Origin of the sequence: Micromonospora sp. NPDC049662, assembly GCF_040675055.1 — a bacterium.
Taxonomy (GTDB): Bacteria; Actinomycetota; Actinomycetes; order Mycobacteriales; family Micromonosporaceae; genus Micromonospora.
On sequence record NZ_JBFAOC010000002.1, the window covers coordinates 1 to 56486 of the forward strand.

Annotated in this window: 55 protein-coding genes; 33 read left to right on the plus strand and 22 right to left on the minus strand. The window is 72.4% G+C overall.

Features of this window, described 5'->3' with window-relative positions; translation table 11 throughout:
• Window positions 1-131 precede the first annotated feature (131 nt).
• A complete protein-coding gene (locus tag AB0J36_RS01835) occupies window positions 132-500 on the minus strand; it encodes a DUF4267 domain-containing protein (protein WP_357123868.1) in 369 nt (122 codons plus the stop codon).
• Between the two features lie 88 nt (window positions 501-588).
• On the opposite strand from AB0J36_RS01835, the gene AB0J36_RS01840 reads away from it, so the two are divergent.
• Window positions 589-1161, plus strand: coding sequence for a TetR/AcrR family transcriptional regulator (locus tag AB0J36_RS01840; RefSeq protein WP_357123871.1), 573 nt, complete (start codon window positions 589-591; stop codon window positions 1159-1161).
• 98 nt (window positions 1162-1259) lie between these two features.
• Here the strand turns inward: AB0J36_RS01840 and AB0J36_RS01845 are convergent, their stop codons facing one another.
• On the minus strand, window positions 1260-2939 hold the full coding sequence (locus AB0J36_RS01845) for a DNA repair helicase XPB (RefSeq protein WP_357123874.1): 1680 nt from the start codon (window positions 2937-2939) through the stop codon (window positions 1260-1262).
• Window positions 2940-3112: 173 nt separating this feature from the next.
• On the opposite strand from AB0J36_RS01845, the gene AB0J36_RS01850 reads away from it, so the two are divergent.
• Both AB0J36_RS01850 and AB0J36_RS01855 read left to right on the plus strand, forming a co-directional pair.
• Window positions 3113-3985, plus strand: coding sequence for a L,D-transpeptidase family protein (locus tag AB0J36_RS01850; RefSeq protein ID WP_357123877.1), 873 nt, complete (start codon window positions 3113-3115; stop codon window positions 3983-3985).
• A 97-nt stretch (window positions 3986-4082) separates the two neighbouring features.
• The gene (locus tag AB0J36_RS01855) at window positions 4083-4319 is read left to right on the plus strand and encodes a hypothetical protein (RefSeq protein WP_357123881.1); all 237 of its coding nucleotides are present in this window, start codon (window positions 4083-4085) and stop codon (window positions 4317-4319) included.
• A 24-nt stretch (window positions 4320-4343) separates the two neighbouring features.
• On the opposite strand, the gene AB0J36_RS01860 is transcribed toward AB0J36_RS01855, so the two are convergent.
• Window positions 4344-6827 (minus strand): helicase-associated domain-containing protein, encoded by a 2484-nt coding sequence (locus tag AB0J36_RS01860; protein WP_357123885.1) that lies wholly within the window; start codon window positions 6825-6827, stop codon window positions 4344-4346.
• An 84-nt stretch (window positions 6828-6911) separates the two neighbouring features.
• Between AB0J36_RS01860 and AB0J36_RS01865 the strand changes: the two genes are divergently transcribed.
• Together AB0J36_RS01865 and AB0J36_RS01870 are read left to right on the plus strand one after the other, a co-directional pair.
• The gene (locus tag AB0J36_RS01865) at window positions 6912-7535 is read left to right on the plus strand and encodes an HAD family hydrolase (RefSeq protein WP_357123888.1); all 624 of its coding nucleotides are present in this window, start codon (window positions 6912-6914) and stop codon (window positions 7533-7535) included.
• 27 nt (window positions 7536-7562) lie between these two features.
• Window positions 7563-7949 (plus strand): cold shock domain-containing protein, encoded by a 387-nt coding sequence (locus AB0J36_RS01870; protein ID WP_088986676.1) that lies wholly within the window; start codon window positions 7563-7565, stop codon window positions 7947-7949.
• Here the strand turns inward: AB0J36_RS01870 and AB0J36_RS01875 are convergent.
• Complete coding sequence (locus tag AB0J36_RS01875; protein ID WP_355049197.1) at window positions 7910-8740, minus strand: 1,4-dihydroxy-6-naphthoate synthase; 831 nt, start codon at window positions 8738-8740, stop codon at window positions 7910-7912. The two genes, AB0J36_RS01870 and AB0J36_RS01875, sit on opposite strands and share 40 nt — an antisense overlap.
• Before the next feature lie 672 nt (window positions 8741-9412).
• On the opposite strand from AB0J36_RS01875, the gene AB0J36_RS01880 reads away from it, so the two are divergent.
• Window positions 9413-10303 (plus strand): GNAT family N-acetyltransferase, encoded by an 891-nt coding sequence (locus AB0J36_RS01880; RefSeq protein ID WP_363660030.1) that lies wholly within the window; start codon window positions 9413-9415, stop codon window positions 10301-10303.
• On the opposite strand, the gene AB0J36_RS01885 is transcribed toward AB0J36_RS01880, so the two are convergent.
• Window positions 10266-10916, minus strand: a complete 651-nt coding sequence (locus tag AB0J36_RS01885; protein ID WP_357123895.1) for a futalosine hydrolase — start codon at window positions 10914-10916, stop codon at window positions 10266-10268. The genes AB0J36_RS01880 and AB0J36_RS01885 overlap by 38 nt on opposite strands.
• Complete coding sequence (locus AB0J36_RS01890) at window positions 10913-12529, minus strand: MFS transporter (protein ID WP_357123898.1); 1617 nt, start codon at window positions 12527-12529, stop codon at window positions 10913-10915. Before AB0J36_RS01890 ends, AB0J36_RS01885 begins: the two co-directional genes overlap by 4 nt.
• Before the next feature lie 89 nt (window positions 12530-12618).
• Between AB0J36_RS01890 and AB0J36_RS01895 the strand changes: the two genes are divergently transcribed.
• Window positions 12619-13458: a DUF3027 domain-containing protein gene (locus AB0J36_RS01895; RefSeq protein WP_357123901.1), complete on the plus strand. Its 840-nt coding sequence runs from the start codon at window positions 12619-12621 to the stop codon at window positions 13456-13458.
• A 27-nt stretch (window positions 13459-13485) separates the two neighbouring features.
• On the opposite strand, the gene AB0J36_RS01900 is transcribed toward AB0J36_RS01895, so the two are convergent.
• Window positions 13486-13731 carry a DUF2530 domain-containing protein gene (locus AB0J36_RS01900; protein ID WP_357123904.1) on the minus strand — a complete coding sequence of 82 codons (246 nt, stop codon included), beginning with the start codon at window positions 13729-13731 and terminating at the stop codon, window positions 13486-13488.
• A gap of 88 nt (window positions 13732-13819) precedes the next feature.
• Between AB0J36_RS01900 and AB0J36_RS01905 the strand changes: the two genes are divergently transcribed.
• The 5 genes from AB0J36_RS01905 (at window position 13820) to thpR (ending at window position 18448) form a co-directional block, all read left to right on the plus strand.
• Complete coding sequence (locus AB0J36_RS01905; protein ID WP_357123907.1) at window positions 13820-15298, plus strand: NCS2 family permease; 1479 nt, start codon at window positions 13820-13822, stop codon at window positions 15296-15298.
• 118 nt (window positions 15299-15416) lie between these two features.
• Complete coding sequence (locus tag AB0J36_RS01910; protein WP_355049191.1) at window positions 15417-15866, plus strand: MarR family transcriptional regulator; 450 nt, start codon at window positions 15417-15419, stop codon at window positions 15864-15866.
• Window positions 15867-15939: 73 nt separating this feature from the next.
• A complete protein-coding gene (locus tag AB0J36_RS01915) occupies window positions 15940-17223 on the plus strand; it encodes an MFS transporter (RefSeq protein WP_357123912.1) in 1284 nt (427 codons plus the stop codon).
• A 122-nt stretch (window positions 17224-17345) separates the two neighbouring features.
• A complete protein-coding gene (locus AB0J36_RS01920; RefSeq protein WP_357171977.1) occupies window positions 17346-17855 on the plus strand; it encodes a hypothetical protein in 510 nt (169 codons plus the stop codon).
• 11 nt (window positions 17856-17866) lie between these two features.
• Window positions 17867-18448, plus strand: coding sequence for an RNA 2',3'-cyclic phosphodiesterase (thpR, locus tag AB0J36_RS01925; protein ID WP_363660031.1), 582 nt, complete (start codon window positions 17867-17869; stop codon window positions 18446-18448).
• Window positions 18449-18561: 113 nt separating this feature from the next.
• Here the strand turns inward: thpR and sepH are convergent, their stop codons facing one another.
• The 3 genes from sepH to AB0J36_RS01940 form a co-directional block, all read right to left on the minus strand.
• A complete protein-coding gene (gene sepH, locus AB0J36_RS01930; RefSeq protein ID WP_357123921.1) occupies window positions 18562-19647 on the minus strand; it encodes a septation protein SepH in 1086 nt (361 codons plus the stop codon).
• Window positions 19648-19831: 184 nt separating this feature from the next.
• Entirely contained in the window at window positions 19832-20959 is a 1128-nt protein-coding gene (gene serC, locus AB0J36_RS01935; protein WP_357123924.1) for a phosphoserine transaminase, read from the minus strand.
• Between the two features lie 192 nt (window positions 20960-21151).
• On the minus strand, window positions 21152-22258 hold the full coding sequence (locus AB0J36_RS01940) for a citrate synthase 2 (RefSeq protein WP_357123927.1): 1107 nt from the start codon (window positions 22256-22258) through the stop codon (window positions 21152-21154).
• 280 nt (window positions 22259-22538) lie between these two features.
• Here AB0J36_RS01940 and pdxH point away from each other — a divergent pair, with 280 nt between their 5' ends.
• The 7 genes from pdxH (at window position 22539) to AB0J36_RS01975 (ending at window position 28581) form a co-directional block, all read left to right on the plus strand.
• The gene (gene pdxH / locus AB0J36_RS01945; RefSeq protein WP_357172036.1) at window positions 22539-23168 is read left to right on the plus strand and encodes a pyridoxamine 5'-phosphate oxidase; all 630 of its coding nucleotides are present in this window, start codon (window positions 22539-22541) and stop codon (window positions 23166-23168) included.
• Window positions 23165-24463 (plus strand): MFS transporter, encoded by a 1299-nt coding sequence (locus tag AB0J36_RS01950; RefSeq protein WP_357171975.1) that lies wholly within the window; start codon window positions 23165-23167, stop codon window positions 24461-24463. Before pdxH ends, AB0J36_RS01950 begins: the two co-directional genes overlap by 4 nt.
• 18 nt (window positions 24464-24481) lie before the next feature.
• Window positions 24482-25411, plus strand: a complete 930-nt coding sequence (locus AB0J36_RS01955; protein ID WP_357123933.1) for an aldose 1-epimerase family protein — start codon at window positions 24482-24484, stop codon at window positions 25409-25411.
• A complete protein-coding gene (locus AB0J36_RS01960) occupies window positions 25411-26013 on the plus strand; it encodes a nitroreductase family protein (protein WP_357123936.1) in 603 nt (200 codons plus the stop codon). The genes AB0J36_RS01955 and AB0J36_RS01960 overlap by 1 nt, the downstream gene beginning before the upstream one ends.
• 187 nt (window positions 26014-26200) lie before the next feature.
• Window positions 26201-26512 carry a type II toxin-antitoxin system VapB family antitoxin gene (locus tag AB0J36_RS01965; protein ID WP_357123939.1) on the plus strand — a complete coding sequence of 104 codons (312 nt, stop codon included), beginning with the start codon at window positions 26201-26203 and terminating at the stop codon, window positions 26510-26512.
• 20 nt (window positions 26513-26532) lie between these two features.
• On the plus strand, window positions 26533-27693 hold the full coding sequence (locus AB0J36_RS01970) for an acyl-CoA dehydrogenase family protein (protein ID WP_357123942.1): 1161 nt from the start codon (window positions 26533-26535) through the stop codon (window positions 27691-27693).
• Window positions 27694-27792: 99 nt separating this feature from the next.
• Window positions 27793-28581, plus strand: a complete 789-nt coding sequence (locus AB0J36_RS01975; RefSeq protein WP_357123945.1) for a DUF4230 domain-containing protein — start codon at window positions 27793-27795, stop codon at window positions 28579-28581.
• 389 nt (window positions 28582-28970) lie between these two features.
• On the opposite strand, the gene AB0J36_RS01980 is transcribed toward AB0J36_RS01975, so the two are convergent.
• Window positions 28971-29180, minus strand: coding sequence for a PspC domain-containing protein (locus AB0J36_RS01980; protein ID WP_234589045.1), 210 nt, complete (start codon window positions 29178-29180; stop codon window positions 28971-28973).
• 371 nt (window positions 29181-29551) lie between these two features.
• Between AB0J36_RS01980 and AB0J36_RS01985 the strand changes: the two genes are divergently transcribed.
• The 10 genes from AB0J36_RS01985 to AB0J36_RS02030 all read left to right on the plus strand — a co-directional run bounded on the left by AB0J36_RS01985 (window position 29552) and on the right by AB0J36_RS02030 (window position 43138).
• Entirely contained in the window at window positions 29552-30922 is a 1371-nt protein-coding gene (locus AB0J36_RS01985) for an L-serine ammonia-lyase (protein ID WP_357123949.1), read from the plus strand.
• Window positions 30923-30994: 72 nt separating this feature from the next.
• Complete coding sequence (locus tag AB0J36_RS01990) at window positions 30995-31822, plus strand: ABC transporter permease (RefSeq protein WP_357123952.1); 828 nt, start codon at window positions 30995-30997, stop codon at window positions 31820-31822.
• A gap of 1 nt (window position 31823) precedes the next feature.
• Window positions 31824-32570: an ABC transporter ATP-binding protein gene (locus AB0J36_RS01995; RefSeq protein ID WP_355235253.1), complete on the plus strand. Its 747-nt coding sequence runs from the start codon at window positions 31824-31826 to the stop codon at window positions 32568-32570.
• An 11-nt stretch (window positions 32571-32581) separates the two neighbouring features.
• A complete protein-coding gene (locus tag AB0J36_RS02000) occupies window positions 32582-34609 on the plus strand; it encodes a DUF5941 domain-containing protein (RefSeq protein ID WP_363660072.1) in 2028 nt (675 codons plus the stop codon).
• 16 nt (window positions 34610-34625) lie between these two features.
• Window positions 34626-36836: a bifunctional glycosyltransferase family 2 protein/CDP-glycerol:glycerophosphate glycerophosphotransferase gene (locus AB0J36_RS02005; protein WP_363660033.1), complete on the plus strand. Its 2211-nt coding sequence runs from the start codon at window positions 34626-34628 to the stop codon at window positions 36834-36836.
• A 132-nt stretch (window positions 36837-36968) separates the two neighbouring features.
• Entirely contained in the window at window positions 36969-38270 is a 1302-nt protein-coding gene (locus tag AB0J36_RS02010; RefSeq protein ID WP_357123960.1) for an ABC transporter ATP-binding protein, read from the plus strand.
• A 93-nt stretch (window positions 38271-38363) separates the two neighbouring features.
• A complete protein-coding gene (locus AB0J36_RS02015; protein WP_363660034.1) occupies window positions 38364-39386 on the plus strand; it encodes a hypothetical protein in 1023 nt (340 codons plus the stop codon).
• A gap of 63 nt (window positions 39387-39449) precedes the next feature.
• Window positions 39450-39914 (plus strand): DUF4442 domain-containing protein, encoded by a 465-nt coding sequence (locus tag AB0J36_RS02020; protein WP_357123965.1) that lies wholly within the window; start codon window positions 39450-39452, stop codon window positions 39912-39914.
• Between the two features lie 60 nt (window positions 39915-39974).
• Window positions 39975-40766, plus strand: a complete 792-nt coding sequence (locus tag AB0J36_RS02025) for a beta-phosphoglucomutase family hydrolase (RefSeq protein ID WP_363660035.1) — start codon at window positions 39975-39977, stop codon at window positions 40764-40766.
• Window positions 40763-43138, plus strand: a complete 2376-nt coding sequence (locus tag AB0J36_RS02030) for a glycoside hydrolase family 65 protein (RefSeq protein ID WP_357123971.1) — start codon at window positions 40763-40765, stop codon at window positions 43136-43138. Before AB0J36_RS02025 ends, AB0J36_RS02030 begins: the two co-directional genes overlap by 4 nt.
• Before the next feature lie 45 nt (window positions 43139-43183).
• On the opposite strand, the gene AB0J36_RS02035 is transcribed toward AB0J36_RS02030, so the two are convergent.
• A complete protein-coding gene (locus AB0J36_RS02035) occupies window positions 43184-43378 on the minus strand; it encodes a hypothetical protein (protein WP_357123974.1) in 195 nt (64 codons plus the stop codon).
• Window positions 43379-43585: 207 nt separating this feature from the next.
• Between AB0J36_RS02035 and AB0J36_RS02040 the strand changes: the two genes are divergently transcribed.
• Window positions 43586-44263 carry an alpha/beta fold hydrolase gene (locus AB0J36_RS02040; protein ID WP_363660036.1) on the plus strand — a complete coding sequence of 226 codons (678 nt, stop codon included), beginning with the start codon at window positions 43586-43588 and terminating at the stop codon, window positions 44261-44263.
• 22 nt (window positions 44264-44285) lie between these two features.
• Here AB0J36_RS02040 and AB0J36_RS02045 read toward each other — a convergent pair whose 3' ends face one another.
• Complete coding sequence (locus tag AB0J36_RS02045; RefSeq protein ID WP_357123980.1) at window positions 44286-45458, minus strand: AI-2E family transporter; 1173 nt, start codon at window positions 45456-45458, stop codon at window positions 44286-44288.
• Window positions 45459-45647: 189 nt separating this feature from the next.
• Between AB0J36_RS02045 and AB0J36_RS02050 the strand changes: the two genes are divergently transcribed.
• A complete protein-coding gene (locus tag AB0J36_RS02050; RefSeq protein ID WP_357123983.1) occupies window positions 45648-45830 on the plus strand; it encodes an antitoxin in 183 nt (60 codons plus the stop codon).
• 70 nt (window positions 45831-45900) lie between these two features.
• On the opposite strand, the gene AB0J36_RS02055 is transcribed toward AB0J36_RS02050, so the two are convergent.
• Entirely contained in the window at window positions 45901-46506 is a 606-nt protein-coding gene (locus AB0J36_RS02055; RefSeq protein WP_357123986.1) for a hemerythrin domain-containing protein, read from the minus strand.
• Between the two features lie 180 nt (window positions 46507-46686).
• Between AB0J36_RS02055 and AB0J36_RS02060 the strand changes: the two genes are divergently transcribed.
• On the plus strand, window positions 46687-48009 hold the full coding sequence (locus AB0J36_RS02060) for an FUSC family protein (RefSeq protein ID WP_363660037.1): 1323 nt from the start codon (window positions 46687-46689) through the stop codon (window positions 48007-48009).
• A gap of 8 nt (window positions 48010-48017) precedes the next feature.
• Here the strand turns inward: AB0J36_RS02060 and AB0J36_RS02065 are convergent, their stop codons facing one another.
• The 8 genes from AB0J36_RS02065 to eccB all read right to left on the minus strand — a co-directional run bounded on the left by AB0J36_RS02065 (window position 48018) and on the right by eccB (window position 54571).
• Complete coding sequence (locus AB0J36_RS02065) at window positions 48018-48662, minus strand: C39 family peptidase (protein WP_357123992.1); 645 nt, start codon at window positions 48660-48662, stop codon at window positions 48018-48020.
• Window positions 48663-48885: 223 nt separating this feature from the next.
• Window positions 48886-49293 (minus strand): pyridoxamine 5'-phosphate oxidase family protein, encoded by a 408-nt coding sequence (locus tag AB0J36_RS02070; RefSeq protein ID WP_363660038.1) that lies wholly within the window; start codon window positions 49291-49293, stop codon window positions 48886-48888.
• A 31-nt stretch (window positions 49294-49324) separates the two neighbouring features.
• The gene (locus AB0J36_RS02075) at window positions 49325-49663 is read right to left on the minus strand and encodes a YkvA family protein (protein WP_357123998.1); all 339 of its coding nucleotides are present in this window, start codon (window positions 49661-49663) and stop codon (window positions 49325-49327) included.
• Between the two features lie 78 nt (window positions 49664-49741).
• Window positions 49742-50545 (minus strand): hypothetical protein, encoded by an 804-nt coding sequence (locus AB0J36_RS02080; protein WP_357124001.1) that lies wholly within the window; start codon window positions 50543-50545, stop codon window positions 49742-49744.
• 234 nt (window positions 50546-50779) lie between these two features.
• Window positions 50780-51133, minus strand: a complete 354-nt coding sequence (locus tag AB0J36_RS02085; RefSeq protein ID WP_357124004.1) for a hypothetical protein — start codon at window positions 51131-51133, stop codon at window positions 50780-50782.
• 182 nt (window positions 51134-51315) lie between these two features.
• Window positions 51316-52584 carry a hypothetical protein gene (locus AB0J36_RS02090; RefSeq protein ID WP_357124007.1) on the minus strand — a complete coding sequence of 423 codons (1269 nt, stop codon included), beginning with the start codon at window positions 52582-52584 and terminating at the stop codon, window positions 51316-51318.
• Window positions 52577-52945: a hypothetical protein gene (locus AB0J36_RS02095; RefSeq protein WP_357124010.1), complete on the minus strand. Its 369-nt coding sequence runs from the start codon at window positions 52943-52945 to the stop codon at window positions 52577-52579. The genes AB0J36_RS02090 and AB0J36_RS02095 overlap by 8 nt, the downstream gene beginning before the upstream one ends.
• Before the next feature lie 87 nt (window positions 52946-53032).
• Window positions 53033-54571: a type VII secretion protein EccB gene (gene eccB, locus AB0J36_RS02100; protein WP_363660039.1), complete on the minus strand. Its 1539-nt coding sequence runs from the start codon at window positions 54569-54571 to the stop codon at window positions 53033-53035.
• A 150-nt stretch (window positions 54572-54721) separates the two neighbouring features.
• Between eccB and AB0J36_RS02105 the strand changes: the two genes are divergently transcribed.
• Window positions 54722-55909, plus strand: a complete 1188-nt coding sequence (locus AB0J36_RS02105) for a type VII secretion protein EccE (RefSeq protein WP_357124016.1) — start codon at window positions 54722-54724, stop codon at window positions 55907-55909.
• Window positions 55910-56486 lie beyond the last annotated feature (577 nt).

Genomic DNA, 56486 nt, shown 5'->3' on the forward strand with positions numbered 1-56486 from the left:
CACCCCCACCCCGACCAGCCCCCGCCGGTCCCCGACCAGCCCGGTGATCAAGAGGTTCGCGTCACCGATCGGGCGGAATTTGACGCGAACCTCTTGATCAACAGGGCCAGCCTGGGGGCGAGCCCTGGGGGTTACAGGGCGAAGAGGAGGGCGGCGTTTAGGAGGACCACTACGGCCGTCGCGAAGTGGATGCCGAAGGCCACGGCCTTCGTTCCGCCGTTGCGCAGCACGATGAGGGTGTCGCCCAGGGGGACGAGCGCGACGATCAGCATGTACCACGCGACCGCGTCGGCGGTGGTGAAGGCGATCAGGGCGAGGCCGAGCAGCCCGAAGGTGACGTCCTTGAGCCCTTTGACCGTCAGGTAGGCCGAGTCGCCCGGCCGGGCCGGCACGCCGTACCCGGCGGCTGCGGCCCGCGGCACCAGCAGGAACCGTGCGCCGATGAAGAGGACGAAGAGACTGAGTACGACGGCGAGCCCGTAGGCCAGGGGTGACAACATGATCCGCTCCAATTGCTAGCGCTGCTAGGTATAAGAGCGACGCTAGCAGAGCGCGGACAGATTCGCTAGCGGTGCTAGCATTGCTGTCATGTCGACTCAGACGCGCCGGGAGCGCGAGCGGGCGGAACGGGAACGCGCCATCGTCGCCGCCGCCCGGGAGTTAGCCCTGGCGGAAGGCTGGGACGCGGTGACGACCAGGCGGCTGGCCGCCGAGATCGAGTACAGCCAGCCCGTCCTCTACAGCCACTTCAAGGGCAAGGACGCCATCATGGCGGCGGTCGCCGTCGAGGGCTTCGCTGAACTGGCGACCGCGCTGGTGACCGCCCGTGCGGCCGCGGCCGACCCACGGCAGGCGGTCGCCGACGTCGCTGCGGCGTACGTCGCGTTCGCCGACCAGCGACCCGCCCTCTACGACGCGATGTTCACCCTCGCCGTGGACCTGCCGTTCGCCAGCTCGGACGTCCCGACCGATCTCGCCCGGGGTTTCGCCGAACTGGCCGAGACGGTACGGCCGTTCGCCGGCGACGCCGACCTGGAGACTCTCACCGAGACGTTCTGGAGCGGCCTGCACGGTCTGGTCACGCTCATGCGCAGCGCCCGCCTCCGCCGCGAAGGCCACGACCGCCGGCTGGCAGCGCTGGTCGACCGCTTCTCCCGCTGACCGAGGCCGGGTTCCAGGAAGGAGGGGTGTCCGGGCGCTCGGGACACCCCGGCCTCCAGGAAACCGAGTCGATCAAGCCGACAAAGCAAAAACGCAGGTCAGTCGAAGGACGGTAGGGACGGGCCGAGGACGTCGTCGGCGTCGACGATCGTGTACGCGTACCCCTGCTCGGCGAGGAAGCGCTGCCGGTGTGCCGCGTACTCGGTGTCGATCGTGTCCCGGGAGACGACCGTGTAGAAGTGCGCCTGCCGGCCGTCGGCCTTCGGACGCAGCACCCGACCCAACCGCTGGGCCTCCTCCTGCCGTGACCCGAACGTGCCGGACACCTGGATCGCCACCGCCGCCTCGGGCAGGTCGATGGAGAAGTTGCCGACCTTGGAGATCACCAACGTGCGTAGCTCGCCGGTGCGGAACGCGTCGAACAGCCGCTCGCGCTCCTTGTTGGTGGTGGAGCCCTGCACGATCGGCGCGTCCAGGTACTCGCCGATCTGGTGCAACTGGTCGATGTACGCGCCGATCACCAGCACCTGGTCGTTCGGGTGCCGGTCAACGAGGGCCTTGACCACGGGCAGCTTGGTGCGCGCGGTCGCCGCCATCCGGTAGCGTTCCTCGGCCTCCGCCGTCGCGTACGACATCCGCTCCGCGTCGGTCAGCGTCACCCGGACCTCGACACACTCGGCCGGGGCGATCCAGCCCTGCGACTCGATGTCCTTCCACGGCGCGTCGTACCGCTTCGGCCCGATCAGGCTGAACACGTCGCCCTCGCGGCCGTCCTCGCGTACCAGAGTGGCCGTCAGGCCCAGCCGGCGGCGGGCCTGGAGGTCCGCCGTGAAGCGGAAGATCGGCGCGGGCAGCAGGTGCACCTCGTCGTAGACGACCAGGCCCCAGTCGCGGGCGCCGAACAGGTCCAGGTGGGTGAACACGCCCCCCTTTCGGGAGGTGAGCACCTGGTACGTGGCGATGGTGACCGGGCGGATCTCCTTGCGCTCGCCCGAGTACTCGCCGATCTCCTCCTCGGTCAGCGACGTGCGGGCGATCAGCTCGCGCTTCCACTGCCGGCCGGCGACGGTGTTGGTGACCAGGATCAGCGTCGTCGCCTTCGCCTCGGCCATCGCCGCCGCGCCGACCAGGGTCTTGCCGGCCCCACAGGGCAACACGACCACGCCCGACCCGCCGGCCCAGAACGCCTCGACGGCCTCCCGCTGGTACGACCGCAGCGTCCACGGCTTGCGCCCGTCCTTGCCGGCCTCGGCCAGCTCGATCGGGTGCGCCTCGCCGTCCACGTAACCGGCCAGGTCCTCCGCCGGCCAGCCCAGCTTGAGCAGCGCCTGCTTGAGCCGGCCCCGCTCGGACGGGTGCACCCGGATCGTGTCGTCGTCGATCTTGTCGCCGAGCATGCCGGCGAGCTTCTTGCTCTTCGCCACCTCGATCAGCACCAGCCGGTCCAGCGCCCGCAGCACCAGCCCGTACGCGGGATCGTTGGCGAGTTGGAGCCGGCCGTACCGGTCCATCGTCTCGGCCACGTCCACCAGCAGCGCGTGTGGCACCGGGTAGCGCGAGTACTTGATCAGCGAGTCGACCACGCCCTCGGCGTCGTGCCCCGCCGCGCGGGCGTTCCACAACCCGAGCGGGGTCAGCCGGTACGTGTGCACGTGCTCCGGAGACCGTTCCAACTCGGCGAAGGGCGCGATCGCCATCCGGCAGGCCTGCGCGTCGGGGTGGTCGATCTCCAGCAGCAGCGTCTTGTCCGACTGCACGATCAGGGGTCCACCACTCACGCCAGCGTCCTCTCCTCGGTTGGCCGTCGGGACCGCCGCGGTCGCACACCCGCTGCGGGCCGACCATCCAGTGTTGCACGACGGGAAACGTCCCAAGAAAGATGCTCACCGGATGCAACCAGGACGGCACTTACGAACGTCTAGGAAAGGGACAACTGTCCAGGGGAGGTGCCATGCGGCGTGTCCGGCACACTTCCCGGCTGTTTGCCCTGGTGGTGGTCGTGCTGGTCGGTGCCGGCGCGTGCACGTTCGATCCGCGGTCCGGCGGGAGTGGTGGCGGGGGAGCCGCTCCGGTCGGTGCGGCGGAGCAGGCATCGGGGGCGAGCGGCACGTCCGGGCCGGCCCAGCACGGCCGGCCCACCACACCGTCGTCCGCCCCGAAACCCTCTCGAAAACCCACGCCGAAGCCGACCCGCGCGGCGTCGACCCCGAGCACCGGCGCGCCGACCGCCGCCGGCTGCCCACAGGGCCAGCACCAGCGCGCGGTGGAGACGTACCTCGCCCGCCTCGGCGGGTTCGGGGCCGTCACCGTCGACGGGCGGCAGTCCGCCGCCGACTGCGCCGCCATCAAGAAGTTCCAGCAGAGGTACGGCATTCGCCCCGTTGAGGGTCGCGCCGGACCGACCACCCTCGACGTGGCCCAGCGCCTCGCCACCACCGACACGACCCGCTGCCGGGCCGGCGCGGGCACCACGTTCTGCGTGGACCTGACCCGGCAGACCGTCTGGGCGATGCGGGGCGGCAAGGTGGTCATGGCGCCGACCGTGACCCGCACCGGAATGTCCGGCTTCCGCACCCCTTCCGGCACGTACACGGTCAACTTCCGTAACCCGAAGGAGTGGTCCGACCCGTACGAGGTGTGGCTGCCGTACTGGCAGCACTTCACCCAGGGCATGGGCTTCCACGAGACCACCACCTACCTGCACGACAAGTCGATCGGCTCGCACGGCTGCGTCAACCTCCTGCACGCCGACGCGGTCCGGATGTGGGAGCTGGGCAAGGTCGGCACCCGCGTGGTGCTGATCGGTCGCCGCCCCGGCACCTGAGCGACACGCCCTCCTTTCCGGGTTTTATCCCCTGTCGGACCGGTCACCGGAGTGTCACGCTGGGAGTCCAGGGCCGGATCGGGCGGGGAGGCTGGGTATGACGGTCGACCGTGAAGTGGTCGCGCAGTACGAGCAGGCGCCGCCCGACGAGGTGTCCCGCGCGACGGTGTTCGCGTACGCCTTCGCGGCGGCGCTGCTCTTCGGGTGGTTCCTCTTCGGGTGGCTGGTGCTCCAACAGGGCTTCGTCGACTCGGTCGGCGAGTCGGCCGGGGCCGGCTTCGCCCTCCTGCTGCTCATCTCGGTGGTCGGCACCGTACGACGCAGCCGCCGCTGAGCGACCACGGGAGAACGGAGCCGCTCAGTCCGCCAGCACCGCCGCGGTGATCCGGTGCAGCGCGAAGGTGTGCAGCATTTCGGTCCGCTCGTCCTCGGCGCGCAGGTAGCCCGCCCCGATCGAGACCGGCTTCACCAGCCGCGACGCGGTCGCCCCGTGGGCGTCCACATACCCGACCCAGACCAGCGCCCGGTCCCGGACCGCCTGCTGGAGCACGGCGAGCGCCTCGCTGTGCGTGTGCGCCGGCACCGGGCCACCGCCCAGCCCCGCCGCCCCACCCCGGACCACCGCCGGGGCGCGACGGGCCGCCCGCGCCGCCGCATCACCCCGCCGGATGTGCTCCACCACCCCGAGCAGCCGGGGCATCGGCAGCTTCGGGGTAACCAGCGGGTCCAGCGTCCTGGTGGTCACCCCTACCCGCGCCGGAGCGCGCCGGACCCGTGGCCGAATCAGCATCGTGCTGCCCATGCCGTCCTCCTGCACCGGCGCGTAGCCCGCCTCCCGCAGCGCGGTGAGCATCCGGCTGACCTGGTACGGGGTGGTCAACACCGTCGGCGCCAACCGACGCAGCGTCAGCGACTCCAGCCGCCGGTCGGCCAGCACCTCGGTGAGGAGCGCCTCGTCGTCGCTGCGCAGGTACGCCCCGGCCGAGCCGGCCCGCAGCCCGCCGTGCTTACGGGCCACGTCGTCCACCAGGTAGCTGAGCCCCTGCGGCACCGGGGTACGCGACCGGCGACGGAACAACTCGTGCAGGTCGTCGGCCGTGTAACCGGCGTCCAACGCCCGCCGGACGCTCGCCGTGGTGACCCGGTGCACACTCGCCCCGCCGGCCGACTCGAGTTCCGTCGTCGCCTCCAACTCGGCGGCGAGCGCCGGCTCGGGCGGGCCGGGCACCACCACGGTCAGGTCGGCCTGCACCAGGAAGTGGTCGACCGGGGCGGGCAGCAGCGCGTCCAACGCCCGCGCCGCACCGGACGGATCGCCACTCTCGGTGTCCGCGTGCAACCCCAGCGGGTCGCCGCCGGACTCGTCGGTCGACGTCAGCTCGCCCAGCAACAACCGTCCGTACGAGGTGAGCGCCCCCAGCCCGGTCATACCGAGCTGCGCCGCCTCGGCCAGCACCTCCCGGTGGGCGGCCTCCCGACCTCGGCTGCGCCGTGGCGTCCGCCAGTCCAGCAGGGCCTGCAACTCCTCCGGGGTGGGCGCGGTCGCCGGCTCCAGGTCGGCGAGCACCCCGAGCACCGCCCGGCGGGTTGCCGGCGCACCGGCCCGCTCGGCCTCCGCCGAGAGCGCGGTGATCGGCCGGTCCCGGTCGTCACGCCGCCCGACCAACCCCACCTGCCGGGTCATGGTCATCCAGGCGCGGGCCAGGTGCTCCCACCGTTGGGCCAGTGATCCGGCCCGCCACACCTCGTACCCGCCGGTCGGCAGCACCTGCTGGTCCGCCCCGTACCGACCGGTGGTCGCACCGGGCAGCTCCATCTCACCGGCGAGCCCCGCCGCGTACGCCACCTCGAGCAGCAGCGCGGTGGTCGGCTCGTCCAGGCCGGCGGTGCGGGCCAGCCGGCGCAGGTCGCGGACGCCGATGCCACCCGACCGCAGCACCGGGGCGGGTTCGGCGGCGAGCTGTTCCAGCAGTCCTTCGGTGTGCCGGACCACCTCCATGGTCTGCCCGGCGCCGGCCGAGTCGACCATCTTGGGCTCGCGGGGAGCGGCAGCCACCGACGGCGGGCTGGTCTGCAACGGCCCGAGCGGACCGCTGTCGCGCCGCAGCAGGAGGCCGACCTCGCGGGGCAGCTCGACGGTGCCGCCAGCCGTCCCCGAGCCGGCCGAGACGGTCACCAGCAGCCGATTGTCGACCAGCCAGCGCACCGGTGAGCCGGTGGGCGCGCCGCCGTTGATCGGGTCGGCGAGGACGGCGTCCTGCGCGCCGATCGCCGGTGCCTGCAACGCGCCCGGGGGCACGCTACCGACCGGCGGCCCGGCCGCCAGCCGGTCCAGGATCGCCCGGGCCGACGGGGGCGCCGCGAGCAGCGTCCGGCGCAGTTTCGCCGGGTCCGCGCAGAGGGCGGCCGCGCGAACGTCCAGGTCCGCGGCGGGCCGACCAAGTCCAGCGGGGTACGGGGAGACCTCGTCGACGGCGGCCGCCACGTACATGGCGTGCTCGGGGCCGTACAGCAGGAACAGCGCCCTCAGCCGGCCCACGGCGGCCCGGACCGCGGTCGGCGCCGGTGGGTGCGGCCCAGCGGTCGCCATGGCGAGAATCGTGTCGATGGCGGTCGTGCCCTCGTCCGGGTGCCGGGTGAGCCGGCCGGCGTCCAGGATCAGCAGGGTGAACTGGTCCAGCCCGTCCAGCGCGCGGGCCACCGAGACCCGGGACTGGGCGCGGATGGCCAGAGCGGAGATGTCGGCCGGCACGGGCACGACGAGGTCCGGCCGCAGTTGCAGGAGTGCGGCCAGGGACTCGTCGGGCAGCGACCGCAGATGGTCGGCGAGTGAGGTGGTCATCGTCTTTCCACGCTAGCCCGGGGTGGGCCGGTCGCGCCCCTCGGACGTACGGCCGGCTGTGCGTCGGCGAGTAGGTTTCTCGGCATGTCTGCACCGACCGTCGGATTCGACCTCGACATGACCCTGGTGGACTCCCGCCCCGGCATCGCCGCGGCCTACCGGGCGCTGACCGCGAGGACGGGCGTTCCGGTGGACGCCGACCTGGCGGTGTCCCGCCTCGGCCCGCCGCTGCGCACCGAGATCGCGCACTGGTTCCCACCGGAGCAGGTCGAATCGGCCGTCCTGCTGTACCGCGAGCTGTACCCGGCGTACGCGATCACCCCGACGGTCCCGATGCCCGGCGCGCGGGAGGCCATCGACGCGATCCGTGCCCGGGGCGGAAGGGTGCTCGTCGTCACCTCCAAGATCGCCCGGTTGGCCCGGCTACACCTGGACCACCTCGGCCTGGTGGTGGACGAGCTCGCCGGTGACCTGTTCGCCGAGCAGAAGGCGACCGCCCTTCGGGAGCACGGCGCGACCCACTACGTGGGCGATCACGTGGCGGACATGGTGGCGGCGGGGGTTGCCGGCGTGCCCGGAATCGCCGTGGCGACGGGCCCGTGTTCCCCGGATGAGCTGCGTGCGGCGGGGGCGAGCGTCGTGCTGGACGATCTCACCGGATTCCCAGCGGCGCTCGACGGCATGATCCAGCTAGCCTTGGAGCAGTAGCGGCTCAAGTGAAGCAGGGGTTTTCAGGTGCCTACGGGTCGAGTGAAGTGGTACGACACGGCCAAGGGATACGGCTTCGTCACCAGTGACGAGGGCGGTGACGTGTTCCTGCCCAAGGGCGCGTTGCCGGCGGGCGTCACCGACCTCAAGGGTGGTCAGCGGGTCGACTTCAGCGTGGTGGACAGCCGCCGTGGCGCCCAGGCCATGGGCGTGAAACTGCTGGACGCGCCGCCGTCGATGGCGGAGCTGCGGCGCCGGCCGGCCGAGGAGCTGCACGGCCTCGTCGAAGACATGATCAAGGTGCTGGAGGCGAAGGTCCAGCCGGACCTGCGTCGGGGCCGGTACCCGGACAAGAAGACCGCGCAGAAGATCGCTCAGCTGGTCCACGCGGTCGCGCGCGAGCTGGAGGTCTGAGGCACCAGCCCGGCGGTGGCGGCGCGGTCGAGGAGCGCCGTCACCGCGGCGAAGCCGGCCTCACCCAGGTCGGCCGTGAACTCGTTGACGTAGAGGCCGATGTGCCGGTCCACCACGTCGAGTTCCATTTCCTGGGCGTGCGCGAGGACGTACTCCCGGCTGACCGTCGGGTCCGCCCAGGCCTGCCGGACGGACTCGCGGATCCAGCCGGCGGCGGCCTCCGGGTCGACCGCGCCGCGACGGGCCAGGATCGCGCCGAGGGGAATGGGCAGGCCCGTGTCGGCCTCCCACCACTCGCCGAGGTCGACGAGCGCGGTCAGGCCGTGCCGGTGGTAGGTGAAGCGGGCCTCGTGGATGACCAGGCCCGCGTCGTAGCGGCCGGCCGCGACGCCCGGCATGATCTCGTGGAACGGAACCACCTCGATCCGGGCTGGCGGCCGTCCGGCCGACCAGAGCCGGAACAGCAGGTAAGCGGTCGTCCGGTCGCCCGGCACGGCCACCGTGGCGCCGGTCAGGTCGGCGCGGTCGCCCCGGGTGAGCACCAGCGGCCCGCACCCGCGACCGAGCGCGCCACCGCAGGGCAGCAGGTGGTAGTCGTCGAGCAGCCACGGCAGCGCCGCGTAGCTCACCTTCACCAGGTCGAACGCGCCCCGCTCGGCCGCCGTGTTGGTGACGTCGACGTCGGCGTAGGTCACCTCGACCGGCGGTGCGCCGGGCACCCGCCCGTGCACCAGGGCGTCGAACACGAACGTGTCGTTGGGGCAGGGCGAGATCGCCAGGGAGAGCGCCACGCCCTTCACGTTAGCCCCGCCCGCGCGGCCGGTCGGTGCGACCCCGTGCTTGGTGATCCGCGACAAACCAGGCCGGCGCCGACTCCTGCCCCTCCGGTGCCCTCGTCCAGGTGCGAGAGGTCACGTCGCTCGGTGTCGAGCTGCCCCGGATGTGGGGTGAGGGGGCACGGGCGGCGGTGGTGGCGGGTGGTTAGGTCGGTCCCTGTCGAGCTGCCCCGGATGTAGGGCGAGGGGCACTGCTGGCTGTGGTGGCGGGTGGTTAGGTCGGTCCCTGTCGAGCTGCTCCAGATGTGGGGCGCAATCGCGCCAGCGGCGGCGGGTCGTGGCGATGCTTGATGCCTATGGCGTGCCCGCCCGTGCCCGTGCTCGTGCGGTGCCCGTGCCGTGCCTGTGCCGCTCGTGCGGGTGCCCTGCCTGTGCGCGCTGTGGCCGTGGCGGTGGGGGCGTTCGGTTGTCGCGGTGGTCAGTGGATCCGGGTGGTCGTGGTGGTGGGCGGGGGCGATCCGGGGTGTACCGCCCTTCGGGCGATCGGCCGCGCCCCACTTCTGGGGCAGCTCGACAGGGGCCGACCACCACAGGGATACCCACAGCCCAAGCGCGTTGTCCACATGGTTATCCACAGGCGTAGGGCGCGCTGTTGACGACGCTCGCCGTGCGGAAAACCATGGACGGGTGGGGATCAGCGGGGATGCGATCGACGTGGGGGCGGTGCTGCGCGATCTTCGTCGACGTGCAGATCTGAGCCAACGGGAGTTGGCCGATCGGTCCGGGGTCCCGAAGAGCACACTGGCCCGGATCGAGGCGGGGCGGGGCGGCGAGCCGGCGTTTCGCACGGTGGCGCGGCTCGTCGGAGCGGCAGGGGGCGAGCTGGCGATCCGGCTGCACGGCGAACCGCCGCTCGGCAAGTTCGCCGATTCGGGCGGCGTGCCGCTGGGCATGCCTGTCGACGAGCCACGGGACGAGGCCGACCGTCGGTACCCGGCGCACCTCGATGTCCGCCGGGTACGGACCCTCAAGGACTGGCCGGGCGCGTGGTGGGCGCATTCGTACACTCTTCCGCAGAGATCGTGGCCTCTGCGCGTGCCGGAGCTGACCTACGACCTCGACCGGGCTCGGCGGGACCGGCGGCGGTGGCGGCAGGAGGCCCGCGCACGGGTGACTTTCCGGCGTACGGGCGAAGACGTGCCGGCCACCTCTTGGCGGTTCGTCGCCGAGCTGCCCGGAGCGGGACCGGTCGGCGAGCTGCGGGCTCATGAACGGAGTGTCGACCTCCTCCTCGGCGACGAACTGGACGACCGGCGTGAGGTGGTGCTCGAGGGTGTTGTCGTCGCTCCGGACCTGCGGTTTCTCGGTATCGGACGGCGGCTGGTCGAGCTGTTGGCCAAGGAGATGGCGCGGGCCGGCCTTCGTGCCGCCCACGCGGTCGCCGAGTTCGGCAACGTCGATTTTCTCCTCGCCTGCGGATTCGAACTTCGAGCGAGCAGACCGTCGGCGCTGATGCTCGACGTCCGAGGCGCGCCCGGGGTCAGCCCAGTGCCGCAGCCGCCTTCGTCAGCGCGGTGAGGGCCTCGCGCAGCCGCCAGGCGTCGCGGTCGCGCGGGCCGATCGGGTTGGAGATGGTGCGCAGCTCGGCGAAGGGCACTCCGGCCTGGGCGGCGGCGACGGCTACCCCGTACCCCTCCATGGCCTCGGCCACCGCCTCCGGATGCCGCCGGCGTAGCTCCTCGGTGCCGGCGGCGGTGCCGGTGACGGTGCTGACCGTGAGCACCGGGCCGATCGTGGCCATGGGTAGGGCGGCTCGCAGCGTTGCCAGTAACGCCGGGTGTGCAGGGACGACGCTGCCGCCGCCGAGCAGCGCGGGTGGCATGCCCAGATCCTCGATGCCGATGAAACCGTCCGGTGAGTCGGCGCCCAGGTCGGCCGCGATGCTCGCGGTGCCGAGCACGGTGTCGCCGACCGCTGCGCGCCCGGTGAAGCCGCCGGCCACGCCGGCACTGACCACCGCACGGTACGGACGACCGGCCGCCTCGGCCAGGGTCAGCAGCCGCGCGGTGGCGGCACCTGCGACGGCCGGGCCCACCCCGACCGGGGCGACGGTCACGTCGGTGGCGGTCAGCCCGGCCTGTACGGCGTCCGCCTCGGCCGGCACCGCGGTCACCACCAGCAGACCGCTCACGAGAGCGAGCCGGGGGACTCGCGGCGGGTCTCGTCGTCCGCGCCCCCACCCGGGCCGCCGACCGACGAAGAGGGCCGGTAGATGTGGTAGCCCGGCGGCGCGAGCCCTGCTTCGTCCTGCCGCTGCGACGTGGCCTGAGGTGGCGCCGGCGAGGTCGGTGCGACGGTCTCGGGCGCGACGGTCTGGGGCGCGACAACCTCGGGCTCGTCCTCGGCCAGTTCGTCGTCACCCAGCGGCCGGCCGGCCAGCTTCTCGGTGCGTAGCCGAGCGGCGACCAGCACTCCCCGGACGGCGGCCACGATGCCCACCCCGGCGGCGACCGCGATGCCGGTCCGGCCGGCGAACGGCACCAGCCCGAGCCCGCCACCGGCGACGAAGGCGAGCATGAGCACCGTCTCGGAGTGGGCGAAGGAGCTGGCCCGCAGCCGCTCCGGGATGCGCTCCTGAATCGAGGCGTCCACGGCGAGTTTGGCCACTCCGCTGACCAGCGCGGTGACCAGGCAGAGCAGGGCCACCATCAACAGCGAGAACTGGATGACGGCGAGTACCCCCACCCCCGCCACGATGATCATGCTGCTGGACTGGATGGCGGTCGGCCGGTGGATACGCAACCGGGTGCCGACCGCGGTCGCCAGGAAGCTGCCGACGGCCAGGGCGCCGCCGATCAGCCCCAGCGCCCACTCCGCGCCCAGGTCCCGCCCGAACACCCCGGTGGTCAGATCGCCCTTCTTGATGGCGAACGCGAGGAAGAGCAGCAGAAAGCCGTACACGGCCCGCAGGGTTGCGGCGCCGATCAGGGTGGCGATCACCAGCCGTCCGGCGGGCCGACCCCGGCCCAGCGGCCGGTCCGCGCGGCGGCCCAGGGCGCGTAGCGCGCGAGGGACGCGCTCGGGTGGCTCCGAGTCCGCCTTCGGGGGCAGCCGCAGCGAGATCACCATGCCGATCAGGAAGATCACCGACGCGACCCGCAGCGGCCACTGCGGCCCGAACCAGAAGGCGGCCAACCCGATCGGGGCCACCAGCGCGCCCGCCACCGTGCCGTACACGCTGGCCCGGGCACCCACCTGGGAGAGGCCCAGCCCTTCCGGCAACAGCCGGGGTACCGCCGCCGAGCGGGCCACGCCGTAGGCGCGCGACAGCGCCAGCACACCGAACGCGGCCGGATAGAGCCCGAAGCCGTGGATGTAGTCCGAGATCAGCCAGGCCAGGAACGCCCGGCCGAGCATGGTGGCGGCCAGCGCGTACCGCCGGCCGTGCCGGAAGTGGTCCAGCAGCGGCCCCACCACGGGCGCGAGCATCGCGAACGGCACCATGGTCACCAGCAGGTAGAGCGCGACCTTGCTGCGGGCCTCACCCAGCGGCACGTTGAAGAAGATCGTCCCGGCCAGGCCGATCGCGATCAGGGTGTCACCCGCGCAGGAGAGCGCGTGCAGGTCGAACAGCCGGACCATGCCGACCTCGCCGCCGGCGCCCCGCGCGCGGGCATGACCGGCCCGGCGGGTCACCCAGCGGCCGCTGCCCACCGAGCCGCGCAGGAGCAGACGGATGGCCCGAATGCCGGTGCCGACGGTCCGCCCGAGGAGGGAACGCCCGGAGTGGGAGTACGGCGGCATGTGCACCATCCTCGCCCATCCGACGCAGGTGTGCCGCATCAGTCGCGGCGAAAGGTTCCCCGGGAGTCCCTGTCACCCCTGCGGGGAGCATGGGGAACAATGGTCTGGTGACCAGGCCCGCCTCCACCCGTGCCGCCCGTCTCGACCAGGTCTGCGCCGCCGCCGTCGAGGTGGCCCGTGCCGGCATCACCGAGGTGGACGCCGACGACGTCGGCGACCACCTGCAGGTCGTGTCCGAGGGCGATCGGCTGGTCACCCACTACTTCGAGTGTCGCCTCGCCGGCTACCGCGGTTGGCGGTGGGCGGTCACCGTGACCCGCGTCCCGCGCAGCCGTACGGTGACCATCTGCGAGACGGTGCTGCTGCCCGGTCCGGACGCGCTGCTCGCGCCCGGCTGGCTGCCCTGGCAGGAGCGGCTCAAGCCCGGTGACCTCGGCCCGGGTGATCTGCTGCCGACCGCTCCGGAGGATGAGCGGCTGGTCCCCGGCTACCTGCTCTCCGACGACCCGGCGGTCGAGGAGACGGCCTGGGAGCTGGGTCTCGGTCGGGCCCGGGTGCTCTCCCGGGAGGGTCGGGCCGACGCGGCGCAGCGCTGGTACGACGGCGACCACGGCCCGACGGCCGCCATCTCCACGGCCGCGCCGGCCGCCGCCCGCTGCGGCACCTGTGGCTTCTACCTCCCGTTGGCCGGGGCGATGCGGGCGGCGTTCGGCGCGTGCGGCAACTTCTACGCACCCGACGACGGCCGGGTGGTCAGCGCCGACCATGGTTGCGGCGCGCACTCCGAGACGCTGATCGAGGCCGCCGAGACCGCGGTCGAGGACCTACCAACGGTGTACGACGACAGCGCCGTGGAGGCCATGTCGGTCAGCCGTGCGCCGGGTTCGGTCGAGGCGGGGGAGCCGGCGGAGCCGTACGGGCACCCCTGAGCGGCGCTCCGGCGCGGGCCGGCGCGTTCAGATCGCCCGGCGGCGGCGTCGGTTGGCGTCGTGCCGCAGCATGACGGCGAGCCCGGGGAAGCCCCACAGGAAACCGGCCAGGCAGGTCCAGAGCCAGTTCTCGTGATGGTGCTCGGTCAGCCAGCCCCGGAAGAACACCAGCAGCACCAGTCCGACGACCGCCCACGCGATCAGGCCGGCGACGGCGAACGGCACCATCGGCGGGTCCAGCGGCGCGGGGCGCGGTGGCTGGTCGTTCGGCATCGGGCAAGCGTACGCGATGCACTTCCCCTGCCCGCCAGCGATCTGGGACGATGCGCGCGACAACCGGAAGATCACCTGTGAGGTCCTCATGGCAGTAGCGCCGCCCGAGAACGACACACCTCCCAACCCCGCTCAACCGCGTAACGGCTTCGACCGGTTCTTTGAGATCTCCGCCCGCGGCTCAACGTTGAGTCGTGAGGTACGAGGTGGTCTGGCGACCTTCTTCACGATGGCGTACATCGTCGTGCTCAACCCGCTGATCCTGGGCGGCGCGGTCGACGGCGACAACAAGACTCTCCCGATTCCGGCGCTGGCCGCCGCGACGGCGCTGGTCGCCGGCCTGATGACCATCCTGATGGGTGTCGTCGGCCGGTTCCCGCTGGCGCTCGCCGCCGGTCTGGGCGTCAACGCCCTGGTGGCGTACGAGATCGCTCCCGAGATGACCTGGGCCGACGCGATGGGCCTCGTGGTGATCGAGGGTGTGATCATCGCGCTGCTGGTGCTGACCGGTCTGCGTACCGCGGTGTTCCGGTCGGTGCCCACGCAGATGAAGACGGCGATCGGCGTCGGCATCGGCCTCTTCCTGACCATCATCGGTCTGGTGGACGCCGGCTTCGTCCGGCGGCTCCCGGACGCCGCCAACACCACAGTTCCGGTCGGCCTGGGCGTCGGCGGCAAGCTGTTGAGCTGGCCACTGCTCGTCTTCGTGGTGGGCCTGCTGCTCACGCTGGTGCTCGTGGTGCGCCGGGTCCGCGGCGCGATCCTGATCGGCATCCTCGCGTCCACCGTGCTGGCGGTGATCGTGGAGGCGATCGGCAACATCGGCCCGTCGTTCGTCGACGGCAAGCCCAATCCGAAGGGCTGGGCGCTGAACGTGCCGGAGTTGCCCAAGACGGTTGTCGACGTGCCGGACCTGTCGCTGCTCGGCAAGTTCAACGTGCTCGACTCGTGGGGTCGGGCCGGCTGGGTCGTCGTGCTGATGTTCATCTTCACGCTGCTCATCACGGACTTCTTCGACACCATGGGCACGATGGTGGCGGTCGGCCAGGAGGGTGGCCTGCTGGACGAGCAGGGCACCCCGCCGAGGGCCAAGGAGATCCTGCTGGTCGACTCGATCGCGGCGGCGGCCGGCGGTGCGGCCAGCACGTCGAGCAACACGTCGTACATCGAGAGCGCGGCCGGTGTCGCGGAGGGTGCCCGGACCGGCGTGGCCAACCTGGTCACCGGCGCCCTCTTCCTGCTGGCGATGTTCCTGGCGCCGCTGGTGGTGATCGTGCCGTTCGAGGCGGCCTCGACGGCGCTGGTGGTGGTCGGTTTCCTGATGATGACCGCGGTACGGACGATCGACTGGTCGGACTACGAGATCGCGATTCCCGCGTTCCTCACCATCGTGCTGATGCCGTTCACCTACTCGATCTCGAACGGGATCGGTGCTGGTCTGATCACCTTCGTGGTGGTCAAGCTGGCCCGGGGCAAGGCCCGGGAGATCCACCCGCTGCTGTACGGGGTGGCCGCCCTCTTCGTGCTGTACTTCCTGCGCGGGCCCATCGAGTCGCTGGTGCTCTGACAGGTGTCGTCCGGGCGGGGAGTCGATGGTGACTCCCCGCCCGGAACTGCACAAACATCCCCGTGAGCCTGGTCATAACAGATGTCGTTAGCCAGGCTCACTAGTTAAGCTAACTAACGTGACGGAGCGGACGGTGACGGCGGAACGCGTGCCACCGGCGCAACTGGCTCCCCAGTTGCGAGATGCGATCACCCGACTCAACCGGCGGGTCCGACGGGCCCGGCCGGTCGGCGACCTCACGGTCACCCAGGTCTCCGCGCTCACCAGCCTGCGGCTGGCGGGCGGGATGACGCCCCGGGAACTGGCCGAGATCGAACGGGTGCAGCCACCGACGATGACCAAGATCGTCGCGAAGTTGGAGGACCGTGGCCTCGTGCGGCGGACCCCCCACCCGACCGACGGCCGGCAGGTCATCCTCGCGGCGACCGAAGGAGGGCAGGCCGTGCTCGACCAGTTCGAGCGGGCCCGCGACGAATGGCTGGCCCACCGGCTGGCCGCGCTCGACGAGGACGAACGGGAGACCCTGCACAGGGCCGCCGAGATTCTCCAGCAGCTCGCTCGCGCCTGAGCCCGCGCCCGCGCCACCGGGCCGTGCCGTCACCTGACGATGACGCGTACGTCCTTGAGGAGGCGCACCGAGAGTGCAGGCCAAGCTGAGCACGATGTTCCAGTCCCTACAGGTCCGCAACTACCGCCTTTTCGCATCCGGGCAGCTGATCAAACTGATCGGCGTCTGGATGATGTTCATCGCCCAGGACTGGCTCGTCCTCGAGCTTTCCGACAACTCGGCCACCGCGCTCGGCGTGGTCACCGCCTGTCAGTTCACGCCGGTGCTGCTGCTCACGCTCTTCTCCGGCCGCCTCGCCGACCGGTACGACAAGCGGGTCCTGCTGTTCGCCGCGAACGCCTTCTGGAGCGTGCTGGCGCTCGGCATGTCCCTGCTGGTCCTCACCGACCTGGTCCAGCTCTGGCACGTCTTCGCGTTCGCCGCGCTCCTCGGCACGGCCAACGCCGTGGAGACCCCGGTCCGCCAGGCGTTCGTCTCGGAACTGGTCGGCACGCCGCTGCTGCCCAACGCGCTGTCGCTGAACGCCGCCGTCTTCAACTCCGCCCGGATCGTCGGTCCGGCAGTCGCCGGTCTGGCGATCGCCGCCTTCGACGTCGGCCCGGTCTTCCTGTTCACCGCCGTCAGCTCCATCGCGCCGCTGGTGAACGTCGTCCGGATGCGGACCGCCGACCTGCACCGCGACGCGCTCCTACCGCGCGACGAGCGGGCGTCCGCGAAGGTCGTCGACGGGCTGCGGTACGTGTGGCGGCGGCCGGACCTGCTGCTGCCGATGGCGGTGATGTCGGTGATCGGCATGTCGCTGTTCAACTTCCAGCTCACCCTGGCCGCGCTGGCGAAGACGGTGTTCAACACCGGTGCCGCCTCGTTCGGCCTGTTCAGCACCGCCCTTGCCGTGGGCGCGCTGGGCGGCGCGCTCAGCGGCACCGGCCGGCGCAGCCGCCCGTCGGTGTGGCTGGTGCTCGGCGCCGCGATCGGCTGCGCCAGCTTCGGCACCCTGGTCGGCTTCGCGTCGGCGTACTGGCTGGTCGTCGCGCTGCTGGTGCCCACCGGCTTCTTCATGGTCTTCTTCGCCCAGGCCGCCAACCAGCGCGTCCAGCTCGGCGTGGACGCCGCGTTCCGGGGACGGGTGATGGCCCTGTGGGTGCTGGTGTTCCTGGGCACCAACCCGGTCGGCGCACCGCTGATCGGCTGGGTGGCCGAGCGCTTCGGCGCCGGCGCGAGCATCTGGATGGGCGGGCTGATCTCGCTGGCCACCGCGCTGATCGCGCTGACCTGGCAACTGCGCCGCTCCGGTGCGCGGCTGCGCTTCCGGGTGCTGCCCATGCCCCGCTTCTACGTCACTTCCGCCGACTGCTGAGCCACGCGCTCGGGCCCCCGCCGACCGCCGGGCAGGGGCCCCGAGCGTGGTCCCGATCGACGGATAGCGCGGATGCGGCCAAACCGCTGGCGAGGTGGCACGCCGGGGCTTAGCGTCGATACGTGGGAGTCGGACGCGCGCTGATGCTGGCCCTGGCGTTCCTCGCCATGGCCAGCATTCCGGCGGTGTTCGCCCTGCTCTTCTGCTACGACGAGATTCTCGACCGGGTGGTCTGCGGTTGGGCCGAGTGGCGGGAGCGCCGGCGGGAGCGACGCACGATCGCCCGCCTCGACCGAGCCATCGAAGCCGACGCGCTGACCCGGGACATCGACCTCAGCGAGTTCGACCGCACCGACCGTCGTCCCCTGGAACAGCTCGCGGCCGACCTGCGCCGCCTCGGCGGTCAGCGACTCGGCGGCATCGGCCGGCCGATGGTCTGGCACGGCGCGGTGGTCCAGGCGTACGACGACCGGCTCCGGCTGGCCTGCCGCGCCCTGGGGATCAGCGAACACCTGGCCGAGCTGACCGGCGTCGACCAGGAGATCGAGCGGGTACGCGTGGAGGGCCTGCTGCACGCCGCCGGGTTGACCCTGCCGGCCGCCCGAGCTGGCCACCGGCAACGCCACCGTTGACAGGCCCCCGAATGCGGCTGTTCGTCGCGGTCAACCCGCCCGTGGAGGCGGTCGACCATCTCGGCGCGCAGATCGCGCGGTTGCGGGTCGGCGCGGCGGCGGCCGCTGGTGCCCGGGTGCGGCTCGCCGACCCGGCGGACCTGCACCTCACCCTGGCGTTCCTCGGTGACGTCGAGGCCGCCCGGCTCGTCGACGTGGAGAGTGCGCTCGGGCTCGCCGCCGACTCGTTCCGCGCCGGCCTCGATGCCCCGCCCCGGCTGCGTCTCAGCGGTGGTGGCGTGTTCGGCGACGGTCGGCGCACGGTGCTCTGGGTGGACGCCCAGGGCGATGTCGAGGCGCTGCACGGCCTGGCCCGGCTGGTCCGGGACCGGCTGCGACGCGCTGGGGTGGCTCACGACGACAAGCCCTTCCGCCCGCACCTGACCGTGGCCCGGCCCGGGGACCGGATGGACCCGGCCGCCGTCGAAGCCGACCGCACCGCGCTGGACGAGTACGCGGGACCGGAGTGGCCGGCGACCGAGCTGCTGCTGATGCGCAGCCACCCCGGGTCGGGACGCTCGCGCTACGACCGGCTCGCCGCCTGGCCGCTCTGACTCGGCGCGCCCGCCTGAACGGCCTTGATCGACTCGGGTTCGTGGAAGTCGGGGTGTTTTACGGGTGCTGACAGCGCGACTTCCGTGAACCCGAGTCGATCAAGCGCGGAGCGTCAGGAGGACTCTCGGGCGGCCGGACCGCTGCCGAAGAGCACGTCGTCCCAGCTCGGCAGCCGCTTGCGCGGCTTGCCGCTGGCGTCGGTGGACTCGCCGCCGGCCGCCGCAGCGGCTGCCGTGCCGGTGCGTCGGGGCCGCAGCACCGCCAGCGACGGCACGGCCGGGACCTCCTTGGGCGCGTCCGAGTCGTCGTCGAAGGCCGACCCCTGGCCGCCGCCGAGCAGCGCGGCAGCGCCACCGCCGACCGGCCGCTGCCGGGGCGCGTCGGACCCGGCCAGAGCCGCCGGAGTACGCGGTTCGAGCCCGCGACCCGACGAGCTGCCGAGTGGACGGTCCAGCGAGGCGAGCAAAGCGTCCCGGCCGGCCCGGATCGGATCCCGGCCCGGTCGCGGGTGCTCGGACGCCGCCGGCAACCCGTGCCCACCCCGACTCGGCTCACCGCGCGAGGGACCGGGCAGGCCGTGCCCGCTCCGCTCCGGCGCCGGCTCCTGGCCGAGGATCGGCGTGGGCCGCTCGGCGCACAGATATTGCGCCATGTCGTCGTGCGGCGTGACCACCTGCCGGGCCTTGTCCATGTCCCAGATGGCCTGCGCGGTGGCCTTGCCCGACGGCCAGGTGGCGATGATCCGCCAGGTGCCGTCGTCGCGCCGGTACGCGTCCCAGGAGATCTTCTCGGTGTCGATGCCGTGCTGGCTCAGCCGACCGTTGACCACCTCGGCGAGCGGGGTGGGCTTCTCCGCGCCCTTGAGGCGGGTGCGACGGGCGTGCTGGGCGAGCATGGCCCGCTCCTGGAGCACCGGACCGGCGTAGCGCAGGACCCGGTCGACCGGCACTCCGGCGATCCGGGCGACGTCCTCGGCCGACTCACCGGAACGGATGCGGGCCTGGATGTCCCGGGGGGACAGTGAGGGAATCGGGTCGACGGTGCTCGGTGCCACCGCGAGCGGCGGGGCACCCGGCTCGGGGTGCATCACACCGGCGATGCGCTCGTCGATCGGCAGGGCGAGCAGTCGCCCGACCTCGTCGGCGAGCACCAGGGCCTGGCCGTCCTCGGAGAGGGCGACGAAGCGTACTGGGCGCATAGCGTTGCCTCCGTCCCGCTTCGCTGGCCGCACGCCACGAGTCGGCCACCCAGGCGTCTCGGACCACCGTACGCGCATCTGTCTCAGGGTGGGGGAAGCGACACCCGCATGTCGTGACTGAGCTGCGGCAACGATCACGGTGGGTGTCCGTCGAGGCGTCAACGGACACCCACCGTGACGAAGCTCAGAGGCGCTCGACCACGTAGTCGATGGAGGCGGTCAGAGCCTCGACGTCGGACGGCTCGACGGCCGGGAACAGCGCCACCCGCAACTGGTTGCGGCCGAGCTTGCGGTACGGCTCGGTGTCGACGATGCCGTTCGCGCGCAGCGCCTTGGCGATCGCGGTGGCGTCCACCCCGTCGGCGAAGTCGATGGTCGCGACCACGTTGGACCGCAGCGCCGGGTCGGTGACGAACGGAGTGGCCACCGTGGACCGCTCGGCCCAGCCGTACACCGTGGCGGCGCTCTCCGCCGTGCGCTTCGCCGCCCACGCCAGGCCGCCCTGCGCGTTCATCCAGTCGGTCTGCTCGGCGGCCAGGAAGATGGTGGCCAGTGCCGGAGTGTTGTAGGTCTGCTCGAGCCGCGAGTTGTCGATCGCGGTCACCAGGTCGAGGAAGGCCGGGATGTAGCGCCCGGACGCCTTGACCTCGGCGGCCCGGTCCAGCGCGGCCGGCGACATCAGGGCCAGCCACAGGCCACCGTCGGAGCCGAAGCACTTCTGCGGCGCGAAGTAGTAGACATCGGTCTCGCCGACGTTGACCTCCAGGCCACCCGCGCCCGAGGTGGCGTCGACCAGCAGCAGCGACCCCTCGTCCGCGCCGGCCACCCGGCTGATCGGCACGGCCACGCCGGTCGAGGTCTCGTTCTGCGGCGTCGCGTACACGTCCACGCCGGCCTCGGCGACCAGGGCCGGGGCGCTGCCCGCTTCGGCCTTGCGGACCGTCGGCTCGCCCAGGAACGGGGCGTCCTTGACCGACTTGGCGAACTTCGCGCCGAACTCGCCGAAGCTGGCGAACTGCGCCCGGTCGCGGACCAGGCCGAAGGTGGCGACCTCCCAGAACGCGGTGGTGCCGCCGTTGCCGATGACGACCTCGTAGCCCTCGGGCAGGGAGAAGAACTCGGCGATCCCGGAGCGCAGCCGGGCCACCTGGTCGCGGACCGTCTTCTGCCGGTGCGACGTACCCAGGTAGCTGGTCGCCACCTCGGCGAGCGCGGACACGGCCGCCGGACGGACCTTGGACGGGCCGCAGCCGAAACGGCCGTCGGCGGGCTTGATCTCGTCGGGAATCCGGATGATCGGTGCGTCAGCCACGGTTCTGAAGATCCTTCCGCAAGGGCGAGGGCGGGCCCGGCGACACTGCCGGCCCTCATCCTCGCACCCGTCGCGATCAGTCCGGCCGCTGGTCCCACGACCGTCCATGAGGCGTGCGCCACAACGCGCCCTGCCGAAAGGAAGGGCCCCTTCCTATACGCGAGGCGTTAAGAAGGTGCCCTTCCTTACACCTCAGACGCCGTGCGGGACGGCGCCCCAGCCCTCGACGTCGGACGGCTTGCGGGTTTCCGGGCCGACGTAGCGGGCGGACGGTCGAACCAGCCGCTGGAGGCGCTTCTGCTCCAGGATGTGCGCGCTCCAGCCGCCCATCCGCGCGCAGGTGAACATCGACGTGAACATGTGCGCCGGCACCTCGGCGAAGTCCAGCACCACGGCCGACCAGAACTCGACGTTGGTGGCCAGCACCCGGTCCGGGCGGCGGGCCTGCAATTCGGCCAGGGCGGCCTTCTCCAGCGCCTCGGCGATCTCGAAGCGCGGCGCGCCCAGCTCCTTGGCGGTGCGCCGGAGCACGCGGGCGCGCGGGTCCTCGGCCCGGTAGACCCGGTGGCCGAAGCCCATCAGCCGCTCGCCACGGTCGAGGACACCCTTGACGTAGCCCTCCGCGTCGCCGCTGCGCTCCACCGCCTCCAGCATGGTGAGCACGCGCGACGGCGCGCCACCGTGCAGCGGGCCGGAGAGGGCGCCGATGCCGGACGAGATGCAGGCCGCCGCGTCGGCGCCGGTGGAGGCGACGATGCGGGCGGTGAAGGTGGAGGCGTTCAGGCCGTGCTCGGCGGCCGAGATGAAGTACGCGTCGACGGCCTTGACGTGCCGCGGGTCCGGCTCGCCGCGCCAGCGCTTCATGAACCGCTCGACGATGGTCTGCGCCTTGTCGATCTCCTTCTGCGGCACCGCCGGCAGGCCGAGGCCGCGAGCGGACTGGGCGACGAAGGAGAGCGCGGTCACCGACACCCGGGCCAGGTCCTCGCGGGCCTGCTCGTCGGAGATGTCCAGCAGTTGGCTGAGGCCCCAGTACGGCGCCAGCATGGCGACCGCCGACTGCACGTCGACCCGGATGTCACCGGAGTGCACCGGCACCGGGAACGGCTCTGCGGGCGGCAGGCCCGGCCCGAACCGGCCGTCGACCAGCAGCGCCCAGACGTTGCCGAATGAGACCTGGCCGATCAGATCCTCGATGTCGACCCCGCGATAGCGCAGCGCGCCACCCTCGCGGTCGGGTTCGGCGATCTCGGTCTCGAAGGCGACGACGCCCTCCAGACCGGGTTTGAAGTCGGCCATGTCGCTCTCCTGGATCTGGTCGGTGCGCCCGATCAGCTGATCCGGCCCGGTCGGCCGAGCGCCTTAGGCGACCCTCAGGGATGTGTTCGGAACATCTTGCCTGCTGGGTAACCGGATACGCGACCCAGTGCGACTGTGCTGCACGCGACATCTCAGGGCGCGCATTCTCCGCGCCGGTCGGTGAGACTGGGCGAAGCGGTCTGGCCAGCGCGGGAGGGCGCCGGTCAGCACGCCGAGAAGGAGTGGGGACGTGACGGGCGACACACCAGCCCCGGCCGCGATGCGTAACGAGTACGCCGCGGACCTGGGCCTGACCGAGGCTGACCTGGCCGCCGACTGGTACACCCAGTTCGACAGGTGGTTCGCCGACGCGGTGGCTCACGGGCTGCCCGAACCCAACGCCATGGTGGTGGGCACGGCCGACGCCGCCGGCCGACCGAGTGGGCGGACGGTGCTGCTCAAGGGGTACGACCCGGAGGGCTTCGTCTTCTTCACCAACCACCTGTCCCGCAAGGGCGTCGAGGCGGCCGGCAACCCGTACGCCAGCCTGGTCTTTCCGTGGTTTCCGATGCAGCGGCAGGTGGTGGTCGCAGGAGTGATCGCCCCGGTCGAGCGGGCGGTGACCGAGTCGTACTTCGCGAGTCGGCCGCGCGGGTCACAGGTGGGCGCGTGGGCCAGCCCGCAGTCGTCCGTGGTGCCGGACCGGGCCACGTTGGAGGAGCGCTACCGCGAGGTGGCCGAGCGGTACGCCGACGAGAGCGCCATTCCGCCACCGCCGCACTGGGGTGGTCTGCGGGTCCGGCCGGACTCGGTGGAGTTCTGGCAGGGCCGGTCCGGTCGGTTGCACGACCGCCTGCGCTTTCGTCGCGTCGACGGAAGCGACTGGATCGTCGAGCGGCTGGCGCCGTGACCGGTGTGCAGGAGGCCCGGCCGCGCGGAGCGCGCCGCTGGGCGATCGACGTCCGCCCGCTGGGCGTCCCGGCGTACCGGCGGCTGTGGCTCGGCAACACCGTGGCGATGTTCGGCTTCCAGTTCACCGCCGTCGCGGTGCCGGTGGAGATGTACGCCCTCACCCGGGACTCGTTCTGGGTCGGCCTGCTGGGCATCGCCGCGTTCGTACCCCTGCTGATCTTCGGGCTCTGGGGTGGCGCGGTCGCCGACGCCCGCGACCGCCGTGCGGTGCTGCTCGGCGGCTCATTGTTGCTCTGGGCATCCACCCTCGGGCTGCTGGTCCAGGCGCTGCTGAACGTGGGCAGCCCGGTGCTGCTGCTGGTGTTGATGGCGGTGCAGTCGGTGGCGTTCGCGATCACCTCGCCGGCCCGCAGCGCCATGCTGCCCCGGCTGGTCCCCGACGACCTCGTCCCGGCCGCCAGCACCCTCAACTACACGACCTTCACCGCCGCGTCGGTCGCCGGCCCGCTCGCCGCCGGCCTCATCCTCGCCGCCTCGTCGGACACCCGGGTGGTGCTGCCGATCGCGTACGGGCTGGACGCGGTGCTGTTCACGGCGATGCTCTGGGCGGCGCTGCGCCTGCCGGCGCTGCCGCCCGAGCCGAGCGCCGACGGTCAGGTCCGCCGCGCCGGCCTGGCCAGCGTCATCGACGGTTTCCGGTACCTGGCCACCACGCCCGTCCTGCTGCTCTCCTTCGGCGTGGACCTGATCGCGATGATCCTGGCCATGCCGAGGGCCCTGTTTCCGGAGATCGCCAACGAGCGGTTCGGCGGGGGCGGCTCGGTCGGCCTGCTCTACAGCGCCATCGCGATCGGCTCCATGATCGGCGGGCTGACCTCCGGCTGGATCGGTCGGCTCCGCCGGCAGGGGGTCGGCCTGGTCGTCGCGGTGGTCGGCTGGGGAGTCGCGATCGCCGCCGCCGGGCTGGCCCAGCAGCTCTGGCTGATGGTCCTGCTGCTCGCCGTTGCCGGCGCCGCCGACCTGGTCAGTGCCGTACTCCGCCAGTCCATGCTGCTGGTGTACGCGCCGGACCGGATGCGCGGCCGACTCCAGGGCGTCAACACGGTGGTGGTGGCCGGTGGGCCTCGCCTCGGCGACCTGCGGGCCGGCACCATGGCCGCCGGGTTCGGCGGCGGGGTGGCCTGGGTCGCCGGCGGACTCGCCTCGGCGGTGCTCGTGGTGGTGCTCGCGGTCGCCTTCCCGGCGCTGCTGCGCTACCGGGCCACGACGGCGTCGAGCGGCGACCGGTCGTGACCGGTTAGGGTCGCCGGCATGGACAGCCCTGAGCAGCGCCCCTTCTCCGGCGCACAGTGGACCATCGCCGCCGCGGGCCACGAGGCCGTCATCGTCGAGGTGGGCGGCGGGCTGCGGACGTACCGGCACGACGGCGTCGACCTGCTCGACGGGTACGGCGTCGACGAGGTCTGCCCCGGCTGCGCCGGACAGGTGCTCGCTCCCTGGCCGAACCGGATCCGGGACGGGCGCTACGTGTACGGCGACCGGACGCACCAGCTCTCGCTGACCGAGCCGGAGCGGCATGTCGCCATCCACGGGCTGGTCAACTGGGTGCCGTGGCGGCTGTTGGAGCAGTCCACGGACGCGGTGACCGTCGGCTACGACCTGCCGCCGCAGCCCGGCTACGAGTGGCCGCTGCGGCTGGTCAGCCGGTGGAGCGTGAGCGCGGACGGTCTGCGGGCCGAGCACGAGGTGACGAACGTGGGCACCGAGGTCGCCCCGTTCGGCTTCTCCGTGCACCCGTACCTGCAACTGCCGGGTGTCGCCGTGGACGACCTGGTCATGCGGCTGCCGGCGCGTACCCGGATCATGGTGGACGGCCGGTTGCTCCCGGTCGGCGCGACGCCGGTGGCCGGCACCGAGTACGACTGGACCAGCCCGCGCCGGATCGGCGACGCCGAGTTGGACCTGTGCTTCGGCGAGGTCGTCCGTGACGCCGACGGCGGCTCATCGGTGAGCCTCGCGGCGCCGGACTCCTCGTCCGGGGTGAGCATCTGGGCGGACGCGGAGTTCGGCTGGTGGCAGGTCTTCACTGGCGACGCGCTCACCGGCGAGCGACACCGCCGGTCGGTGGCGATCGAGCCGATGACCTGCCCGCCGGACGCGTTCCGGTCGGGCAAGGACGTGCTCGCGCTGGGGCCCGGCACGACCTGGCGGGGTGCCTGGGGCATCCGTCCCGGGGCCTGATGGAGTTCGCCGAGGTCGTCCGCCGTCGACGGATGGTCCGCAACTACGACCCGGACCGTCCGGTCCCGCCCGACGTGGTGGACCGGCTGCTGGACCACGCCGTGCGCGCCCCGTCGGCCGGCTTCGCCCAGGGCTGGGGTTTCCTGGTGCTGGAGGAACCGGCCGACCGGGAGCGGTTCTGGGCGGCCACCACGCCCGACGGCGGAGGCCGGGAGCGCTGGCTGGCCGGGATGCGCCGCGCGCCGCTCATCGTGGTGCCGCACGCCAACGAGTCGGCCTACCTGACGCGGTACGCGGAGCCCGACAAGGGCTGGACCGACCGGTCGAAGGACCGCTGGCCGGTGCCCTACTGGTACGTCGACACCGGCTTCGCCGCGCTGCTCATGCTGCTCACGGCGGTGGACGAGGGGCTGGGGGCGTGTTTCTTCGGGATCCCACCCCAGCGGCTGGCCGCGTACCGGGAGAGCTTCGGCGTGCCCGAGGAGTACCAGCCCATCGGCGCCGTCACAATCGGTTACCGGGCGGCGGACCATCGGTCACCATCGTTGCGTCGCGGTCGGCGCGGGATCGACGAGGTGGTGCGGCGCGGCCGGTGGAGCTGAGCGTGGCGTCCCGTTCGTCGGGTTGAGGATCGGACGAGCGATAGCGAAACTGACATCAGGGAGCAGAACGTCGCGTGCGCGGGGCCGCTAGGCTGGCACGGTCATCGGCGCCGCGCCGCGCGGCGCCCGCCGCGGCCCGGCTCGGCGCCGTCGGTCCGTCCGGTCTCGGGGAGGGGAGCGTGCCGTCGTGATCTTCAGAGCGGTCCGGGACGGGCGTCCCTACCCGGAGCACAACCTGACGCTCAAGCAGTGGGCGGAGATCCCGCCCCGTCCGCTGCGGCTGGATCAGTTGATCACCACCAAGCGCGAGTTGGCGCTCGACAAGCTCCTAGCGGAGGACTCGACCTTCTACGGCGACCTCTTCCCGCACGTCGTGCAGTGGAGCGGTGGCCTCTATCTGGAGGACGGGCTGCACCGCGCGCTGCGCGCCGCGCTGCAACAGCGCAACCAGATCCACGCCCGGGTCCTGGTGCTCTCCGGTACGGGCGATCCCGCCTGAGGCTTCGTTAAGGTGGCGGCATGACTGCCCTCGATCTGCTCGACCTGGACCCGTCGCTCAGCGAGGAGGAGCGGCAGATCCGCGATGTCGTCCGCCGGCTGGTCGACGACCGGGTCCGCCCGCACGTCGCCGACTGGTACGAGGAGGGTCGCGTGCCGGCCCGCGAGCTGGCCCGGGAGTTCGGCAAGCTCGGGCTGCTCGGCATGCACCTGAGCGGGTACGGCTGCGCGGGCGCGTCCGCCGTCGCGTACGGGCTGGCGTGTCAGGAGTTGGAGGCCGCCGACTCGGGTGTCCGTTCGCTGGTCTCGGTGCAGGGCTCGCTGGCGATGTACGCCATCTGGCGCTTCGGCAGCGAGGAGCAGAAGCAACGCTGGCTGCCCCCGATGGCGACCGGCGAGGCGATCGGCTGCTTCGGCCTCACCGAGCCCGACCACGGCTCCGACCCGGGGTCCATGGCCACCCGGGCCCGCCGCGACGGCGACGACTGGGTGCTCACCGGCGGCAAGATGTGGATCACCAACGCGCCGATCGCCGACGTCGCCGTGATCTGGGCGCGAACCGACGACGGGGTACGCGGTTTCGCCGTACCCATGGACACGCCCGGTGTCACGGCGCGCGAGATCCGCCGCAAGATGTCGCTGCGCGCGTCGCTGACCGGCGAGATCGTGCTCGACGACGTCCGGCTTCCGGCCGACGCGCAACTGCCCGGGGCCGTCGGGCTCAAGGCCCCGCTGAGCTGCCTTACCGAGGCCCGCCACGGCATCGTCTGGGGCGCCGTCGGCGCGGCGCGCGACTGCCTGGAAACCACCCTGGCGTACGCCACCACGCGCACCCAGTTCGGCCGACCGCTCGCCGGGTTCCAACTCACCCAGGCCAAGCTCGCCGACATGGCCGTCGAGCTGGTGAAGGCGCAACTGCTCGCGCTGCACCTCGGCCGGCTCGCCGACGCCGGCCGGCTGCGCCCCGACCAGGTGAGCGTGGGCAAACTGAACAACGTGCGGGAGGCGCTGGCCATCGCCCGGCAGTGCCGCACCATCCTCGGTGCCAACGGCGTCTCCGGCGAGTACCCGGTGCTGCGGCACGCGAACAACCTGGAGAGCGTGTTGACGTACGAGGGCACCTCGGAGATCCACCAGCTGATCGTCGGCCAGCGGCTCACCGGGCTTTCCGCCTTCGCCTGACCTGCCCGTTTACGCTTTCCGGCCGCTCGCCGCGCGGCTGTCGTACGGGGGCCGTACCGTCATTGACAGACGACGTGTCTGACGAGGACGGTGAGTGTGATGGCTCGCGACGCTGACATCAACGAGCCCACGAGGGAGTTCCCCGGTTACCCGACCGGCGACGACCTCAGGGAGCGCTCGGCCGCGACACCCGACCCGACTCCGGGCGGGCCGGAGGGCACCGATGGTCCCGGCACCGGTGGGGGTGGGGGTGCGGCCCGCGGGCTGCTCCTGCTGCTCGGCGCGGCCGCGCTGGCCGTGGTGGTGCTGCTCGGCGTGCAGGCGACCGGCTTTCTGCCGGACTTCCGTAACCCGTTCGCCAAGGAGCAGACCGACCGCAGCCAGCCGCCGCTGCTGAAGTCGATCCAGGATCTGAGCCGCTACGTGGCGGCCGAAGGCAACTTCCAGGTCGTGGTCGACACCCAGAACGACCGGCGCAACGTCCCGGACTTCCTGCTCAACGAGCGCACGCTGTTCGTCGGAGCCGGCAGCATCGAGGCGTACGTCGACTTCACCAAGATCGGTGAGGGTGCCGTGGTGCAGTCCGCCGACGGCAAGTCCGTCGAGATCAAGCTGCCCGCGCCGCAGCTCGGCGAGACCAACCTCGACATGGAGAAGAGCTACGTCTTCGCCGAGCAGCGTGGCCTGCTCAACCGGCTCGGTGACCTGGTCGGCAACGACCCCAACCGGCAGCAGCAGATCTACCAGCTGGCCGAGGAGCGGATCACCGCCGCCGCCCGGGACAGCGGGCTCTCCGCCCGCGCCGAGGAGAACACCCGCAAGATGCTGGAGGGGCTGCTGCGCTCGCTGGGCTACCAGCAGGTCACGGTCACGTACACGGCCCCCTGACCCAGCGCCTCGGCGCTTCGGTCTTCAGCGCCCCGGCGTTCTGGCTTACGCAGCGCCCGCCCCGACGATGGTCGAGGCGGGCGCTGCCCCGTCCGCCGCGCCGTCGCCCGGTCCGCCTCCGCTGCCGCGCCGTCGCCCGTCCGCCGCCGCTGCCCGGTCTGCCGCGCCGTCGAACGGGTTGATCCACTCCACATCGCCGATCTCGGGGCATCACCGCCCTCGGAAAGCCCCACATCGGCGATGTGGAGTGGATCAAGGACCGATAGAGCGATGGGCCGCCAAGATCCGCGCAACTTCGAGGATCCTGCTGCCTCCGACGATCGGGAAGCAGCAGTATCCCCGAAGTTGTGACCGGCTGCGGCCGGTCTGCACCGAGGCCGGGGGTGGGGTCAGTGGCCGGTGGAGGCCAGGTAGCGGTCCTCGTTGGGCATGAGGACCCAGAGGATCAGGTAGACGATCACCTGGGTGCCGGGCAGCAGCAGGGACAGCAGGAACAGCAGCCGGACCATCCCGGCGGACATGCCGAACCGCTGACCGAGGCCGGCGCAGACACCGGCGAGCATGCGCCCCTGGCGGGGTCGGACCAGTTTGCGACTCATCGTCGTACTCCCACTCTGCGGCGGTGTGCCGCGTCTGCAATCCACGGTAGAAAGGGGCGGCCGCTCCGCCCTCGGTCCCGAGGAGGATCGGCGACCCGTGGACCCGTAGGTACTTACCCGTGCGGCCCCCGCCCGACGCCCCCGCGCCCCCGCGCCCCCCGCGCGCCCTGCGGCCCCGCGCCGCCATGATCGGATGGACCGGCTGCGCTGCTCGGGTAAGGGGTGAGCAGGGCAGGTAGGCTGACAGGTCGGGCACCCGCACCCCGGGTGACCGGCGGCCACCCGACCGGGCGGTCACGAGCGGGGCTGCCGATCGGCGGCCACGACCGGGCGGAAACCCGACCACGGGAGCACGCCGAGGAAGCGCAGCCATGATCAGTGTTTTCGACCTCTTCAGCGTCGGCATCGGGCCGTCCAGCTCGCACACGGTGGGGCCGATGCGGGCGGCGCGTACGTTCGTCGCCGGGCTCAAGGCCGACGGGCTGCTCACCGACACCGCGCGGGTGCAGGCGGAGCTGTTCGGGTCGCTGGGCGCGACCGGGCACGGGCACGGCAGCGGGCCGGCGGTGCTGCTGGGGCTTGCCGGCGAGTCCCCGGAGACGGTTGACACGGACACCGTCGGTCCTCGCGTCGAGCGCATCCGCGCTGAGCGGCGGATCAGCCTCCTCGACGCGCACGAGATCGACTTCGACCCCGATCGGGACCTGACGCTGCACCGTCGCCGGTCGTTGCCGTACCACCCGAACGGGATGACCTTCGCGGCCTTCAACGCGGCCGGGGAGCAGGTCAGGACCCGCACCTACTACTCCGTCGGTGGCGGTTTCGTGGTGGACGAGGCGGCGGCGGGCGCGGACAAGATCAAGCCAGACACGACGCGGGTGCGGTACCCGTTCCTGACCGGGGCGCAGCTCCTCGACGTCACCACCCGTACCGGGCTGTCGATCAGCGAGGTGATGCTGGCCAACGAGCGTTCGTGGCGCAGCGAGGCGGAGATCCGGGCGGGCCTGCTGGAGATCTGGCGGGTGATGCGGGAGTGCGTGCAGCGCGGTTGCGAGCGGGACGGCGTACTCCCTGGGGGTTTGAAGGTCCGGCGGCGCGCGGCGGAGCTGCGGCGCGGCCTGGAGGCGGACGCCGGGACGGCCGACCCGTTGCACGCGATGGACTGGGTGACGCTGTTCGCCCTGGCGGTGAACGAGGAGAACGCTGCCGGAGGTCGGGTGGTGACCGCCCCGACGAACGGCGCGGCGGGGATCATCCCGGCGGTGCTGCACTACTACAGCCGGTTCGTCGAGGGCGCCGACGACGACGGGGTGGTGCGGTTCCTGCTCGCGGCCGGCGCGATCGGGGTGCTGTTCAAGGAGAACGCGTCGATCTCCGGCGCGGAGGTCGGCTGCCAGGGTGAGGTCGGCTCGGCGTGTTCGATGGCGGCGGCGGGCCTGGCCGAGGTGCTCGGCGGCACGCCGGAGCAGGTGGAGAACGCGGCCGAGATCGGGATGGAGCACAACCTCGGGTTGACCTGTGACCCGGTGGGTGGCCTGGTGCAGATCCCCTGCATCGAGCGCAACGCCGTGGCTAGCATCAAGGCGATCACGGCCGCCCGGTTGGCGCTGCGCGGCGACGGTGTGCACAAGGTGTCGCTGGACAAGGTCATCAAGACCATGCGGGAGACGGGCGCCGACATGAAGGTCAAGTACAAGGAGACGGCGCGTGGCGGTCTGGCCGTCAACGTGATCGAGTGCTGAAGCTGGTCGATTCAGGGCATTCGTTCACCGACTGCTAACCTGGCGTCCGTTTGCGGGAGGCGGGAGGCGGCGGTGACCTCTGGCGTCGCGGCCCTGTGGTCGCACCGCAACTCGCTGCGCATCCTGGTCCGGCGGGACCTGGCGGTCAAGTACCAGCAGTCGGTGCTGGGCTACTTCTGGTCGCTGATCGAGCCGCTGGGCATGGGCGCGATCTACTGGTTCGTCTTCGGCGTGCTCTACTCCCGCGACACCGGCCGACACCTCGGCGAGGCCGCCGGGTCGTACCCGCTGTTCCTGATCACCGGCATCTTCGCCTGGATGTGGACCAGTTCGGCGCTGAGCGAGGCGACCAACGCGCTGACCGGCCAGTCCCGGCTGATCACCACGATGAACGTGCCCCGGCAGGTCTTCCCGATCGGCCGGGTCAGCGGACGGTTCGCCGAGTACGCGGCCGGCCTGCCGATCCTGGCCGCCATCGCGGTGATCTACGCGGCGCACGGGCGGATCCACCCCGGCTGGTCGCTGCTCGCCCTGCCGCTGGCGGTGGCCGTGCAGGCCGTGCTGCTGGTCGGGCTGGCCCTGTTGCTGTCGGCCTGGAACGTGCTGATGCGCGACGTGGAACGGCTGATGCGGCTGATCATCCGGGTGCTCTTCTACGCCACGCCGATCATCTATCCGCTCAGCCTGGTCCGGGAGTCCGGCCTGCCGCACTGGCTGAAGGTGGTGTACGAGCTGAACCCGCTGGTCGGGATCTTCCAGCTGCACCACGCGATCTGGTACCCGGACGAGTTTCCCGACGCCCGGCTGCTCGCCACCACGATCGCCGGCAGCCTGCTGGTGCTGGCCGCCGGCTGGTGGTCGTTCCGCCGGCTGGAGCCCGCCGTGCTCAAGGAACTCTGACGTGGCCGCGCCGATCATCGAGGCGGACGGTCTGGGCATCCGGTTCGTCCGCAACCGTCGCCGCCAGCTGCGGCTGCGGGAGCTGTTCATCCATCGGGGTGGGCGCGGTGCCCTGCCCGGCCAGTTCTGGCCGTTGCGCGACGTGTCGTTCACCGTCGAGCCGGGCGAGACCGTCGGCGTGATCGGCCGCAACGGCACCGGCAAGAGCACGCTGCTGCGGCTGATCGCCGGGGTGCTCATTCCGGACGAGGGCGACATCCGGGTGCACGGCGCGGTGGCGCCGCTGCTGGAGTTGTCCGCCGGTTTCTCGAACGACCTGACCGGCCGGGAGAACCTGCACCTGGTCGGTGGGCTGCACGGACTGTCGACGAGCTACCTGAAGCGGCACTTCGACGAGATCGTCGAGTTCGCCGGTGAGCAGGTGGAGCGGGCCATCGACACGTCGGTGCGGCACTACTCGTCGGGGATGAAGGTGCGGCTGGGCTTCGCGATCATCTCGCACCTGCCGCACCCGATCCTGCTGATGGACGAGGTGACCGCGGTCGGGGACGCGGAGTTCCGCAAGAAGTGTTACGCGACGATTGACCGTCTGCTCGGGGAGGGGCGCACGCTCGTGCTGGTGTCACACAACGAAAAGGACCTGACCCGGTTCTGTCGTCGGGGGTTGTACCTCGACGCGGGCCGGTTGACGCTCGACGGCACCATCGCCGAGGCGCTCGACGCGTACCACGCCGCGGTCCCGCGGTGACGCTCGCGATCGTGCTCGCCGCCGGGAGTTCCGCGGCGGGCCTCACCACCGCGGGCGGCGAGCCGCTGGCCGACCGGCTCGCCGACCAGCTGCGCCGGGCCGGCGCGGCCGACGTGCGCTTCGCCGCCACCCTGGACGAGCTGGCCGCGCTGGCCGACGCCGCCACCGGTCCGCTGCTGGTCACCGGCACCGACCTGGTGGCACACACCGCCGTGCTGCGGCACCTCGCCACCAGCCCGGTGGGACCGACCGTGGCGCTGGTGCTGGGTGACCCGCCGGTGCCGGGCCGGACGGCGGTGCGCGAGGAGCGCGGCCAGGTGGTCGACGCGGGCCCGCTGGACGCTCTCGACGGCGACGCGACCGGCGTGTTCGGTGGCGCGCTCCGGGTCGGCGTGGATGACCTGCCGACCCTCGCCGCCGCCGCCCGGGCCGCCGCCGTCGGCGCGCGGCCGGTTGCCGCCCCGGTCGGCCCGGCCGGGGACGTGTCGCCGCTGCCGGCGGCCGGCAGCGCCGGCCACGACGACCCCGGGTCCGCCGTGGACCGGCTCGTCGCGGGTCTCGCGGCCCTCGGCACTCTGATCTTCGCCCAGCGGGTACGTCTGCTCGTGGCGCACCGGGTCGAGGACGCCGCCGCCCTGGTCGCCGCCGAGGCGGCGGTGACGTCGGTCGACGAGGACCGGGCCGAGCTGCGGCTGTCGGTGAAGGAGCGGGACGACTTCTTCTCGACGTACTTCGTCAGCACCTGGTCGCCGTACGTGGTGCGGTTGGCGGCCCGGCTGCGCCTCACCCCGACCGGGGTGACGGTGATCTCGGTGCTCTTCGCGCTGGGTGCCGCGGTGCTGTTCGGGGTCGGTGGGCGGCTCGCGCTCGTCAGCGGCGCGGTGCTGCTCTACCTGGGCTTCGTGTTGGACTGCGTGGACGGCCAGCTGGCCCGCTACACCCGGCACTTCAGCGCCTGGGGCGGCTGGCTGGACACGATGGCCGACCGGGCCAAGGAGTACCTGGTCTACGCCGGGCTGGGCTTCGGCGTGAGCCACGCCGGGCTGGGCAACGGCTGGGCCCTCGCCATCGCCGCGATGACGTTGCAGACCGTCCGACACATGACCGACACCTGGTACGGGGCGCTGCACGACGAGGCGGCCCGCCGACCGCGGACGACGACGGGCGCCAGCGGCGGGATCGGTGACCGGCTGAACGCCGCGTCCACCCGGGTGCAGGCGGACACCGGCTCGGTGTCGTACTGGCTGAAACGGACCGTCGTCTTTCCGATCGGGGAGCGGTGGGCGCTGATCGCGCTGACCGTGGCGCTGTTCAACCCGCTGGTCAGCCTGATCGCGGTGCTGGTGTGGGGTGGGCTGGCGTTCGCGTACACCGGTGCCCTGCGGACGCTGCGGGCCCGCTGGATGTGGGTGCCGGTGCTGGACACGGTCGACGCCACCCTGCACCGCGACGACGGTCCGTTGGCCCGTCGACTGCCGGTGGTCCGTCCGATGGGGCCGCTGACCCTGGCGGTGATCGCCGCGCTCGGCCCGGCGGCGCTGCTGGTCGCCGCCGGACTGGGCGACGCGCCGGACGGGCTGCGCTGGGCGGTGCCGATGGCGTTGCTGGTGCTGCTGGCCGGCGGCCTCGGCGCGGGGGCCGCGCACAACGGGCCGCTGGACTGGCTGGTGCCGGCCGCGTTGCGGGCCGCCGAGTACCTGTTCGCGATCGCGGTCGGTGTGGTCGGTGGCGCGCCCGGATGGCTGATCTTCGGGTACGTCTTCGTGCTCACCGTGCACCACTACGACCTGACCGCCCGGTTGGAGAAGCGGCAGGCGGCCCCCCCGCTGCACGTCGCCACGCTGGGCTGGGACGGACGGTCGGTGCTGCTCGCCCTCCTGGCGATTGCCGGCGTCGTGAGTATCGGCATGGCTACACTCGGTGCGTACCTTCTCGTGGTTTTCGTGGTGAGCGTCGTCCTGGCCTGGTTCGTCCGGCCGGCCCGTGGCGCGCGGGCGTCGGCCGCGCCGGTGGGCGCGGGAGGTGTCGCGCCGCGCTGACGAAAGGGGCGGCCGGATGACCCTGATCAGTTTCGTGGTGCCGGCCTTCCGGGTGCAGGGTTATCTGCGCGAGTGCCTGGACTCGATCCTGGGCCAGTCGGAGACCGACCTCGAGCTGATCGCGGTCGACGACTGCTCGCCGGACGCCAGCGGCGAGATCATCGACGAGTACGCGGCCCGTGACCAGCGGGTCCGGGCCGTGCGACTGTCGGAGAACGTCGGTCTCGGTCCAGCCCGCAACATCGGGTTGGACCGGGCCGTCGGCGAGTACGTGTGGTTCCTCGACGGGGACGACTGGCTGGCGCCGGACTGCCTGTCGGAGGTGGCCGCCCGCCTGCGGGCGACCCGGCCGGACGTGCTGCTGGTGGACCACGTCCGGACACACTGGAACGACACCGCCACCCGCAGCGCGATGGCCGAGGTGTTCCCCGCGTCGCCCGGTCCGGAGACGTTCGCGCTGCGGGAACGGCCGGCGGCCATGCGGCTGCTGCACACCGCCTGGAACCGGTTGGTCCGCCGGGAGTTCCTGGTCAACCTGGGTCTGCGCTTCGCGGCCGGTTGGTACGAGGACGTCTCGTTCAGCTACCCGGTGCTGATGGGGGCGCGTCGGATCGGCGTCCTCGATCGGGTGTGCGTGAACTACCGGCAGCGCCGCGCCGGCGCGATCACGAAGACCCGGGGGGACCGGCACTTCGAGGTCTTCGCCCAGTGGCACCGGGTCTTCCTCCTGATGGATGCCTGGTCGCCGGCCGTGGACGCGCTACGGCCGGCGGTCTTCGAGCGGATGATCTGGCACTACCTCACCGTGCTCGGCAATGGTCAGCGCATCGCCCCCGAGCTGCGGCCGGTGTTCTTCGCGCAGATCACCGCGGACTACGCGCGGTGGCTGCCGGTCGGGGGGTACCCCGTGCCGGAGGGCGTCGAAGGGGTGAAGCACCGGCTGGTCGCGAGTGGCCGGTGGCGGACGTTCAGTGCCCTGCGGGCCGCCAGCCGGGCCCGGGACACGGCCCGCCGGCAGGCGCGTACCGCCCGGCGTCGGGTCGCCCCGGTGGCCCGGCGCGGCGCCCGGCTCACCCGCGACGGCCTGCTGCGCGAGTACTACCGGGCGGAGCTGCGCCGGCCCGTGGACCCCACGCTCGCGGTGTACGCCGCCTACTGGTTCCGGGGATACTCCTGCAACCCGGCGGCGATCTACGAGGCCGCCCGTCGGCTGGCCCCCGAGGTGCGCGGGGTGTGGATCGTGCGCCGCGACCGGGTGGACGCCGTGCCGGACGGAGTGGAGTACGTGGTCGCCGGCACGCCGGCCTACTACCGCGTGCTGGCCCGCGCCCGCTGGCTGGTCAACAACGTGAACTACCCGGACTTCGTCCGTAAGCGGCCGGAGCAGGTACACGTGCAGACCCACCACGGCACGCCGGTCAAGGTGATGGGGTTGGACCAGCAGCGCTATCCGATCGGCGCGGGCCGGATGGACTTCGCCGGCCTGCTGCGCCGGGTGGACCGCTGGGACTACAGCGTCAGCTCCAACAGCTTCTCCACCCAGATGTGGGATCGGGCCTACCCGGCCACGTACGCCACGCTGGAGGTGGGTTATCCGCGCAACGATCGGCTGGTCGCCGCCGGTCCCGACGAGGTGCGCCGGCTGCGCGCCGAGTTCGGCCTCGCCCCCGACGAGCAGGTGGTGCTGTACGCCCCGACGCATCGCGAGCACCTGCCCGGTTACCGGCCGCCGTTCGACCCGGACCGGCTCGTCGACGCGCTGGGTGACTCGGGCCGGCTGCTGATGCGCAGCCACTACTTCCACGACCGGGAGCGCCGGCCAGGTCGTCCGGCGGAGTTCCACCGGGTCCGCGACGTCAGCGGCTACCAGCGGGTGGAGGACCTCTACCTGATCGCCGACGTGCTGGTCACCGACTACTCCTCGGCGATGTTCGACTACGCGGTGCTGGACCGGCCCATCGTGCTCTACACCCCGGACTGGGAGGCGTACCGCCTGGCCCGGGGGGTCTACTTCGACGTCACGGCGGAGCCGCCGGGCGCGGTGGCCGCCACGTTCACCGACCTGCTCGATCTGTTCCGGACCGACGCGGTGCGCTCGGACGCGGCGAACAAGGCCCGCGAGCGTTTCCGCAGCCGGTTCTGCGGGCTGGACGACGGGCGGGCTGCCGAGCGGGTGGTGCGCCGGGTTTTCCTCGGCGAGCTGCCTGACCAGCCGCAGGGCTGCTGACCGCGCGCACTCCCGTACGCCGTGTAATGGTGGCGTCATAAGCCGAACATGAGACGTTTACCCGATGTGCGGGACCAATGATCCTGGTCACAGTCATCAGGAGTTCGGCCGAGAGACGTGGGGGACCTGACGGTGAGTACCGTCGCACTCAAAGATGTGACCAAGGTTTTCAAGGACGGCACACTCGCCGTCGACAGCATAAATCTGGACGTGAACGACGGCGAGTTCATGGTGTTGCTGGGCCCGTCCGGCTGCGGCAAGTCCACAGTGCTGCGCATGATCGCCGGTCTGGAGGACCCGACGCAGGGAGCGGTGCTGCTCGACGGGGAGCTCGCGAACGACCTGCCGCCACGCGACCGCAAGATCGCCATGGTCTTCCAGGACTTCGCGCTCTACCCGCACATGACCGTCGGCGACAACATCGCCTTTCCGCTGCGGCTGGCCGGGGTGGAACCGGAACCGCGCGGCGAGCGGGTTACCGACGTGGCGAGCGCGCTCGGCATCAGCGACGTGCTCGGCCGCAAGCCGGGCCAGCTCTCCGGCGGCCAGCGCCAGCGGGTCGCCATGGGCCGCGCGATCGTCCGGCGGCCGGGGCTCTTCCTGATGGACGAGCCGCTGTCGAACCTGGACAGCGGGCTGCGCGCCGAGCTGCGGGCGGAGATCTCCGGGCTGACCCGGGAGCTGGGCGTCACCACCGTCTACGTGACCCACGACCAAGCCGAGGCGCTGACCATGGCCGACCGGGTGGCCATCATGCGCCGGGGCGTGCTCCAGGACGTGGGCACGCCCACCCAGGTATACGGCCGTCCGGCGACGCTCTATGTGGCGGCGTTCCTGGGTAGCCCCCGGATGAACCTGCTGGAGGCGTCGGTCTACGTCCACCTCGACCGGTACATCGCGCTCAACCTCGGTGAGCAGTCGCTCTACCTGCCGTGGAACGACATCCGCAGCCGGGCGGTGGCGCACTACCACGGCGAGCGGATCGTGGTCGGCATGCGGGCCGAGGCGCTCACCCCGGTCGCCCCGGACAGCCCCGGTGACGTGCTGCGCGGACGGATCCGTTACCTGGAGCACCACGGGCACGAGTCGCTGGCGTTCCTCGACATCGGGGCGACCGCGATCATGGTGGACGAGATGGGCGCGCCGCTCGACCCGCCGCCGGTGGGCCAGCGTGGCCTGCGCCGGTTCGGCGCGGTGATGCAGCGGCTCACCGGCAAGCCGGTGGAGTCCGAGGAGGAGCCGAGCGGAGCGTCGCGGACGACCAGCGTCCTGCCCGACCCGGGTCGGCACCACCGCCGCCCGGCGGAGCTGGCGGTGCGACTCGCGCCGTACCCGGCCGTCACGGCCGGGCATCCGCTCGCCGTGTCGGTCCGGATGGACGCGCTGCACTTCTTCGACGAGCGCGGTGCGCGTATCGACGTGGGGTGGCGGTGACGCCACGCCGGAGCGGGGTGGCGGCCCGCCTGTCCGGTGCCCTACCGTCTGCCCACCTAGTCCATTTCGTGCCTGACCGAGAGGGGTGCGCCCGTGTCGGGTGACCGTCCCAGTCCGCTCGTCATCGAGCGCATCCTGCGGGACCGCCAGGGCATCTGGCAGCAGATCGTGGCCGAGGGCGACCTCAACGCGCTGACCGGGCGGATGCTGGCCAGCTCCGCCATCGCCCTCGCCTGTTACGGGGCGGTGCTCGGCGCGTTCCACAGCCCGCTGATGGCCCTGACGTCCGCGCTGAAGCTGCCCCTGCTGTTCCTGGTGACGCTGGCCATCTGCCTGCCCACGCTGTACCTGTTCAACCTGGTGTTCGGCGCCCGGCTCTCGGTGCGTCAGTCGTTGGCGCTGGTGATGGTGGCGATCACCGTCACCTCGATGCTCGCGGTGGCGTTCGCGCCGATCAGCCTCTTCTTCCTGATCACCGCGCCCGACTACGGCTTCTTCAAGCTGCTCAACGTCGCGATCCTGACGCTGTCGGCGCTGGTCGGGCTGCGCTTCCTGACCGGTGGCATGCAGGTGCTCAACGACCACGGCCTGCTCGCCCCGGCGACGACCACGGCCACCGTTCCGGCTCAGGTCAGCGTGCCGGCGGCGGCCAATGCTCCGGTCCAGGTCGACGCTCCGGTCGCGGTGCCGGTGGGCGGCACGCCGGGCGCCGCTGAGCCGGTAGCGGTTCCGGCCGGCGCGGCCGTCGCGTCGGCGGCGAACGGTGCCGCGCCCGAGGGCGCGAGCGCCACGACCACCACGCCGGCCCCGGCGGCTGTTCCGACGCAGTGGGGTGGGCAGCCCGGCACCGCGTTCCCGCCCGGCATGGTGCCGCCGGGTTACCCGGCGCAGCAGCGCCACTGGGGCAACCCGCCGGTGCGGCGGGGCGAGCCCACACAGCGCCCGGCCAGCATGACGCTGCTCTACATCTGGATCCTGCTCTTCGGCTTCGTGGGCACCCAGTTGGCGTGGACGCTGCGCCCGTTCTTCGGCGATCCGGGTCAGGATTTCTCCCTCTTCCGGAGCATCGACGGCAACTTCTACGCCGAGATCCTGCGCACGATCGCCAACCTCTGACGGTTGTCGTAGTCGGGGAAAACCCTGGTTGCCGCCCTGGTTACCGAGAAGTAGCGTCGGGTCATGACCATCGACTCCCGCCAGGTGGCGGCCGGCATCCTGCAATCGGTGCCGTTCGCCCGCACGCTCGGCATCGAATTCGTCGAGGTGGCGCCCGAGGCGGACGGCGGGGTGCGGGCCGTCGTCCGGCTCCCCGACACGCCGGCCACCCACAACCACGTCGGCGGCCCGCACGCCGGGGCGATGTTCACGCTCGGCGAGACGGCCTCCGGCGCGGTCGTGCTGGCCGCCTTCGGGCAGCTCCTCGACCGGGCCGTGCCGCTCGCCGTCCGAGCCGAGATCGCCTACCGCAAGCTGGCCCTGGGGTCGGTGCTGGCGACCGCGCGGCTGGGGCGTCCGGCGTCGGAGGTGGTCGCGGAGCTGGAGGCCGGTCAGCGGCCCGAGTTCGACATCGAGGTGGAGATCGCCACCGAGGACGGCACGCCCACGTCGACCATGACGGTGATCTGGACCCTGCGGCCGAACTGAGCGGCCCGGCGGCGGCTCAAAACGGGTTTGCGCACCCAGCCGGGTGGTTAGATTCGTACCGTGCTGGGCCTACCTGCTCATGTGACCGCCTGTCTCTTCGATCTGGACGGTGTGCTGACGCAGACCGCCCGGGTGCACAACGCCGCCTGGACCGAGACGTTCGACGAGTTCCTGCGTAAGCGCGCCGCGGCGACCGGGCAACCCTTCCAACCGTTCGACCCCGGCCCCGACTACAACCGCTACGTCGACGGCCGACCGCGTGCCGACGGCGTCCGGTCGTTCCTCGAGTCCCGGGGAATCGTGCTTGCCGAGGGCAGCCCGGACGATCCGCCGGACGCCGACACGGTCAACGGCATCGGCAACCGCAAGAACGTCCTGCTGCTGGATCGTCTGCGCACCTCCGGCGTCGAGGTCTATCCGGGCTCGGTGAGCTATCTGCGGGCGGCGACCGACGCCGGGCTGCGCCGAGCGGTGGTCACCGCGAGCGCCAACGGGCGCGAGGTGGTCGCCGCCGCCGGCCTGGCGGACCTGCTGGAGGCCCGAATCGACGGGCTCGTGGCCCGGGAACAGAAGCTGCGCGGCAAACCCCACCCCGACACCTTCCTGGCCGGCGCCAAGGTCCTGGGCGTCGACCCGGCGCAGGCCGCCGTCTTCGAGGACGCGCTCTCCGGGGTGGCCGCCGGCCGGGCGGGCGGATTCGGGTACGTGATCGGCGTCGACCGGGTGGGACAGGCCGACGAACTGCTCGCGCACGGCGCGGACGTGGTGGTCAAGGACCTCGCGGACCTGCTCGACGCGGGCGACGCCGCCCCGCCGGCACCCCGCCCCGCCGGCGAACGGGACCGCACGTGATCCGGGAACGGGCCTATCCCGTCGAGCCCTGGCACATCCGGGAGACCCGCCTGGACATGGACGTGCTGGCCCAGTCGGAATCGGTCTTCGCGCTCTCCAACGGGCACGTCGGTCTGCGCGGCAACCTCGACGAGGGCGAGCCGCACGGGCTGCCCGGCACCTACCTCAACTCGTTCTACGAGCTACGTCCGCTGCCGTACGCGGAGGCCGGCTACGGTTTCCCCGAGTCGGGGCAGACCATCGTCAACGTCACCAACGGCAAGCTGATCCGCCTGCTCGTGGACGACGAACCGCTCGACGTGCGCTACGGCGAGCTGCTGTCCCACGAGCGGATCCTCGACCTGCGGGCCGGCACCCTGCACCGGGAGCTGCACTGGCGCTCCCCGGCCGGCCGCGAGGTCAAGGTCCGCAGCACCCGGCTCGTGTCGTTCACCCAGCGGTCGGTCGCCGCGATCAGCTACGAGGTGGAGGCCGTCGACGGCCCGCTGCGCTTGATCGTGCAGTCCGAGCTGGTGGCCAACGAGTCGCTGCCCGCGCAGAGCAAGGACCCCCGGGTCGCGGCCGTGCTGGAATCGCCGTTGCTGGCCGAGGAGGAGCTGACCACCCCGGACGGCGGCCAGCTCATCCACCGCACGAAGGTGTCCGGGCTGCGCGTCGCCGCCGCCATGGAGCACGAGGTGCACGGCCCGGACCACACCACCATCGAGTCCGAGGGGTACGAGGACTGGGTGCGCACCACCATCGGCTGCGTGCTCAAGCCCGGCGAGAAGCTGCGGGTGGTCAAGTATCTGACGTACGGCTGGTCGAGTCGACGTTCGTTGCCCGCGCTGCGCGACCAGGTCGGCGCGGCGCTGGCCGGCGCCCGGTTGGACGGTTGGGACGGGTTGCACCGAGAGCAGCGCGCCTACCTGGACGAGTTCTGGGACGCGGCCGACGTGCTGGTCGAGGGTGATCCGGAGATCCAGCAGGCCGTCCGCTTCGGGCTGTTCCACGTGCTCCAGGCGGGGGCCCGTGCCGAGCAGCGGCCGATCTCGGCGAAGGGGCTGACCGGCCCCGGCTACGACGGGCACGCCTTCTGGGACACCGAGATGTTCGTCCTGCCGGTCCTCACGTACACCCAGCCCAGCGCGGTGCGCAGCGCCCTGCAGTGGCGGCACAGCACGCTGGAACAGGCCCGGGAACGGGCGGCGACGCTCAACTTCAAGGGCGCCGCCTTCCCCTGGCGGACAATCGAGGGGCCGGAGTCGTCCGGGTACTGGCCGGCGGGTACGGCGGCGTTCCACATCGCCGCCGACATCGCCGACGCGGTCCGACGGTACGTGCTGGTCACCGGGGACACCGCCACCGAGCGGGAGATCGGGCTGGAGCTGCTGGTGGAGACCGCCCGGCTGTGGCGCTCGATCGGGCACCACGACCGGCACGGCCGGTTCCACATCGACGGGGTGACCGGTCCGGACGAGTACACGGCGGTGAAGAACGACAACATCTACACCAACCTGATGGCCCAGCGGAACCTGCTCACCGCCGCTGACGTCGTCATGCGCTACCGGGACGACGCGTTCCACCTCGGCGTCACCGACGAGGAGGCGGCGAGCTGGCGGGACGCCGCCACGTCGATGCACGTGCCGTACGACGACGAGCTGGACGTGCACCAGCAGGTGGAGGGGTTCACCCGGTTGCAGGAGTGGGACTTCGCGCACACGCCCGCCGAGAAGTACCCGCTGCTGCTGCACTATCCGTACTTCGACCTGTACCGCAAACAGGTCGTCAAGCAGGCCGACCTGGTCCTGGCGATGCACTGGCGGGGGGACGCGTTCACCCCCGAGCAGAAGGTTCGCAACTTCCTCTACTACGAGCGTCGGACGGTGCGCGACTCGTCGCTGTCGGCCTGCACCCAGTCGGTGCTCGCCGCCGAGGTCGGCCATCCCGACCTGGCGCACATCTATCTCCGCGAGGCCGCGCTGATGGACCTGCACGACCTCAACGAGAACACCCGCGACGGCGTGCACATGGCCTCGCTGGCCGGCGCGTGGCTCGCTTTGGTCAGCGGGCTGGGCGGGCTGCGTGACCACGACGGCGAGCTGTCGTTCGCGCCCCGGCTCTCCAGCCGGCTGAGCCGCCTGGAGTTCTCCCTTCAGTGGCGGGGTCTGGCGCTGCGGGTCGACGTCCGCCCGCACCAGACGACGTACGCGCTGCGCCACGGTGGCCCGGACGACGTCGTCGAGTTGCGCCACCACGACCAGATGGTGCGGGTCACCTGCGACGAACCGGTGACGGTGCCGGTGCCGCCGGCCGAGCCCTCGGGGCCGCCGCCGGAGCAGCCGCCGGGGCGCTCGCCCCTGCTCCGGCTCCCCGAGGCCAAGCAGCAGTGACGGCCGGGGCGGGAGTGTTCCCGCCCCGGCCGTCGCGCGCGTACGTCAGACCGGCTCGCCGGTCGAGGGGCGTCCGATCGCGTCCCGCGGCGCAGCCGCCTTGGGATCGTCGGGGAGGCGGGCCGAGGCGGCCTGGTCACCGAAGTCCTGGTCACTGACGTCCTGGTTGCGCGCGGCGTCCTGTTCACGCTGGGCGCGTTCGGTCATCTGCTGCTGCCGGGAGATCTGCTGCTTGGCCATCATGATCCTCGCGATCCGTCGGGGCGCGGCTGCGCCTACACGGTCTGCGGTCTCCTCGTCGCGTACCCGGCGACCCACCCGGCAAACGCCGCGCTCCGGTCGCCTGCACCGGTCGCCTGCACCGGCGCCTGCACCGGCCGCCTGCACCGGGCGCGTGCGACGCGTCGGGCGGGGTAACCCGACCGTAGGCGAGCACGGAGGTGCGGCATGGACGAGCAGCACGACACGGTGATCATTCCGGTTCGGGACGCCCAGCTCCCCGCCGATCTGCTGCTACCCGCCCAACCGGTGGGCGTGGTGCTGTTCGCGCACGGCAGCGGTAGCTCCCGGCACAGTCCGCGCAACGTCGCGGTGGCGCGGGCGCTGAACTCCCGTGGCCTCGCGTGCGTCCTGGTCGACCTGCTCACTCCGGACGAGGAGGAGGTGGACACGCGGACGGCCGCACTCCGGTTCGACATCGGGATGTTGGCCAGCCGGCTGGCCGGGATCGTCGACTGGTTGGTGGCCGAGCGTCCGGCGGGTGACGTACCGATCGGTCTCTTCGGTGCGAGCACGGGTGCCGCCGCCGCGCTGGTGGCGGCGGCGTCCCGCGCCGACCGGGTGGGCGCGGTGGTCTCCCGGGGCGGCCGGGCCGACCTGGCGGGCACCGCGCTGGGTCAGGTGCGGTCTCCCACCCTGCTGCTGGTCGGCGGCCTGGACGAGGAGGTGCTCGCGCTCAACGAGCGGGCGCTCGCCGAACTGGGGGACGTGGGCGAGCTGTGGGTGGTGCCGGGCGCCACCCACCTCTTCGAGGAGCCCGGCACGCTCGACCAGGTCGCCGAGCACGCCGGCACCTGGTTCACCACCCATCTGACCCGGACGAAAACTGCGTCCCGCCGCGGGTGAGGGCCCTGGCCCGGCGTCGGCTCTACCCCGCCGCCGGCAGGTGTGAGGTGGACCGGCGGCGTTGGACGGTGTCGACGACGCGCCACAGGACGGCGGTGATCGGAACGCTGACGAAGGCGCCGGCGATGCCCGCGATGAGGGTGCCGGCGGTGACCGCCACCAGGATCACGGCGGGGTGCAGGCGGACCTGGCGCTTCATGACCAGCGGCTCCAGCAGGTTGCCCTCGATCTGCTGCACCGCGACCACGGCGGCGAGGGTGAGCAGAGCGGTCGTCGGCCCGTTGGCCGCCAGGGCCACCAGAACCGCGACCGCGCCCGCGACCGTCGCCCCGATGATCGGCACGAAGCCGCCGAGGAACGTGATCAGCGCCAGGGGCAGGGCCAGCGGTACCCGTAGCACGACCAGGGCCAGGCCGATGCCGATCGCGTCGATGGCCGCGATGATCATGGTCCCCCGGCTGTACGCGCCGAGGGTCTGCCAGCCGTTCCGGCCGGCCTCGGCCACCAGGGGTCGGTTCGGGCCGGCCATCCGGGACAGCGTCCAGTGCCACATCGACCGGCCGTCCTTCAGCAGGAAGAAGAGCAGCACCAGGGCGAGCAGCGCGGAACCGACGACCTCGCTGGCCGTCCGGGCGCCGGACACCGGGTCCGGCGAGCTGCCGCTGAGCCCTTCCCGGGCCTGGTCGATCAGCTTGTCGAGTTGGGCCTCGCTGACCGGCAGGGTGGACGTGACGAAGTCGCGGCTCCGGTCGAGCCCCTGGGTCAGTTGCTGACTGAGCTGGTCGAACTGGCTGGCGGTCAGGTTCCACACCAGCGCTCCGACGCCCACGAGGATGCCGAGCAGCAGCAGGACGGTGAGCAGCGCGGCCAGCGCCGCTGGGAGGCGCAGGCGACGCAGCCGGAGCAGCACCGGGTCCAACAGCGCGGTGAGGAAGATGGTGGCGGCCAGGGCGATGGCGAGCGGGGCCAGCAGGACGGCGATCCGGCCCAGCAGGTAGAGCCCGGCGACGATCACCACCAGGCAGGCGCTCCAGAGCACCGCGGTCCGTACCAGCCAGGGCAGCCCCGCCCACGCGTGCCGCGCCCCGGCGTCTCCGGGTGCCGCGGTGCCCCCGGCCGTCGCCGCCGTGGTACCGGTCTCCTGCGTTCCGCCGGTTGTCGGCGCGACGTCCGCCCCGGGTTGGTCTGCCGTCATGTCGGCCCTCCTCGATCTCGGCGAGGTCGGTACCCGGCCGGCCGTGCGCCGACACCCGGTCGTCCGCGCGGATCGTACGCCGGTCGGGGGAGCGCTGGTCAGGCCTTCGCGGAGTACGCCCGAACGGAAGGCGTTTGCGCTCTCGGGACGAGGGAACCCGGGAGGAACTACCCGAGGAGGAGGAGCGCCGTGGGTGACTTCATGGACAAGGCCAAGGATTTCGCGGACAAGCACGACAAGCAGGTCGATCAGGGCATGGAGAAGGCCGGCGACATGGCCGACAAGCGCACCGGCGGCAAGTACGGCGACCAGATCGACAAGGGCGTCGACCAGGCCCAGGCGCGTACCGGCGAGGGTGATCAGGTCCGCTGACGTAGTGGACGTGTCCCGGGCCGCCGAGCGTTCGGCGGCCCGGGACTGTCGTGTGCGGAGCGTACGCCGATCAGCGCTGCTGCTGCTCGCGTAGCTCGTCCATCGAGGTCGGTCGGTCACTCAGCGCGTCACGCATCCGGTCGATCATCCCCGTGCCGGGGGCGAGCAGCTTGTTCGCCGGTGGGTGGTCCGGTGCGCTCGGGTGCGGGCGGGTCGGCGCGATCTTCTTGAACGCCGTCACCTTGCCGGCCAGCTCGACCATCTCCTCCCGGGCGGTGGCGGCGCGCAGCCGGGGGAAGAGGTCCTTCTCCTCGTCCTGCACGTGGTGACGGATGGTGCTGGTCAGCTGGGCCAGCAACTCGTCGAAGCGAGGGTCGGACGGGTCGACCGACTCCAGGTCCTTCATCGTGCGCTCGGCGTCGGCGTGCTCGGTGATCTCGTGGTCGGCGATCTGGTCGCCGTCGGGCAGCGCCTTGCGGGCCGTCGGGTAGACGTACGCCTCCTCGGCCACGGCGTGCCGGACCAGTTCGGCGATCACCACGTCGGCGAGCTGACGGCGGTACTCGGGCGTACCCTGTCGTGTTTCCAGCTCGACGAAGAGGGTCTCGACCGCACGGTGGTCGGCGACGAGGAGGTCGACGACATCCTGCTCCCCGGTGCTGTGTGGACTGCTCATCTGGGCCCCTTACCGGTTGCGGATCGGTGGGTGTGCGGCCCCTGGTACCCCCCAGCGATCGAGCAAACCTACGATCGCCGATGAATCCGCCCCCCGGTGACGGCTGGTGCCGCCGGGGCCGCTGGGAAGCGCGGGGCACGACGGCACGATTGACCGCGCTTCCCGGGGGTAACCGCCGCCATGACCGACGACCGTCCAGCCGCCGACCGCGACCAGTCGCGGCTCGACGAGGCCGCCGAGCGCAGCGGCCGGGCGGTCGAACGGGTGCGGCACCGCAGCGGCCAGGCGGGCCGGGTCCGTGCCCGGCAGTGGGAGGTCACTGTGGTGATCGCCGCCCAGGCCGGGCTGGCGGCGGCGCTCGCGGCCCTGATCGCCAAGCACTTCCTCGGCCCGGGTTCGCACGTCTTCGCTCCGGCCGCCGCCGTCGGTACGATCGCCACCGCCATCGGGCAGCGGGCCCGACGCACTTTCGAGCTGCTGTTCGGCGTCGGACTGGGCATCGTCATCGGCGACACGCTGCGCTTCTTCCTCGGTTCGGGACCGTGGCAGACCGGGGTGGTCGTCGGCCTGGCCATCGCCACCGCCCTGCTGGTGGCCGGGAAGGGCGGCCCGCTGGTCGGTCAGGCCGGCGGTACCGCCGTACTGATCGCCACGCTCGCTCCGATGGACCGGGGCCTGGAGGTGCCCCGGATCTTCGACGCGCTCGTCGGTGGGGTGGTCGGTCTGGTGGTGGTCGCGCTGTTGCTGCCGGTCAACCCCATGCGGGTGCTGGACCGGGCGGCGGCGCCGATCTTCACGGTCCTCGCAGAACAACTCGAGAAGCTGGGGCAGGTGCTCCGGCAGCGCGACAGCGATGGGACGAGACACGTCCTGGAAACGCTGCGCGCCACCGAGGGGGATCTGAGTCGATTGCACGACGCGCTGAGCGGCGCGGAGGAGGTGGTGACGATCGCGCCGGCCCGTTGGCACCGCCGCCAGCAGTTCCACAGGTACGCGCGCAGCTCGGAGCACCTCGAACGGTTACTGCTGGACAGCCATGCCCTCGCCCGCTGGTCGACGACCGCTCTGCAGTACGACGAGCCGATCCCGCCGGAGCTGCCGGACGCCATCGGGCGGTTGGGACAGGCGGTGACGAAGATGCGGGCGGAGTGCCGTACCGGCGGCGATCCACGGCGGACCCGGAAGCTGGTCGAGGAGTGCGCCGAGTTGGCCGGCCAGGCCGCCGCGAGTGGAGTCCGGTCGTTCGGCGACGCGATCGTCACCGGCCTGCGTACCGCGTCGAGCGACCTGCTCCGGGCCTGTGGCTACGACCCGGACGACGCCAACCGGATCGTGCGCCGGGCGGCCGGCGCCGGCGAGTCGGCCATCGCCCCGCCGGCCCGGCGTGAGCTGCACCGCGCCCCGCCGACACGGGCTATCCGCGCGCGTCGCCGGGCGCATCTGGCCAACCGCAGACGGAACGACCGGGCCGGCCCCTCCGCGCGGGAGAGGCCGGCCCGGTGAGCATCGGGTCAGGAGGAGTAACCGCGCTCGGCGATCCAGTTGGCGACCTTCGGCAGGCTCATCCAGTACTCGCCCAGCGCCGGGTCGGCCGGGTCGGCGACCCGGATGAGGTCCCCGCCGTCGCGGTAGCCGACAAGCGTCAGGTAGTGGCCACCCTCGTACGAGTGCGGGTTGCCGTCGGTGTCCACGGTCGTGCCCTTGATGTTGGCCACCACCGGGCGGCCGGCGTCGATCGCGGCCAGGACATCCCGGCGTAGCTGCTCGACCTGGTCAGGGCGGGCCACCGAGTCACGGATCTCGGTGGTCCGGTAGTGACCGCCGGTCAACTCGTTGAGCACGCGGGTGGTGTCGAGGGCGGACGGGGTGCCCGCCTCGGTGGTGCCGAGCAACTTGGCCACGTCGTCCTGGGAGAGCGCCTTGCCCTGGGCCGAGAGCGCGATGCGGGTGGCGGCGGGGCCGCAGTAGAAGAAGTTCGGCTGTGCCTGGTAGTCGACGTCGAGGACCCGCTCGGCGCTGCGGCTGGTCTGGCTCGACGAGGATGGGGCCGCCGGCGCGGGGGCTGCCTGCGCGGCGACGGCGGGGCCGAGGGCGCAACCGCCGGCGACCAGCAGGCCGACGACGGACAGGCCGCTCTTCTGCACGATCGGGTTCATGGTCGAGTCTCCGTTCGGGGGTAGCCGCCTCCGTGGCGGTCTCGGCCGTGGTTACCGGGGACGTAACGGCCCTGCTCCGGGCGGCATTCCGCCGCCGGCTGCCGGTGCGGGCGTCGCGACCTGGCGTAACGACCGCCGACGGTGGGGGATTCCGCGCGCAGGGTGGCTCACGTTCGCTGACCGGCAGCGGGGCGCGAATGCGACACAGGCGACGTAACGGACGTCAGAGGCTGCCGAGTAGTCCCGTCACAGTGATCTCGATGACGACGCGCTCCGGATTCGGACGCGGGGTCCGATAGCGCTCGGCGTACCGCCGCTCCGCCTCCGCCACGGAGGCCCGGTCCGATCGGAGCACCGCCCGGCCCTCGATCGTCAGCCAGCGACGGCCGTCCACGTGGCAGACGGCCACCGGAGTGCCCTCCGGCCCGGCGGCGGCCACCTGCCGAGCCTTGCGGGACGTGCCGGAGGTGATCACGCGGGCCAGCCCGGCCACCGGATCGAGAGTGACCCCGACGGGTACCACGTGCGGGGTGCCGTCGGCGCGCAGGGTGGTCAGCGTCGCGAGGTGCCGCTCCGCGCAGAACGCCGCCACCCGGTCGTCGTGGATGTCCAGTCGATGATCACCGGCCACGTGCGTCCTCCGTCGTGTGCGCCAAAGCTGATCATCGTACGGAGCGGGTGCGGTCCGGGGCCGACGGGCCGTCCGGCTGCCCGGGCAGACGACGGCCCGCCGCCCGGCGCTTGTGGACGAGCCGCGTGAGGTAGATCAACGCGCCGGCCAGGACGCCCATGTCGTCCAGGTAGATCGGGTCCGGGAGGATGTCCACCGGGAAGATCGTGTAGATCAACGCCCCGTAGAAGGCCACCTTGCCGCCCGCGCCGAGCCCGGTGAGCAGCCGCCTCGTACGCACCACACGCACCGCCAGCACCACCGCGCCGACAAGTGTGGCGAGCGCCAGGATGCCGGCGATCACCACGAGGACCCACGACTGTCGGGACATGCCGTCACGCTAACCCACCGACGCCGAACCGGCCCGGAACGCCCGTCCCGCGCGACTCGTGCGAGCCGCTCCTCCGGGTCAGAACACCGGCACCGCCGCCCGACCACGGGCGACCACCGCGTTCTCCCGGGTCTGCTCGGCGGCCGGCCGGAGGACCTCGCTGAGCGGCAGCACCGAGGCCGACTCCGCCGTGCGCCGTCCGGTGGCCGCGTGGACCTCCGCACGGAGACTGCGCGCCGCCGCCACGGCCAGCTCCGCGGCCCGCCACGCTGCCTGCTCGGTCTCCACGGCGGCGGCGTGCTTGGCCGCCAGGTTGTCGCGGACGGCCCGTTGCAGCACGAGCTCCTGCTCGACGGGGTGCAGCCGCGGATCCCAGCCGTCCCGGTGGGCGAAGACGTCACTGAGTTGCTCCACCGACAGTTCCCGCCGCCAGTACGCGTCCAGCGCGGCCCGGTGCAGGTAGCGCTCGCGGTCGGCGTACTCGGCGGGAGTCCGGGCGGTCTGCGGCAACGGCATCGCGGCTGCCGCGCCGAGCCGCCGTACGCCCGCCTCGGCCGTCTCCAACGCCTGCCAGGCCGCCTCGACGGTCTCCTGCGCGGCCACCCACTCGGCCCGTCGGCGCTGGGCGGTGGCGGCGGCGCGTTCGGCGGCCACCGCGATCTCCTGCGCGTAGCGGCGCTGTTCCCGCTGCTCCTGCACCTGTTCGAGGTGGCTGGGCATGGCCGCGTCGCGGATGCGGGCGGCCGGGTCGAGGCGGAGGCGGAGGCGGCCGGGCCGTACCAGGAGCGCGGCGACGGCGAACACGACCACCCCGAGCAGGCTCAGCCAGATGGCGGCGGCCCGGGGTACGTCGGGCAGGACGGCGGAGAGGACGGTCTGCATGATCAGCACCTCGCGGTCGAATGACGGTGTCGAGGGATGGGTCCCGACCGGAACCGCCCGTCGCTTCGACGCGTCGGGCTCGGGGTGGTCGGGGTGAGCTGTTCCGATGGCGGGCCGGGGCGCAGAGCCGTCGCTGGGCTGGCGTGCCCGAACGGGCGCGGCTGCGCGTCGGGCACCCGGACGACGACCCGGAGGTGGGTCAGACGAAGCGGCGGGTGACCTGGCGGACCGGGGTCAGCGCGCGGGAGGGCCGCGTCGGGGCGGGATGCCGCGACCGGGCACGCCGGCCGGAGCGTGCTCCGTGCCCACGAGGACCGGACCGGCGGGCGCGGCGACCGCGTCGGCCGGCGTGGCAGGGGCCGGCCGGCTCGTACGCTCGGTGGTCGGTGCGGTGTCGGGCCGGACGGTGTCCACCCGGCTGCTCACGGCGGTCGGGCGCAGTTGCGCCTCCGCGGGCGGCGGGGTGGCGGCGAGGGCGCCGCCGAGACCGACCGCGAGCACCAGCGCGGTGACCGCCAGCCGGGTCAGCTCCCGTAGCGACCGCAGCACGGCCCAGCGGGCCGGGCGGACCAGAGCTACGGACGACACCCGACCAACCTATCGCCCGGCGGGGCGCGGCGCAGCACGACGGTGGGCACAACGGGAGTGACCACGACCACCGTGAGCACAGTGGACGGTGCCGACCAGCGGTCGGGCGGCGGGCCGAAGCACGTGACCCCGCCGGAGCGGGTCCGGCGGGGTCACGTGGGGTCGTGTGCGGTAGCCGGCGATCAGCCCCCGGTGCCGAGCACCGGCGGCGCGGCGTCCCCGCCGTCGCCCCACACCATCTCGTCCTCGGTGAGCCAGGTCAGCCGGTCGTCGGACTCGTCATCCTCGGCACGGCCCCGACCGCCGAGCACTCCGGGACGGCCGTTGCCCGTCAGGCCCTGCCGGCCGGCCGCGGCGGCCCGACCGGGCTCACCGCGCCGGCCGTCGATGCTCCGCCCCACGCCGCTTGCCGAACGGCTCTCCGCCCCGGCGGTGCCGCCGGTCGGCCGGGCCGACGTGGTGGGAGTGCTGCCGGAACCGGCGAGCGCGGAGGTGCGCAGCACCCCGCCGGCCGGTGCGCCGCCCGGTGCCCCGAAGAGCAGGCCCGGGCCGCCCCCGGCGCTCGCGGGCAGGGTGGTCGGCCCGGACAGGCCGGCCAGTCCGGCCGCCCCGCCGGCGAGCAGGGCCCCGCTGACCAGCGGGTCCGCGCCGGCGAGGGAGGTGCCCGCCGGGTCGCTGGCGGCGCCCTCCGGCCCGATGACGACGACCGACGTGCCACCGTCGTGGCCGGGAACCGAGTCACCCCCGGCGGTCGGCCCAGGAGCCACGCCCTCGGGTGTCGCGATCGTCGCGTCGCCCCGGTGCGCGGTGAGACCGGTGGCGATCGGAGCGCGGGACGGCGTCGTGCTGGACGGGCCGCTGCGTGGCGTCGGCCGGTCGTCGTTGACCGTGCGCGGCGTCTCCGGATGCGGCGGAGGCGGGTCCACCACCCGGTCGTAGGCGGAGAGGTCGTAACCGGCGGCCAGCTCGGCCACCAGGTTCACCATCCGCTGGTGGGCCTTCTCCTGCTCTTCCTTGTCCTGCTGGTGGCCCATGATGCCGCCGACCACCGCGCCGGGCAGGCCGAAGGCGGAGCCCTTGAGCACGCCCGAGATGGCCTGGTCGTTGTCGTCGGTCTCCTCGGGGCTCTCCGCCTTCTTGTGCGCGGTGCGCAGTTGGCCGGCCATCATGGTCAGACCCTGCTTGACGCCGGACATGCCCTCGCCCAGGGCATCGGAGTGGTCGACGATCAGCGTCAGCCGCCGCTGGAACTCCCGGCCCGCCGGGCCCGTCCAGGTGTTGCCGAGCTTCTCGAGGTCGCCGCTCAACTCACGGCCGAGACCGTCCAGGATGCCCTTGAGGGCGGCCCACTGGGCGGCGACCCCTTCGATCTGCTCCGGCTTGCCGACCATCACCGCGTCGTACAGCTCCTGGTGGCTCCGACCCTGGTAACGCTGGGTGTACTCAGACACGCCCGTCCCCCTTCGGCTGCAACGCCCGGTCGACCCCGGTCAGCGCCGCGGTGATGTCGGTGGCGTTGGCCGCGTTCCGCGCCTCGGCGGTGCGGTAGTTGGCGAGGATGGTGCCGGTGGCCTGCTGCGCCGCCTGCACGGCCTGCCGGAGCCGTTCGGCCTGCTCCACGTAGGACTGGTGGACCTCGCTGTAGCGGCGCGAATTCTGGGTTGCGTCGGTGAACGAGCCCAGGGCCGGCGGAGTGCACTGCATCTCGGTGTTGAGCTTGCGTAGCACCGACTCGGCCTGACTGAGCCGCATCGCGAGGTGCTGGTGGAAGTCCTCAAGGGACAGCAGGTCGACTTCCGTACGCCCGGTCATGGCAACATCCCCGTCGTTCTGGTTGACAACCGTCAGCGGATCCAGGTTAGTCCACCTCCGCGAGCCGGGGCGACCCGTATGAACCGCTCAGTCGTCGGTGCCGGTCGATACCTCGGGAACCCAGCCGCCGGTGCCGCCACTCGCCGGGGCGCTCGTGTCGGGCGTCGGCGAGCTGGACTGCGAGGGCGGCTGCGACGGCGGCGTGGTCGCCCCCGCGTCACCCGGCGCGAACTGCGCGAGCGCGGACTCCTGGTCCAGGGTCGGCCCGGTCGGGATCAACGCGAGCAGCGAGCCGGGCACCGCCAGCGGGGTGACCCCGTCGTAGCCGAGGGCGGACCGCGCCTCGGGCGAGCCGAGCGGGTACCGGACACCCTGAGGGCTGATCAGGTAGACCGTCGTGCCGGCGGCACCGGAGCCGCTGGTGCCGGCACCGGGCGCAGCCTGGGCCAGTACGCCCTTGCCGCCGGGCAGCAGCACCGACTCGGCCGTGCGCACCGCGTCCCGGGCGCCCTGGCGTACCGGTACCGAACCCGGCTCGGTGTCCGCCAGCTCCGCCGGCACCCGGTCGAAGACCTCCAGCGTGGTGGTCGGCGGGCCACCGACGGTGCCCTCCCGGTACGTCGCGCAGAGCAGCGTCTGTCCGGCCCGGGCCGGATACAGGGTGGGCAGCGTCCTCGGCATCCCGTCCGCGTCCACCCGCTGCTCCGTCAGGAGACGCCCGGCCTGATCGGGCGTGATGTCGGTGATCCGACCGCCGCCACTGATGAGCAGCAGCGCGGTGATCTCACTGATCGAGACGAGACCCTCGCGCGCCAGCACGTAGTGCTGCCCGGCCGCCTGGAAGACCTGGCCGATGGTGGCGGGCCGGCCGGCCACGCTCAACCCGCTGCGCTCACCCAGACCGGGCAGCGACGGCTTGCGCAGCGGCGGTCCGGCCGGTACGGCGTTGAGGAGCTGCTGCCCGACCGGCAGCGGAGCCGTACCCGTCATCCGCAGCGCCGCGACGGCCTGGTCACCGCCCCGCACCTCCAGTCGGGAGTCGGCGGCGAGCAGGTGCCGCTGACCGTCCACGGTGACCAGCACCGCGCGGTCACCGAGCGGCGTACCGCCGGGCAGCGCCCGATTGATCACGACGCGGGTGGTGGAGTGGCGCGGGTCGACCGGGTCGGGCACGTCGCAGACCGACCACGGCAGACCCGTCAACGACTTGCGGTCCGGCAGCGCGTCCGGGGCTCCGACGATGCCGACGGTACGGCCGCGTGGCCGGTCCCGCAGCGACGCCTGCGACATGGTGCGCACCGTGGGGTCCGGCTCGTTCAGGATTAGCCGCGCGGAGGTGTAGTTGAGCGTCGGGTGCAGCTGCCCCTGGGCGTACACGTAGGTGGCGCCGGTCTCCCGCTCGATGACCAACGTGTTCTCGTCCAGCGGTGCGGTGTTCCCGGTCAACTGGCCGTACGCGCCCACGCCACCGAGGACCACCGCGGCGGCGATCACGCTGCCGAAGACCGCCATGCCGAGCCGTCGCATCGGCAGGTTGGTGGTCTCCGGATCACCCGACAGCAGCGCGGAGACGATCCGGCGGGTGACGAAGCGGTACGCCTGCACCTGATCACGGCGGGTCCGCATGACTTACCTCCGGCGGGGTGGATCCGCGACGATGTCCTCGGGGTGCCGTCGCGGGCTTCCCTACGATAAGGGGCCGACGGCCGGTCCTCGGGGCCACCGCCGGGCCACCCCGCGGCTCAGGGCCGTACCGTCCAGGAGGGACAGTCAGCGATGACGCAGGTTCAGGCGCCACCCGCGGATGCCGCCGTGCGGCCGTCCGGCGTTCCGGCGCGGGTCACCGCCGCGGCCGACCGGCCGGGCCGGGGGCGCATCGGTCCGCTGCTGGTCGGCCAGCTCGTCGTACTCGAGGTCTGTGCTGTCGCCGTCTGGGCCGCGACGGCCGGTCCGACCTGGCTGCTCGCGACGGTGGCTGTCGTGGCGGCGGTGGTCGTGCTGTCCGCGTTCGCCCGACGTGGTGGTCGCTGGTGGTTCGAGGACGTGTTGCTGCGCCGCCGGATGCGTCGCCGACGTGAACGGGCAGCCGCGGCCCTGGCCGGCGGGACGGCCGCAGACCCCCGGCTGGCCGCGCTGGCGCCCGAGCTGGGTGTGATCGAGCTGACCGACCGGGGCACCCGGCTGGGCATCGGGCAGGACGACCAGGGTTGGTTCGCGGCGGTCGCGTTGCAGCCGGCCACCGGCGCCGCGGTCGGCTCGGTGGAGGCGTCGACCGTCGACCGGGCGTTGCGGGTGCTCGGGGACTTCTCGGCGCCGGTCTCCCGAGCCCAGGTGGTCGCGCACACCCTGGTCTGGTATCCGGCTGCGGGCGCGCCACCGGCCGCACACCGGACCGTCTGGGTGGCGCTGCGGCTCACGGTCCGCGACGCACGGGTGGAGACGGTCAGCCGGGGCGGCGGTCTGCCGGGCGTCCACCGCACGCTGGCCGCCGGGATCGGCCGGTTGGGCAAGGCGTTGACGGCGGCCGGGCTGGCCCACCGGCCGCTGGGCCGCGACGAGCTGCGCGCCGCGGTGGTCTCGGCTGCCGGACTGGACCTGGTGCCCGAGCCACCGACGGAGACCTGGTCGGGGCTGCGTGGCGGTGGTTGGACGCACCGCTGCCTGACCCTGCGCGCCCGGCCGGGCGCGCCACTCGGCCCGCTGGTGGACGCGATCACCGCCACGTCCGCGCCCTCGCACACGGTGGCGGCCACGGTGTCGCCCGACGGGCGCGTGGCGGCCCCGCTGCTGCGGGTCGCGGCGATGGACAACCACGTCGAGGCGCTTGTCAAGGTCGTCGGGGACATGGCGCAACGGGCCGGCACGCCGGCCCGGCCGATGGACGGCCAGCACGGGCCGGGTGTCTACGCCAGCGCGCCGGTCGCCTCGGCGCTCGGCGGAGTCGGCCGCCGACAGCCCCGCTGACCGTTCCTTCCGGGCCCAGCCCGGCAGGCGCATCAACCTGCAGTCAGTCGCCCAGGAAATCTAGTCTCGAAAGACTAGATTTCCTGGGCCGGGCCAGTTAGTGTTGTCCCCGTTGACGATGAAGATCGGTTGAAGACGCCGACGTAACAGGCCGAGCGTCGAAGCAGGGCCCGGAAGTTCTCGGGGCCCGCTCGGTAACCGCGGTGGAACCACATCACCGCGTGCAACATGGCACGTGCACGACAAGACCTTGACGTAACTCCAGGTCAGGGCAACCGCAGGCAGGGCCGATGCAATGTTCGGGGCTCCGCCTGACGCGGCAGGGATCCGCCGCACATGCTCGGGGCCAGGAAGTCGCGTGGGGCTCCGGCATCGACGGACAGCACAGTAGGTCGGTTAAAGCAGAGGAAAGGGAGGGTTTGACGCCGTTGGATCGCCCGCCGTCGGGACGTAGTTCCAGTTCTGCGGTGGACACCGTAATCACTTTGAACGCGAGGTGGTCTCCGGTCACGCTTATGCGATCCTCGCACCGCCTGCTGATGACGGCATGGTGCGGAAACGAGAACCCGACGAACCT

Coding starts and splice junctions, on each gene's coding strand:
- AB0J36_RS01835 (WP_357123868.1), bottom strand. CDS start 500: ATGTTGTCACCCCTGGCCTACGGGCTCGCCGTCGTACTCAGTCTCTTC.
- AB0J36_RS01840 (WP_357123871.1), top strand. CDS start 589: ATGTCGACTCAGACGCGCCGGGAGCGCGAGCGGGCGGAACGGGAACGC.
- AB0J36_RS01850 (WP_357123877.1), top strand. CDS start 3,113: ATGCGGCGTGTCCGGCACACTTCCCGGCTGTTTGCCCTGGTGGTGGTC.
- AB0J36_RS01855 (WP_357123881.1), top strand. CDS start 4,083: ATGACGGTCGACCGTGAAGTGGTCGCGCAGTACGAGCAGGCGCCGCCC.
- AB0J36_RS01860 (WP_357123885.1), bottom strand. CDS start 6,827: ATGACCACCTCACTCGCCGACCATCTGCGGTCGCTGCCCGACGAGTCC.
- AB0J36_RS01865 (WP_357123888.1), top strand. CDS start 6,912: ATGTCTGCACCGACCGTCGGATTCGACCTCGACATGACCCTGGTGGAC.
- AB0J36_RS01890 (WP_357123898.1), bottom strand. CDS start 12,529: ATGCCGCCGTACTCCCACTCCGGGCGTTCCCTCCTCGGGCGGACCGTC.
- AB0J36_RS01895 (WP_357123901.1), top strand. CDS start 12,619: ATGGGGAACAATGGTCTGGTGACCAGGCCCGCCTCCACCCGTGCCGCC.
- AB0J36_RS01900 (WP_357123904.1), bottom strand. CDS start 13,731: ATGCCGAACGACCAGCCACCGCGCCCCGCGCCGCTGGACCCGCCGATG.
- AB0J36_RS01905 (WP_357123907.1), top strand. CDS start 13,820: ATGGCAGTAGCGCCGCCCGAGAACGACACACCTCCCAACCCCGCTCAA.
- thpR (WP_363660031.1), top strand. CDS start 17,867: ATGCGGCTGTTCGTCGCGGTCAACCCGCCCGTGGAGGCGGTCGACCAT.
- sepH (WP_357123921.1), bottom strand. CDS start 19,647: ATGCGCCCAGTACGCTTCGTCGCCCTCTCCGAGGACGGCCAGGCCCTG.
- AB0J36_RS01940 (WP_357123927.1), bottom strand. CDS start 22,258: ATGGCCGACTTCAAACCCGGTCTGGAGGGCGTCGTCGCCTTCGAGACC.
- pdxH (WP_357172036.1), top strand. CDS start 22,539: ATGCGTAACGAGTACGCCGCGGACCTGGGCCTGACCGAGGCTGACCTG.
- AB0J36_RS01955 (WP_357123933.1), top strand. CDS start 24,482: ATGGACAGCCCTGAGCAGCGCCCCTTCTCCGGCGCACAGTGGACCATC.
- AB0J36_RS01960 (WP_357123936.1), top strand. CDS start 25,411: ATGGAGTTCGCCGAGGTCGTCCGCCGTCGACGGATGGTCCGCAACTAC.
- AB0J36_RS01970 (WP_357123942.1), top strand. CDS start 26,533: ATGACTGCCCTCGATCTGCTCGACCTGGACCCGTCGCTCAGCGAGGAG.
- AB0J36_RS01975 (WP_357123945.1), top strand. CDS start 27,793: ATGGCTCGCGACGCTGACATCAACGAGCCCACGAGGGAGTTCCCCGGT.
- AB0J36_RS01980 (WP_234589045.1), bottom strand. CDS start 29,180: ATGAGTCGCAAACTGGTCCGACCCCGCCAGGGGCGCATGCTCGCCGGT.
- AB0J36_RS01985 (WP_357123949.1), top strand. CDS start 29,552: ATGATCAGTGTTTTCGACCTCTTCAGCGTCGGCATCGGGCCGTCCAGC.
- AB0J36_RS02005 (WP_363660033.1), top strand. CDS start 34,626: ATGACCCTGATCAGTTTCGTGGTGCCGGCCTTCCGGGTGCAGGGTTAT.
- AB0J36_RS02020 (WP_357123965.1), top strand. CDS start 39,450: ATGACCATCGACTCCCGCCAGGTGGCGGCCGGCATCCTGCAATCGGTG.
- AB0J36_RS02035 (WP_357123974.1), bottom strand. CDS start 43,378: ATGGCCAAGCAGCAGATCTCCCGGCAGCAGCAGATGACCGAACGCGCC.
- AB0J36_RS02040 (WP_363660036.1), top strand. CDS start 43,586: ATGGACGAGCAGCACGACACGGTGATCATTCCGGTTCGGGACGCCCAG.
- AB0J36_RS02045 (WP_357123980.1), bottom strand. CDS start 45,458: ATGACGGCAGACCAACCCGGGGCGGACGTCGCGCCGACAACCGGCGGA.
- AB0J36_RS02055 (WP_357123986.1), bottom strand. CDS start 46,506: ATGAGCAGTCCACACAGCACCGGGGAGCAGGATGTCGTCGACCTCCTC.
- AB0J36_RS02060 (WP_363660037.1), top strand. CDS start 46,687: ATGACCGACGACCGTCCAGCCGCCGACCGCGACCAGTCGCGGCTCGAC.
- AB0J36_RS02065 (WP_357123992.1), bottom strand. CDS start 48,662: ATGAACCCGATCGTGCAGAAGAGCGGCCTGTCCGTCGTCGGCCTGCTG.
- AB0J36_RS02075 (WP_357123998.1), bottom strand. CDS start 49,663: ATGTCCCGACAGTCGTGGGTCCTCGTGGTGATCGCCGGCATCCTGGCG.
- AB0J36_RS02080 (WP_357124001.1), bottom strand. CDS start 50,545: ATGCAGACCGTCCTCTCCGCCGTCCTGCCCGACGTACCCCGGGCCGCC.
- AB0J36_RS02095 (WP_357124010.1), bottom strand. CDS start 52,945: ATGACCGGGCGTACGGAAGTCGACCTGCTGTCCCTTGAGGACTTCCAC.
- eccB (WP_363660039.1), bottom strand. CDS start 54,571: ATGCGGACCCGCCGTGATCAGGTGCAGGCGTACCGCTTCGTCACCCGC.
- AB0J36_RS02105 (WP_357124016.1), top strand. CDS start 54,722: ATGACGCAGGTTCAGGCGCCACCCGCGGATGCCGCCGTGCGGCCGTCC.